We start from the raw sequence: 57,671 nt of genomic DNA on the forward strand, positions 1-57,671 counted from the left end.
CGACGCCGTTGGCCGTCAGGGCGTCCACCTGGTCCTTCATCAGGGAGATGAGCGGCGAAACCACAATGCCCACCCCGGCCCGGTGCAGGGCCGGCACCTGGTAGCAGAGGGACTTGCCGCCGCCGGTCGGCATGAGGACAAAAGCATCCTCACCGGCAACAATAGCGGAGATGATTTCCTGCTGGTGCGGCCTGAACGACGTGTAACCGAAAATATTCTTCAGAGTTTCCTGCAAGGACGTAATCATGGCACCACCGGATGTTGCCTGAGGGCTACTCATCAGGTTATCACCATGCCGCCGGAAACCACGAATTTCACGGCTTCCTCCACGGTCATGCCGCTGTCGAAGACCTCATCCTCCCGGAAGAACAGGGCAAAACCGGAAGTGGGGTTGGGCATGGTCGGCACATAGACCACCACCAGCGGGATCCCGTCACGCACGACCTCGGCCGTCACAAATCCGATGGCGCGCACGCCGGGACGCGGCCACTCCACAAAGACCGCCCGGCGATAGGAGGTTTTCCCTTCCCGGAACACCTTGAGCAGTTGTTTACTGGACGAGTAGATCGACTTGACGAGCGGGATGCGCTCCAACAGTTTATCCCCAAACTTGAGGAACTGGTTTCCCAGGACATTGGTGGCAAAGATGCCGGCAAAGTAGATGACGACCGCGCCGGTAATCATGCCGAGACCGGGTATATGGAGTTCGTGGTGGATGAAGAGACTGAAAAGGGTGTCCAGATAGCTGCCCAGGATGCCATCGGCAAAACTGAACAGGAATGTCAGGATAAAGATCGTAATTCCCACCGGGATCACCACGAACAGGCCGGCGATGAATTTTTCCTTCAAGTGATTGACAATGAATTTCATGAAACCCCTCACGACGATGATGTGCCGAGCATACCTTTTGCATTGATAAAGTCAATAGCTGAGGCGCGTATCGGACAAGTAGCGGCGAGCGGCAAAATAAAACAGCCTGTCGGCATGGGCGGGCACTGGTTGAACAATGGGCAGAAGCGGGGAGACGTTATGGAGACGATGCCGCCGCGGGGGCAAACGGACCGGCCGCGCCTGAAAATGCCGGAAGGCACCGCGAACAAGAGCCTTTCGAGAGACGCTTCCAACGGTATTGTCGGACCTGTCGACAAAATGGTATAAGATGACTTTTCGGTCTTTCGTAAAGTTGTCTCATCCTGCTAATTGTTAAAAAAACTCCTCAAGCATCAGCAGACGATGTCCTTGCCGCCCCCCCCTCAGCGCCTCCCGCGGCGGGCAAGCATTGTCTGGACCTTTTTGATTCATAGCTGGCCGTAAGAATGCCCGAAACTATCAGCAGCACACTATAAAAGTGAATGATACTAATCTCTTCATTCAAATAAAAGTATGCCGAAATACCGCTAAAAACAGGCAAGGTATAATAAACCAAACCTGCTTTGGAAGGGCCGAGTGCGACGACCGCCTTATTCCATAATACAAAAGCGGTTAGTGACGCAAAAACCCCCACGTAAAGAATGGAACAAACCGTTTTCATGGCGAATACGACGTGAGGAGCCGTCAGATATTCCCATAGATAGAAGGGAAACAGAAAGATGAGTCCCAGAAGAAATGTGCTCAACTGGAAAGCCATAATGCCTATCTGTGCGGGTTTGTGTTTTAATAAAATACTGTAAACGGCGAAAGTCACAGCGGCCAAAAGCATCCAGACGTCGCCTATGGCAAGTGATATGTTTAACAGACTGAAAAGAGCCCCTTTGGTAACAAGAAGAACAACACCTGATGCAACAAGCGTGATGCCGACGCTTTTATTTACAGTTATCGCTTCATTGAAAAAAATCCTGGATAGAATGACAATGAATATGGGAAAGGTAACCGAAATCAATGAGAGGTTGAGAGCGGTGGTCGTATGACCGGCAAAGTAAATCAACGTATTGAATATGGTAATTCCAAGTAATGATGTAAGACACAGATATGGAATGTTTTTTTTGATTACTTGCCAGTCGGCAATAAGCGGTTTCAAGGCAAACGGCAAAAAGACAATTACCGCAACAACCCATCTCCAAAAGGCAAGGCTGATGGGTGGTATGCTTTCATTGAGACCCCGCGCTATGATGAAATTGCCCGACCAGATAGCAGTTGCACTGATGGCAAAAAAATAGCCCGAAAACAACTGATGATTCTCTATTTTGTTTATCAATAGATAAAACTCCCGAACGGCGGCAATCGGCAGCAAGTTTGAGCTTGCCAGGACATTATGTCTAGCCGATCCTGACTCCCTTGATCGTTTCGCCCCCTTCTTCTTGGGCCGTTGTGAGACAACGATCCGCATTATCAATCAGCACGTCAGCCGTCATGCCGGTTTTCTGCTGGCTGGCGGTAAAACCGGACACGCCGAAACTGGCGCTTATCCGCACCTCTTTGTCGTACATCTTGATGATCTGGGAAGCGATCCTGAGGCGCAAGCGCTTGGCCACGATCATGGCTCCGGCCATATCGGTTTCCGCCAACACCACCACGAACGAGTCCTCGCCGTAGCGCGCCAGCCAGTCCACGTCCTTGCGAATCGACTCCGCCAGGCAATCGGCGCAACTTTTGAGCACCACATCGCCGGAGTAGTGCCCGTAAGCTCCGATAACATCCCTGAACTGATTGATGCTGACCAGTATCAGGGAAAGCGCACGTTCGTAACGATACGCCCGCTTGATCTCCTGGGGGATATGGTCCTCCATGTAGCGACGATTGAAGATCCCGGTCACCGGGTCGATGAGGGAGAGGTTTTTGATCTCTTCGATGTAGCGCTGCTGGGAACTTTCCAGCTCTAACACCCGCTTGGCCGTTTTCAGGCGGGAAACCAGTTCGGCCTGATGGGCCGGTTTGATCAGGTATTCGTCGGCCCCGGCCTCAAGCCCGGCAATGATGTCGTTTTTGGAATCCTGGGAGGTGAGAAGGATAATATAGGTATAACGGCCGGAATCGTCGGCGCGGATGGCCCGGCATAGTTCAAGGCCGTTCATCTCGGGCATCACCCAGTCGGTCATGACGATCGGATAATACCCTTTCCTGAAGATATCGAGCCCCTGCTTGCCGTTTTCAGCGACAACCACCTCGTGCCCCGCCGCCTTCAGGCCGGCTTCGAGAACGGTTCTTTGCAGAAGGTTGTCATCCACGACAAGGATGGGAAACGGTTTGGGCGAATTCTGTTGGGGTTCTTCCATTGGCGAATCTCCCGGCGGATTTTACCGCCCTGCAGCCGGCGCAAGATACTGGCTATTGACCACATTGGCCGGAGCTCCTGCAAGATATGATGCGACATTGGCGGAAACGATACTCATGAGCCGCTGCCGCGCCGCCAGCGAAGCCCATGCTATATGGGGGGTAAAGATACAGTTGGGGGCGTCAAGGAGCGGGTTATCGGCGAGCATCGGCTCATGGGCAACCACATCCAGCCCGGCGCCGGCAATCAGGCCGGTTCGCAACGCCTGGGCCAGATCGGCTTCGTTCACTAGCCCTCCCCGCGCTACATTGATCAGAAACGCATTGGACTTCATCATCCCCAGAAGCCGTGAGTTGACGAAGCCGGCATTGTCATTGGTCTGGGGACAGTTGAGACTTACTACATCCGCCGTAGAAAACAACTCTTCCAAATCGACGAAACGGACCGGTAGCGCCCCCACATCCTGTGGGATGCGGGGGGCATGGGCGATGATCCGCATGCCGAAAGCCGCGCCGATACGCGCCACCGCCCGCCCTATCGTACCGTACCCCACGATCCCCAGCGTCAGGCCATCCAACTCGACGATCGGCGCCTTCCAGAAGGAATGATCGGGACAACGGGTCCATTCGCCGGCCTTGACGGCGGCATTGTGAGCCCCTACCTGCACGGCCAATTCCAGCAGCAGGGCAAAGGCGGTCTGGGCAACCGATTCGGTGGAATAGGCAGGAATATTTGAAACCGGAATGCCGAGTTTGCCGGCGGCGGCCACATCGATATTATTGTATCCCGTGGCCAGAAGCGAAATGTATTTGAGTCTCGGCAGGGCGTTCAGGATGGCTGCATCCAGCTTGACCTTGCTGGTCAGAATTATTTCCGCTTGAGCGGCGCGCTCCAGGGTGAGTTCAGGCGGGGTTCGGTCGTAAACGGCACATATCCCCTGGTTCTCAAGCGGGGTCCAGGGATTGTCGCCGGGGTTGATGGTATAGCCGTCAAGGATAACGATCCTGGTGGTTTCAGACATGAATATTCACTCCTTTTCAGAATAACCGTCATTTTCGGCACGCTGGCACAGGAGAACATCACGTGATAAACGGCAGGAGCCCCCGCCATCGCCGCGCTCCTTACTCGATACCCCACGTGCGAACCATTGCCGCAAAGCCATCGGCAGGCAGGGGCCGACTGAAGTAGTATCCCTGGATCATCTCGCAGCCATGCTCAGCAAGAAAATCCAACTGTTCGCCGGTTTCCACCCCTTCGGCCACGACCTTCATGTTGAGGTTGTGCGCCATAAGGATAATGGTCCGCACAATAGTTGCGTCATCCGGATTAATCAGAATGTCGTCCACAAAGGATTTGTCTATCTTCACGACATCGATGGGAAAGCGCTTCAGATAGCCCAGGGACGAATAGCCCGTTCCAAAGTCGTCCAGGGAGAGGCCGAGCCCCATCCCCTTGAGCCCGTGAAGTTTTGCAACCGCCTCATCGACATTGTTCATGAGATAGCTTTCGGTGAGCTCCAGCTCCAGGAGGCCGGGGTCGAAGCCGGTTTCGGCAAGGATAGCGCCTATTCGCTCCACCAGGTCCTGCTGCTTGAATTGGCGTGCCGAAATATTTACCGCCATCTTCATCGGCGGCAGCCCCGCTGCCTGCCACTTACTGCTCTGCTCGCACACCGTGCGCAGCACCCACTCGCCGATCATGATAATCAGGCCGGTTTCTTCCGCCAGGGGGATGAACGTATCCGGCTGGATCAATCCGCGCTCAGGATGATTCCAGCGCAACAGCGCTTCCATGCCCTGTATCCGCCGGGTGGCCAGCTCGACCTTTGGCTGATAATGGATGACGAATTCTCCGCGTTCAAGGGCACGTCTCAGCCCGACTTCAAGTTCCATACGGTCCACAACACGGGTGTTCATCTCGGTGGTAAAAAACTGGAATCCGGCCCTTCCCTTGTCCTTGACGTGATACATTGCCGTGTCGGCCTTGGTGAGCAGGGCCGCGGCACTGTCGTCGTCGTTGGGATAGAGCGCCAGCCCGATACTGGGCGACACAAAGAACTCATTGCCATTGACCACAAAGGGATTGAAAAAGTGTTTCAAAAGGTGCTCAGCCACCAGGATAACGTCTTCAATCCTGCCGATACGGGTGAGGATAATCACGAATTCATCACCGCCGAGCCGGGCAATGGTATCGCCGCTCCGGACAACGGATTTCAGCCGATTGGCAACACTTTTCAGGAGTTGATCACCAACCGGATGACCGTAGGTATCGTTGATGATCTTGAAATTGTCCAGGTCCAAAAGCAGGACCGCCACGATATGCCCTTCCCGCCGTGCCGCCGCCAGGGCCTGTTCCAGGCGGTCATGGAGAAGATAACGGTTGGGAATACCGGTCAGAAGGTCGTGATTTGCCTGAAAAAACAACGTCTCCTCAAACTGTTTCCGCTCTCTGATATCCTTAACCATGATGCACAGGGCTTCCCTGCCGTCATAGGGTATCAGACCGGCGCTCAATTCAGCATCAAGGGCAGAACCGTCTTTGCGGCGGAGGCGATACTCTCGTTTTTGCTGCAAAAGCCTTTCTACCAGGGTATCGGTTATGGCTGCATCGCCAAAAGCAAGCTGACCGAGATACAGGCCGACCAACTCGTCGGCGCTGTATCCCAGATAGTTCTGGATCGCACCATTGGATTCTATGATCGCCCCGTTTGTCCGGTCCGTGATGAGGATACCCTCGTTGGCCCCCTCGATAACCAGGCTGTAGCGCTGCTCAAGCTCCTTGCCCTGTTGCTGCGACACGGCGAGTTTTTTCAGCAAAAAATGCACGATGGCAGCAAAACCAAGAACCAAGCCAAAGAAGCAGAGCAAAAAGTATCCTACGGCCCGCATTCCCCTCCCATAGATGGTGCGCCGGTCGGTTACCTTGACGATAAAGGCCTTGTGGCCATAAATATCCTTTACCAAGGCATATCCGTTAATATAGCGGAACCCATCCGCCACGACCGCACGTGGCCTGGCCTCGCTCAGCATCACCCCGGCCTCGCCCAAAACGCTCGTTGCCGCTCCTGGCAGCAGGCACAGAGAAAGACGGGCCATCGTTGCCAAACCGGCAACCTCTGTCGCATTCAGGTACCGCCCCATGATCAACGTGCCCCGGATAGGCCCCCTGTACTCACTGGTCAGTATTGGCCGAGAAGCGACTATCATCAAGCCTTCCGGCAGGTTTATGACACCTTTGACTGTGCTGTCAGGCATCGTGTGGCTCAGCAGCAGATTCCCGGGGGCGATATGGCGAAAAAATCCGGCAGGAACAGGCGTAAACCGGCCTTTTTCAAGATCAAAGCCCTTGCCGAAGATGACATCCCCGGCACTGTTGAGATACATGATCAGGTTGAGACGTTGTTTTGCAAAGGTGGGGGCGGTCAAATTCGATTTTTCAAAAGCATAGTTGCCATCCCTCACATAGCGGTAGACATCATCCCAAGCGGAATAATCACCACAGACTATGTTGAGGTTATTGGCTTCGTCGTTGATCAGGTTGACCGCTCGTTCCACGTTCTCTGCGGCTTCCTGCACTTCGATCCTTGCAAAGCTATCGAGCAGGAACACCTTGGTAACCAAATAGAGCAACAGAAACATCCCAGCCAGAGACACAGACAATATCGGCAAAGATTTGGAGCGCAACTTCATAGAGGAGCCCGGTAAGACAAAATGGATTGAATAAGAAAATGATCATAAAAACGCGGCACAGTGTCTCAATCGTACTGTGCCGCAGTTTTGATCACTATATATAAGTAAAAATCAATGGGTTGCAAGTAAAAAAACATGTAATTACTGTGGGGTTGGGTTAAGGAAGGGTATTGGAGGGGCTCCGTTTATGTTGGCGCCGCTCCCGCTCTGCAAAAATCCGAAACGAATTCGCTGACAGCGGGCAGAAAGCGGCGGAAGTCCTCGCGCAACCCGGCATAGTTCCGTCTCAATTCCTGTTCGCCGTAGGCCAGAGGGTTATCACGCGTCACCCGGCGCGACATACGCTCAAGGGCTAGGCCGATGCCGCCTATCTCGCAATAGGAGGGAAGCAGTTCATCAAATACAACCGGCAGCAGGCCTTGCAGGCGTTCAGGCAACCATTCACGCCGCCCCTCAACCATCTTTTTGGCTCGGCTCAGATAACTCGTCAAGGATTCATCCACCCATTCGTCCCAGCCTGCAGATAAAAAGTGATCATAAAACAGATCGACAAATATCCCACGCCACAACCGGTACTGCGGCGCAATCCGGTCATAACTCCGGCGAAAGACGATATGCTGTTGCGCAAAACTGTCGATACGACGGTGCAGCATGATTCCAGCCGCCACACCGGGAGGGTAGTTTTCACCTACCCTTCCCTTGACAAAATCCCCCATGAAATTGCCGGTCAGCAGGTCTGGATCATTGCCGGAGAGATAGAGATGGAAGAGGAAGTTCATGGTACTCCGAATTCAATTTATCCATTTCCTTAAAATAGCCTCAGCTCAGGCAAGCTATAAGAATACGTCATCAGCCTTTAATCGACATGGTGCAGTTGAACACTTGGAACGGAACAGCAACTTACCCATAAACTGTCTACTTGATAGGACAACTTGCGCACGAGGCAAGAAATATATGCGATCTGCTCTTGAAAATACGCATTGAAGAAGCAGAAGAAGCTATACGCCAATCGCATTCCTTGTTAATATCAAACCAAATTAGGGCTTCTATCCGCTCAAATCGTGATGGCAGAATTGAAAACATATCACTTATCCAATCAGGCTTTTCCCCGCCCAATTCTGTACACCCGACTTCGCCAATTATCACAGGTTTTCTTGAAAGAGAAGTTACAATATCATACCCATCTCTGAACAAATCAACGAAACTATGCCATTTACTCCATTCAGTTGACGCCCCCCAATTGTAGCCGTCAAGAGCTATCATATCGATTTGGTCATCACCAGGAAAATAATTACAGATTCTGTTTTCCTGAGTATCTGGATATGATGAAGTATATGGCGACCAGACCCATTTAACATTTGATGCACCAACTTCAAAAAAAAGTGTTCTGATATGGTTCCAAGCTTTTAGAAATTCCTCAGGTGTATTATTATTTACAGTGCCACCCCAAGGGTACCAAGAGCCATTCATTTCATGCATCGGACGTAGTAAAATAGCCTTTGGGCAAGCTGCCAGAGTAGAGGCAAATGCCCTAATGTAGGTATCAAATGCTCCGGCGGTAATGTTTATAAGTGAAAAATGGGGCTGCTTTTCGAGCACACCAAATTCAGAATTGATGGACCAAGGTTCCCATGTTAAAAGGATTTCTTTTGGCGCAGACAAAAGCCAACTCAGCCAAGGCAGGTCATCTTCAATCTTGCAATTATTCCAGGCTCTATAAAAAGAAAGGATGGAAATTTCGGTTTCATATTTTTTTTCAAGAATAGCAAGAGCAGCTCTATCTAAATTATAATTTAGATGGTAAATTCCAAACTTCATCGCATGTACATTTGGGGCCACAAGCTAAGACCAATAAATCTACTAAGGGTAACAATAGTCCAGGTCGCCCAAAAAATATTTACTATTAAAAACCAGGGATCATTATCTATTGTCACAATACCATATACTATTGCTATAAGTGAAAATACGGAAATGAGCATATGAGGCCAACATGATAAAATCTTTGTCGTGAGCAGGGAATGTTTTTTGACCTTGCTAGTTACAGTGTAGTCAGGAAGCTTTGTGCGACAGCGAAGAGCAGTCACCGCAGCGCTGAAATACACATAAAAAAGCCCAGCTTGACACTGAAATACTTTATAGTTGTTGAGGCCATCCGTGAGAAGCTTGTTAGCTATCAAATAGACAATAAAGTATGGTAATCTGGCAAGAAAGTATTCCGACAAATTCGCCTTAAGCATGAAATTATGTGTGAAAAGAGACCAAATAGGTAGGAGGAAAAAAATCGGTAAAAAAATGCCGAAAGAGATGTAATTGTAGCCAAAGTGCAGATACTGAGCCTTTTGCCTCCAAGAAAGCCCTTTGTAACGCAGAGGCGAATCCCAAAAAAAAAGTCGCAACGAATCCACTGCCCATTGCCACCGTTGTTTCAGGTGGCTGCAAACATCTTCCGGAGCATGGCCAATAGTAAAAGCTGTATCATGGTATACAGTTTTCCACCCCTTAGCATGAATACGCATAGATGTGTGAAGGTCTTCCACTAAGTTCCACTCTGAAAACCCTCCAATTTCCATCAATGCTTCTCGACGATAGACGACTCCATTGCCACAAGAAATGGCAGCATTATCATTATCTTTACCAGACTGCATGGCTTTGTAGAAGACCTCGTCAGAATTTCCCCATGGATCGTTTTTCGGTAGTTTAAAGCGTTGTTCAGTCTGTACAAAAGCAATACGAGGAATTGAAAAATAGCCGACAATACTTTTCAAAATATTACTTTCAGCAACCTGATCGGCATCAAGAGCAAGGATCAAGTCTCCATTGGTTCGACTAAATGCATAATTAAGGTTGCCAGCTTTACGGTTTTCATGGGTGGGACGACGGATATAGCCTATACAAAATTCCTCGGCCATAGAGAGAAGTTTATCGTCTTCGCCATCGTCGAGGATGTAAACAGTCTTGTTCTCATAATCAATAGCGCAGGCTGCCATAACCGTCCGTCTTACGATTTCAAGCGGTTCTCTGCAAACAGGAATAAAGACGTCTACTGAATATTTTTTTTGAGGAATGACCCCTTCAGGGTGGTGATGACGTTTGTACCAAAGCAAATTAATCCAGAGTAGGTAGTGAACAAGGAATACACTTTCACTTAAAATAAAAGGTATGAAAGTATACCAATACTGCCAATTAGCTTTATAAACACACCAAGAGAAATAAAACACTGCACACGGAATATTGAGAATTGCAAATATTTGCCCCAAGACCCTTCTGGTACGAGTTTCTTGCTCTTTGTATCGTTGATATTTTTTCTTACCCTGAATATCATCCAGCCAGCTCTTTATGGCTGCATGTATGGACATGTGCCCCTCCTAGAACAAGATAAAATAAGACAACAGGATTTGCTGGGCGGCATAATGACCACTAAACGAATCCCGGTTTTCTCCTCTATTCTGATAAAAATACTTTGCCTCACAATGAAGCCCTTGGGTGTTACCAATATCAAGGCCGGTAAATATTGAAATAGTGTTGCCAATGCCCCCGCTACGTTGAAGATAGTTTAGGTTCCACTCCCCTCCGTAGATAAAACGATCTGATTTTACACGGTATGCCATTCCGGTAGTGTGGGCAGAAAAATCTGAAGGGTCAAAATACGCACTCTCTAGGGCTTTATGGGAATAATTCAAAAAAAAGTAACTATAATATGCCTTAAAATTTGGAAACAGTTCTGGTGAATAATCTACTCCAACAACGGAGCTAAGTTTAAGATTATCGTCAGAATAATCGCCATATGTCAGCTTTCCCCACAGAGCCAATTCCTTGACGATCCCTTGTCGAAGATAAACAGAATAGTCATTTGTGGTCAACTTTAGACGTGCTGCGCCTATAGAGACGACAGGGTTATAGAATTGATTACCAAAGGCCGGTTCTGTGTCGATTATGTCAATATGGTCATAACTTAGCTTAACTACGCCTAAAGAATTAAGTTCAACAGTTGAAGACAGGCGTAAGTTTAGGTGATTTTGTTGATTGTCATAGATGTTACCATCTAACCGACCGGTTATAGCGAGATAGTGTTGAATTTTCTTTTCTGCCTGCACAAAAACGGATTGACGGTTAATGGTATTAAAACCATTTTGGCTAAACCTAGAGTAGGTGTAGCCTGTTTTGGTTAACAGTCCCGCCCACAGTGAGCCTTCAAAATCAAAACCACTATTTAAACGGGAATAATTATTAGAATTGCTGTACCAATCTGTCTGAACAGTTATCCGTGGCAAGTTTGATATTTTAAGTATCTCTAGCAATTCATAAATACGTGGGTCACTATCGTTAATAGTTTCAAGCTGTTTAATAGCATTCGTTGCATCGTAAACTGGACCAGTTTTAACGGAAATTTCAGCAAGTCCCCAGAGAGCTTCCTGATTGGCAGGATATAAGGCAAGAATCTGTTTGTATAGTTGCTGCGCTTTATTCTCATTCCCAAGAAAATGGTTACAGCGCGCCTCTGTCAAGGCCGCAATTAGCGGTCGTTCCTTATTTTCAAGAAGTAGTTGAGTTAATTTTAAAGATTTCTGGCTGTCCCCCCTACGAGCATGCAGTTCGGCCAAATCCTTGATAATTTCGGGGGTTGCCGGCGCGAGTAGTAATGCCCTCTCAAGATTTTTTCCGGCCTCTTCAAGCCTATTTCTTGCCGACAGAACTTTTGCCCATTCCCAAAGTATAAAAGGATTGTCTGGACGAGTTGCGGCCATAGATGCAAACTCAGAGTCGGCTTGTTCAAGCCGATTACTCCAAAAAAGCATACGTGCAAACTCCCAGCGAAAATGAAGATTGTTAGGATCATCGTTGCGAATTTGTTGACCGATGCGAAAGGCATCGTCCCACAACCCCTGATAGGTATATGTTCTGAACAGTTCTTGTTGGGCAGAGGTATCCGATGGTGCCCGGGAGATATGGACAAGAAGCTTATTTATTTTAGCCGCATTATCTTCGCTAAGACGACGACGGATATTAACTAATGCCCTCGACTCAAGGAATATTGATGATATATCAGGAATAACTTCTCGATATGTTGCAACAGACTCAGCCAGATGCCCGACAGCCAATTGGTTCCAGGCAAGTCCACGATAGATAGTATCAGTCGGTTTAATTTTTACCAAATTTAAAAAAAACTTTTCGGCTTCTTCAGAGAAGCCATATTCATTGAGGAACCACGCGTTATGTTCTTTATACCCCGTATTGTCTGGCTCTATCTGGATCGCTTTTGCAAAACAACTACGCGCTGCAAACGTCTGGAGAGATGCCTCCAGTGACATACCCTTCATAAACATTGTGTGGGCATCTTCTGCTGCCGAAGAAAATTGTGGGGACAAAACGATCAGAACAATCAGGGGGTATAGCAGAAACTGGGCGAACATTATTTTCCTTTCGCTCAGACAGAATAAATTTAATTAATCAACAACTTACCAGCCAATTGGTCAACTATTCAATTAGTTTCAATCTAAATCAGAATATAATTTAGATATTACAATACATTACAAAAGAAAGTGTTTGTGCAACGATTTAAATATTTAAATAAAATCTGGCACTATTAAATGGTTTCCTCCAGCACAATATCAACAATATCGCCCCACCGGTAAAGAGCATCAAGAGACCGGAAGGTTCCGGTACGGGGGCAACATCCACAATTACATTGTCGAGCCCCCATGATTCGTCAAGATATGAAGAACCATCTAATCCAGTGACATAGTTATCTTGCAAACCTTTACCCGAGAAAGTAATAGCCATGAGGTTGGAGAGACTTGGGAGCGTAAGGACAAAGTGGTAAACTGAATCCATGTTGGAATATGTTACATTATATCCGGGGAGGCCATTGTAATAGGAATATCCAAGAGTATAGCGTTCAGCAGCTTGTGATGCGTTTGGCTGCATACTGAGGTCACCGTTGCTGAAAGATTGGTGTAGAAGCTGAGAATTGTTGATTGCCACATTAAAATAATCAGGGCCAAAAGCCTGGTTGTCGCCGTCCCATGATCGGATAAAATACACATCAAATGATACAGTTGCTAAACCTGCAGAAAGGCCACTCAGAGTAAGGGTTGTAGAGTCGTTGGAAAAATCACCTAAAAAGTGACGATTGCCTATGGGGGTTACAGATGTTGTATTGACTGACCATTCACTTCCAACGGTATCCTCAAAATTATTTGAATAAATCAAGGTTGCATTAGCATCAACTCCCGATACAAAAAATATCGCTAGAGCTGCGAGGATAGCCTTGGTAATTTTAAAATTTGTAAGTTTCATCTTATCCCCCCCCAATAAGTGCAGCGCTTTGTTTACCACAAAAACAATAAGCAATTTGTGTGCCACCTTAAATAACGAGACCAGTATTGCTTTGCTTTACATTTACTTTTCATGTCCAATTAAGCTGCACGTTTCATTAATATTAACAACAAGCTAAATATGCAAATACATATATTTGATATTCACAAACATGATAAGGGCACGAGACTAACCTGTCAGTAATTTTTACACTTTTGGGATGTATGAGAGGTCCCATGTCGAATAATTTAACAAAGTTCTTGGCAATTTTTAGGCTATTATTAGACCTCATTTTATTATCGTAAGACTCAATAGACATACCTCTCCCGCAACGCCACCTTATTAATCTTTCCCACACTTGTCTTATCAATAGCCTCCACCATCCGTGTCCTGAGGAGGACCACCTGTTTGGAAATCATCCCCTTGTCGGCATATTCCCGGACATGGTGCTGAATCTGCTTTTCCACGACCACAGTGCCCGGTTTTGGCACCACCAAGGCCAGGGGCCGCTCACCCCATTTTTCATCGGGCAGACCGATCACCGCCACCTCGGCCACAGCGGGATGATGGGCGATAATATCCTCCAATTCCAGAGAGGATATCCACTCTCCACCAACCTTAATGACGTCCTTGCTCCGGTCGGTTATCTTCACGTATCCTCGTTCATCCCGCACCGCCACGTCACCGGTATGCAGGTAGCCCCCCTCCCAGAGTTTCTCGGAGGTTTTGTGATCCTTCAGATATCCCTGGGTCAACCAGGGGGCACGGACAACAATCTCGCCCGTGCTGCGGCCGTCGCGGGGCATCTCGTCCCGCCCCTCCCCCACCACTTTCAGATCAACCAAGGGAAGCGCCAGACCAGTCTTGCAGCGGATCTCGGCCTGTTCTTCCGGGCTCAGCTTCAGCATATCGGGGGTCAATTGGGCAAGGGTCAGGATGGGGCAAGTCTCGGACATGCCGTAGCCGGTAAAAATATCTATGCCGTGTCCCAATGCCGCCATGCACAGTGCCTGGGACATGGCAGCGCCGCCGATGATCAGTTTCCAGTTGCTCAGGTCGATCTTGGCCGCATGGGGATGTTTGAGCAGCATGTGCAGGATGGTCGGCACACAATGGGAAAAGGTGACCTTTTCGCGTTCGATCAGTTCCAACAGCATATCCGGTGCGTAACGACCGGGGTAGACCTGTTTGAGCCCCAGTGAAGTGGCCACATAAGGCAACCCCCAGGCATGGACATGGAACATGGGGGTGATGGGCATGTAAACGTCGCCACGGTGCAGACATCCCTGGACAACCGAGGAGCAGAGCGCCGCCTGGACCCCCAGGGTATGCAGCACGAGTTGGCGGTGGCTGAAGTAGACCCCTTTGGGCATGCCGGTAGTGCCGGTGGTATAAAAGGTAGTGGCACGGGTATTTTCGTCGAAGTCGGGAAATTCGAATTCCGGCGGGGTTGAGGCCAGCAGTTCCTCGTACTCGGCAGTGAATGTCAAGGTTGTCTCGTGGGGATGTGGTTCGTCGCCCTTGAGGAGAATGAAGTCGCGCACCGTGTCGATCCGGCCGCGGATCTGTTCCAGGATTGGCAGAAACTCGGAGTTGACCAGGAGCACGTCATCCTCGGCATGGTCGATGGTGAAGAGTATCTGTTCCGCGGAAAAACGCACGTTGATGGTGTGCAGCACCGCGCCGATCATCGGCACGGCAAAAAAACACTCCAGATAGCGGTGACTGTCCCAATCCATAACCGCTACGGTATCTCCCGGTTTCACTCCCATCCGTGTCAGGGCCGCCGCGAGGCGTTGAACCCGCTCACGGAATTGACGGTAACTATGGCGGACTTGGTTCCGGTAGACGATCTCCTGTTCCGGCGCATCCACTATGGGGTGCAGGAGCAGTCGTTTGATCAGTAATTGGTAGTCATGGGCGGATTCGGTGCGGGGAATGGGGATGCATTTCATGAAAACAGTGTCCTTTCAACATCATTGTTCGCTTTCGCTGCGGGCCGGTCCGGCCGCAGACAAACGGCCCCATACTACCGACGTGTTCTCCAAAAGTCCACCCCGCTATGTTATATTTATGCACCCTTCTGTGCCTTTTTGCCCCCCTGCTTTAGTCCGTTGCCCTTTTCAAACTCTTTTCTTAGCCGCTCCAACCCTTTGCGATAACTTTCGGCGTCGCCGTACTCAAAAAAACGAGGATAGCGATCATGGGCGGCCCGGATGCGGCGAGCATGCTTGATCGGGCACCAGTACTGTTCGGTGCGGGCGGCTATCTCCCGGAAATAGGCTGCCAGGCCATTGCCATAGGAACAGTAAAAGCAGTTCAACTTTTCTATGATGTTGAGGTAGGGGAGGTCCTCACGGTCAAAGGTCAGGTATTCCGAACGCTTGACCTTGGGAATTTCGTAGATCGGGAAGCAGACCGTCTGGTAGATCAACAGAAAAAGATCCAACACCAGGAAAGGGATAAACCCGGTATAGATGATCGGGGCGGTCAGAACGTTCAGCGGCCGAGATTCCGCCAAATAGCGGAAGAGCCCGGTCTTGAGACGGCGCTGCTGGTGTGCCACCTCTTCGGCAAAACGGACGCGCTTCTCCTCGATGATGAACTGGAACTGCTCCCGTTTGGTGCGGAACTCGACTTCCAGCTCTTCTTCAAGCTCCCTGATTTTCTGGATTAGTTCATCGATTTGTGGTGCCATGATGATCTCCCGGCGGGGCAGCATTGCAAAAAAAAATGCGCAGCCTGACCATATTCAGACTGCGCGGTATGATAACGAAAGATACTACTAATGTTTTCATCCTACACTATTGGGGGATGAAGCAATAGCGTTTACCACTCACCGGGATTCCCACCTCCCTTCATCCAGTTCCTCCTGCATCACCGCAGGCTAGAAGTAGGTGACCTGCAACAGCGGTGCAAGAGTGCTCCGGTTCGTTCCGGTAGTATCGTTGATTTCAACAAGCCCCGGCGAAGCTGTCCCCAAATCCCGCAGGATACGGACCTGGAAGTTGAGCAGTCCCAGTCGCTGTGCTTCCACCATCAAACCTGTCACATCCACCGTCACATGCCCTCCGAAGTCTGACTGGGAGATGGGAGGGATGATCGTGGTGGTTGCCAGCGCCGGTTGGAGCGTTCGATCAAAATCCGTTCCCACCAGGGTTGGCGGCTGGAAGGAAACAAGGTCGATGCGGATCGGGATCGTACCGCTCAGGGGTTGAGGCTGGATACTGGAGATAACGATATCCAGGAACGCCGACAGAATGACGGCATTCCCCGGGACACCGCCTGTCCCGGTCAGGGGGAAGTCGAGGAATGTGCGGTATTCGGCTCCGCTAGCCGGATCTATACCGGCAAACACGCTTTGGACACTCGGCGACATGCCCTGTATTACCGTGAAAACACTTGTGACGGAATCCCGTGCGATATCGCCGTCAGAAGTAGAATCGCTCAGGATCTGGGCAACAAATGTCGGTTGCGCGCGACCACCGTCATTGCCGCACCCTGCCTGGATCAAGATTGTGAGCCCCATCAGTGCCGCCAGGATAAGCCGTTTCATAGCCACCTCCCGTTGTGCGTGCGACGCGAGAAACCAAACCATCCTTTCCCTTGTCCTAGAGACATACTACCACAACTGCGGTACAAACTAAACACAACGTCACAGGGATAACTTTACGCCACACGCCGCACGACGGCCTTTTCGACCTCCAGGACGGCAAACAGCACTATTCCCGGCACAAATACCCAGGCCAGCGCCTCGGCAGCCAGCGGGGTGGTTTTGAAGAAGGCCTGCATGGCCGGCAGATAAACGACCATCCCCTGCAGCAGGATCACCGCTCCGACCATGGCCAGGAGCAGGGGATTGCCGAAGAGCCCCATGCGAAAAAAGGAGTGCCGGAATGAGCGCAGGGCCATGGCTTGGCCGATCTGGGCAAAGGCCAGGGAGGTGAACAACACGGTCTGCCAGTTCTCGGGGTGGAACCGCCAATGGTGATAGGTCAGCAGAATAGTCGAAGTGCCGATAATCCCCCCGGTCAACAGGGTATGACGCACCATGCGGCGATCGAAAATCTGGGAGGTTGGAGAAACCGGGGGACGGGCCATGACGTCCGGCTCGGAGCGTTCCACTCCCATCCCCAGGCCGAGCAGGCCGTCGGTGAGCAGGTTGAGCCAGAGCAGTTGCAGAGGGGTGAGGGGGCTGGGCAATCCCAGAAATGGCAGGGTCAGCACGGCCAGGATCTTGCCCAGGTTGCCGGCCACGGAAAATTCGATGAACTTGCGGATATTGTCGTAGATGGTGCGCCCTTCACGCACCGCAGAGACAATGGTGGCAAAGTTATCGTCCAGGAGTACCATATCGGCCGCCTCGCGGGCCACGTCGGTGCCGGTCATCCCCATGGAGACGCCGATGTCGGCCTTTTTCAGGGCCGGGGCATCGTTGACGCCGTCCCCGGTCATGGCCACCACCTGCCCCTGGCGTTGCAGGGCATCGACGATCATCAGCTTGTGCTCCGGCGAGACCCGGGCATAGACCGACACCTCCCCGCTCGCCGCAACCAGACCGGCCGTGCCGATACGCTCAAGTTCGGCACCGGTCATGACCCGCCCCCCATCCCCCATGCCCAGCCCGTCGGCAATGGACCTGGCGGTCAACGGGTGGTCGCCGGTGATCATGACCGGCCGGATGCCCGCCTGGCGGCAGAGTTCAACCGCATCCCGCGCCTCGGGGCGCAAGGGGTCCATCATGGCGACCAAACCGATCAGGGAAAGACCGTGAACAGCGTGTGTGTCCCGGCCGCCGATGCCGCTGGCAACGGCCAGCACACGCCTTCCCTGGCCCGCCAGGCGGTCGACGGCCGTCATGGCCGCCCGACGCTCCGCTGTCGCAAGCGGATGGTCGCCGACCCGGTCGCACAGCTCCAGCACCGCCCCCAACGCCCCCTTGCCGACCACGAGGCATTCACCGGTTTCCAGATGGGCGGGAAGTCCAAGCGATGTCGCAACAGCAGCATCTCCAACCATATGGAAGGTGACCATGCGTTTGACCGTAGAATCAAAGGGAATCTCGGCAACGCGCGGCAGCCGGGTCTCCAGTTCATGGCGCAACAGTCCCTCATGTGCCGCGGCCGCAAGAAGCGCTATCTCGGTCGGGTCCCCTACCCCCTGCCCCTCTCCTTCCGCCAGCACGGCCTCGTTGCAGAGCGCAACACAGGCCAGTATTCCACGGCGGGCGGCTTCGGCTTCCGATCTCGCCCCGTTGAGGGGCGGAGCGTCCTGTTGCAGGACTTCTGCGCTGGTGACGACCTCTGTGACCGTCATGCGGTTCTGTGTCAGGGTGCCGGTCTTGTCGGAACAGATCACGGTCACCGAGCCGAGGGTTTCAACAGCCGGCAGCTTGCGGATCAGGGCGTGACGTTTCAGCATGCGTTGAGAACCGATGGCCAGGGTAATGGTGACTACCGCCGGCAATCCCTCCGGGATGGCGGCCACCGCCAGGCTGACGGCGGTCATCAGCATTAGACGCAGGTCCTCGCCACGCAGCAGGCCGATGGCCAGAAACAACAGCGAAACCGCTACCGCGGCAAAGGCCAGAATCTTTCCCAATCGGTCGAGGCGCCTCTGCAAAGGTGTCCATTCCTGGGCCATGTCCTGCAACATACCGGCGATACGCCCCAACTCCGTGTTCATGCCGGTTGCCACCACAACGGCCACCCCACGGCCATAGGCAACCGTGGTACCCATGAAGACCATATTCACGCGCTCGCCGGTCGGAATGGGATCATCCATTGCTCCCAGGGCCTCGACACACTTTTCCACCTCTTCGGCCTCCCCGGTCAGGACCGCCTCCTGCACCCGCAGGTTGTAGACCTCAACCACTCTGCAATCGGCCGGCACCAGGTTGCCTGCCTCCAAGAGGACGATATCGCCCGCCACCAGATCGACTGCCGGAATTTCAACCGGCATCCCGGTGCGCCGCACCCGCACCACAGGCACGGCCAGCCGTTTGAGCGCCCGCATGGCCCGCTCCGCACGGTATTCCTGCACAAATCCCAGAACAGCAAAGAGGCAGACGATGGCGAGGATAGTCAGGCTGTCTTTGAAAGAACCGACAAAAGCAGAGAGGAGCGCTGCCCCGGTCAGGATCAGCGCCATGGTCGAGGTGAACTGCTCCCACAAAATAAGCCAGGGCGATGTGCCGCCCCGCTCCCGTAGTTCGTTACTGCCGAAACGGGACAAGCGGCAGGCAGCTTCGTCGGATGAGAGGCCGCAGGCGGCATCGACCTTCTGCTCTGCCAGAACTGTTGCTATGTCCCGCAGGTGCCAGTCCATCAGTAGACCTGGGGATCCGGGGTGTCGAGCATCGGGTTGAGGCGGACAGCCAGGGAAAACAGGTAGGGGTAGTCAACCTTGAGGTGTTGCATGTACAAGACCCATTCACGGGACAAGTGCCCGAAGACACGCTTGATGTCGCCATTGATGTGTTCGGTATCGCTCGGAGACATTGCGTCAAAGGATGACCGCGCCTCCAGCTCCTCCACCAGATGGAATACGGCCCACAACAGGTCGGTAAACTGCTCATGTTCCAGCAGGTTCTGATTTTCCAGGAGCCCAACCAGAAACGTGCGCTTTTCGATCAGGAATTCCTTCAGCCGGTTCTTGCCCCCTGCATCGCAACTGACCTTGATATCGGTCCGGCCCAAGTAGTCCAGCGCCTTTGCGAATTCGTCATCTTTCCAGTTCCCGCCCACCAGAAGGTGGCCTTTCAATTCTCCACAGGCCGCCACGCAGGTCGATAGCTCCCTGAGCAGGCGATTGCCGACCTCGCTGAAAAAAACACCGATCACCATATTGAGCTTGCGCATGACCGCCTGGCGTTCCCGCTCCCGTACAATCTGCTCAACGATCAGTGTAATAAACATGACATAAACCGGCAAGAATGCCAGGTTTCCCAAAAAGCTAGAAGCGATGTCGCGGCTGTTGCCGAGAACAAAGTAGTCAATCAGGTACAGGGCCAGCGATGCCCCGGCCAGGACCGCCAATACGATGTGTTTTTTAAGGAACAATCCGTTCATCCACGCTTCTCCATTTCAACCTTCCCGCAGGGCATCGACGATATTCAGGCGGCTGGCCCGCACGGCGGGGATTACGCCCCCCACAAAACCCATGAGCAGGGAAAACAAGAGTGATTTGTAAATAATTTCGACAGTAAGGGTAAATGAAAAGGCAAGCTCGGAAAAGGTCTGCCAGTTCATGGTAGAGATGGTGATAAACTGCATAAATGACGCCATGAAAAGTCCGGCGGCCCCTCCGATCAGGCCGAGCAGCAGGGATTCCATCAGAAAGGCCAGCATGATGCTGCTGCGTTGGAAACCGAGAGCCCGCAGGGTGCCGATCTCTCCGACCCGGTTGGCAACGGCGGCATACATGGTGATCATGGCACCGATGATGGCGCCCAGGGAGAAGATCACCGTTAACGACATGCCGAGTATGCGTAAAAACTTGGCCATGGCCTCGGACTGATCTCGATAGTAGCGGGTTTCGCGGCGCACATCCAACGTCAGGCGCGGGTCGGCATCCAGCTTGGCCTTGACCGCAGAAAAATCGCCGCTGTCGCGCAGCCGGAAGGTGACCGAGGAGTACACCGGCCGCCGGAAAGCCTGCATCAACTGGATGGCATCACCCCATATCTCGGAATTGAAACCGGTAGCGCCGGCATCAAAGATACCGACCACCGTCCAGTCGCGCATGCCGAAGCGAAGGGATTCACCGATCCCGCCGCCTTTGAAGCGCTGCGCGATACTGCCTCCCGCCATGATTTCAGCTGAACCGGGACGTGGCATGCGCCCCTCTACCAGTCGCACCTGGGGCCGGAGTTTGAGGGACGCTGGATCAATCCCCCGGATGACCACATTGGCCGGCTTGTCGCTGCCCCGTTTGGGAAGGCTTATCAGTACGACCAGTTCCTTGGCCGCCAGGAGGGTGCCGTCACTTCCGGTAGCGATATCCGGCAGGCTCTCCACAATGGCGGCCTGGGAGCGCTCCACACCGCTTTGCACCTCCGAGTTGGCCGCCTTGCGGGTGACGATAACATTATCGGCGGAACCGGTTTCAATCAGCGTTTTTTCCAACCCCGCCGACAGCATCAGGATCGAAGCGAAGACAAACACCACCAGCGCCATTCCCGTTGCAGTCAAAAAGGTTGTCAGGCGGCGGGTGAAAAGATTGCGAAAGCTGTAGGAAATCGGAATGGGCATCTCGATCGGCCAGTTCGTTACACGGGGAGCATGATGGTAAAACGGCACCCCCCCTCGGGAGGTGACTCGACGGTGATGGTCCCACCGTGGGCTTCGATAATACGGTAGGTAACGGCCAGCCCAAGGCCGGAACCCTCCGCCTTGGTGGTCCAGAAGGGTTCGAACAGGTGGGCCGCCGTAGTGCTGTCAATGCCGCAACCACTGTCGGTCACCGTAATAACCGCTGCCGGGGTTTTGTTAAAACCATCCGCTCCGCTGAGTTGAAAACGCGATTCGATCCCAACCACACCCCCCTCCGGCATGGCCTCCGCGGAATTACGGAACAGATTCAGCAGGACCTGCCGCAGTTGGTTGATGTCGGCTTGAATCAGTATATGCGCGGCGACGAGATTGCGGAAGGAAACCGCCCTGAAGTGACTGTCTGAAGACAGGAGCATAATCAGATCTTCCACCAGCGGCCGCAACTCGAACCGCTCCTTGCAAGGGGAGGAAGGGCGGGCATAGGCCAGAAAATCGGTAATCAGACCGTTGAGCCTTTCCGCCTCGCGCAGCACGATCTTCAACAGCCGCTGATCGTCTTCTGATACGGAACCGTGCTCGGCCAGCATCTGAACCGAGCCACTCATGGCCGCCAAAGGATTCCGGATTTCGTGGGCCATGCGGGCGGATACCTCACCGAGCGCCGCCAGCCTGTCCGCCCTTTTCAGGGCCGTTTCCATCCGTTTCATGGAGGTAAGGTCCTTGAAGTTGACAATTGCCCCTGCCGATACTCCCTGGCTGTCGCAGAACGACACGGCGTTGTAGCCGAGAGTCATCGTTTCGCCGCTTGGCAGTTCATATTCGAACTCCCCGTCCATCCGGGAGTCCATATGGCCGGCAATATCAGCAAGCGCCGGAAAGATGTCCACAAGCCGGCTATTATAAGCATCAGTCTGCGTCATGCCGGTAATCGTTTCGGCATAACGATTGAAAACCCTGATCCTGCCGGCCGGGGTAATCGTAAGCAGACCGCTTTCCAGATTCGATACGATGCTCGTGCTCAAACGCTCCAGCTCATCATAGTTGACGGTTTTCTCGCGGAGTGCCTCCTCGCTTTCCCTGGCGCGCGCCGAAAGAAAACTGGTGATAAGGGCCGTCAGATAAAAGCCCATGAGGTTGAAGAAAATCGTGTAAAAAATGTGCGATGCGCCAAGTTGCTGGGCATCGGACCGGCTGAGGCCGATCGAGGCCAGCAGACCGAAGTATTGCAGATCAATTATGGAACCGTAGAGTATGCTACAGAGGGATGCTGCGTAGAGCGCTTGCCGCCCCCCCAGCAACAGACCGGCACTCATGATGGAAAGAAGATAGAGGAAGGAATAGGGGCTGAGTATGCCGTTGGTAAACAGCAGGAGAACCGTTACGAAGAGCAGATCCCAGATCGTCTGGAGGTAGGCGATAAAGGCGTGGTATCTCTGGAGCCGGAGAAATAACAGGCAACAAAGGGAGAACAGAAAAGAAAACGCCATCAAGCGGATCAAACCGCTCTGAAGGTGCCCTTCAGCCGAGGTAAGGTCCTGATAATTCAGCAGTACGGTAGACGCCAGGAACAGGAATGACACCACGATCCTGGCATAAATGAAAAGCCTGAGTTTTCGTTCAAGCCCCATATCTTACCCGCCGACGGTCCCCGCCAGCTTAAAGATCGGCAGGTACATGGCAACGACCAAACCACCGACAGCCGTCCCCAGGAACACCATCAACAGCGGCTCCATCATGGCGGTCATGGCCGAAACGGCATCGTCCACCTCGTCATCGTAGAAATCGGCGATCTTGCCCAGCATGGCGTCCATGGCGCCGGTCGCCTCGCCAACGGCGATCATCTGAACGACCATGGGGGGAAAAACGCCGCAGGAGGCCAGCGGCTCGGCCATGGTTTTGCCCTCGGAGATGGCTTGACGCACGCCGTAGATTGCCTCTTCGACGATCTTGTTGCCGGCGGTCCTGGCCACGATATCAAGCCCGTCCATAATCGGCACGCCGGAGCTGACCATCGTTCCCAAGGTCCTGGTGAACTTGGCAACGGCAACCTTCCTGATCAGCGGCCCGGCTATCGGTGCCTTGAGCGCCATGCGGTCGATTTTTTTCTGCCCTCCGTCCGTGGCGTAGTATTTCTTGATGGCGGTAATAATGCCGAAGAAGACGGCAATGATGACAATGATGTACTTCATCAGAAAATTGCTCAGGCCGATGACAAACTTGGTCGGTGCCGGCAAGTCGCCACCGAAATCGGCAAACATCTTGGCAAAGGTCGGGATGACGAAGATCAGGATGACCCCGACGACAATAACCGCGATGGACATGATGGTGATGGGGTAGACCATGGCGCCCTTGATCTGTTTCTTCAGTTTCATGGCCTTTTCGATGTAGGCCGCCAGCCGGTTCAGGATGGTGTCGAGGATACCGCCGACCTCGCCTGCGGCCACGAGATTGACATAAAGCTGGTCAAAGGCCTTGGGGTGTTTGCCGAGGGCATCGGCAAAGGTGGAACCGCTTTCCACACTCTCCTTCACCTTATAGAGTATATCCTTGAAGGTCTTGTTCTCCTGCTGGCCGGCAAGGATCTCAAGGCATTGGACCAGCGGCAGGCCAGAATCGATCATGGTGGCAAACTGGCGGGTAAAGACGACTAGGTCCTTGGTGTCGACCTTGCCGCCGCCAAACTTGGGAAGTTTGATGGAAAACGCCTTGACCTGTTCATTGATGCTGATATTGGTAAAACCATACTTTTTCAACTGGGCTTCAACGATGTTGGTGCTTGCAGCCTCGATGACGCCCTTTTGCACGCCACCGGTTCTGGTACGTGCTTCCCATGAAAATTTTGGCATTGTCCGATACTCCTCGCTTTTAGTGAACAGGCGGCCGTCTCTGCATATTCAGGCCGGCAGAGGGGTTATTGATCATCTGCTTGAGTTCTTCCGGGTCCTGGGAGCGCCCGAGGGCCTCTTCCAGGGATATCATCCGTTTCTGATACAGGGACAGGAGCGACTGGTTCATGGTCTGCATGCCGTACTTCTCCTGCCCGACCTGCATCTGTGAATAGATTTGATGGACCTTGTCTTCACGAATCAGGTTGCGAATGGCGGCGTTGGGAACCATGATCTCCAGGGATAACGCACGTCCTCGCGAGTTCATTCTCGGGATCAGAGCCTGGGATATGACCCCTTCCAATACAAAGGAAAGCTGCGCCCGTATCTGGGTCTGCTGATACGGAGGAAACACATCCACAATACGGTTTATGGTCTGGACACAGGAGTTGGTATGCAGGGTAGCCAGACAGAGATGCCCGGTTTCCGAGAGGGTCAGCGCCGCCTCGATGGTCTCGAGATCGCGCATCTCTCCGACCAGAACCACGTCAGGATCCTGGCGCAGTACGTACTTGAGGGCATTTTTAAACCCCTTGGTGTCGGCCCCTACCTCACGCTGGTTAACGAGACACCCTTTGTGGGGGTGCAGGTACTCGATCGGGTCCTCGATGGTGACGATGTGCTCGCGGCGGTTGATATTGATGTAATCGATTATGGAAGCCAGGGTCGTGGATTTGCCGCTGCCGGTCGGGCCGGTCACGAGAATCAGCCCACGGGATTTGGCAGCCAGTTCGGAAACGATGGGGGGCAGTCCAAGCTCTTCGAACGTCAGGACGCGGTAGGGGATAACCCTGAATACTCCGGCCACGGCCCCACGCTGGACGAATATATTGCCCCTGAAGCGGGAAAGCCCCTTGACCCCGAACGAAAGGTCCAATTCATTTTCTTCTTCGAATTTGTGCTTCTGGGCATCGGTCAGGACGCTATAACAGAGTTGCTTGGTCTCAACCTGGTTCAGCGGCGGAAAATCGAGCGGTGTCAGCTTGCCATCGACCCTGATCTGGGGTGAGGTGTTGGTGGTGATATGCAGGTCAGAACCATTGCTTTCGACAAGAACCTTCAGCAGTTGGTGCAGATTAACCATTGAGCCCGTCCTTTCTAGTCGTCAGCAACAGTTACCCGAAGGACCTCTTCAAAGGAAGTGACCCCTTCCTTGAGCTTGGTAAGCCCTGACTGACGCATGGTCTTGATGCCCAGCCGCATTGACTCCCGCTTGATCTCGGCGGTGTTGGCACCATTGAGGATCAGTTCACGGATTTCATCAAGCATGGGCATAACCTGATAAAAACCGACCCGCCCCTTGTAGCCGGTATTGTTGCAGACGGAACACCCTCTGCCGCGCATGCAGACAAAGGAAGGCGCCTCATCGGGTGAGACGCCGGCGTCGATCAATGCCTGGACCGGGATGTCTTCCGGTTCCTTGCATTCGGCGCAGACCCGGCGGGCAAGGCGCTGGGCCGTGATCAGGTTGACGGCCGACGACACCAGAAACGGTTCGATACCCATATTGAGCAGGCGGTTGATAGTGGCCGGGGCATCGTTGGTGTGGAGGGTGGAAAGCACCATGTGGCCGGTCAAGGCCGCCTTGGTTGCTATTTCAGCGGTCTCGAAATCTCGAATCTCGCCGATCATGATGATATCGGGATCCTGGCGCAGAAAAGAGCGGAGGGCCGCGGCAAAATTGAGGCCGATATCCTCATGCATCTGCACCTGATTGATGCCGGCAAAGTTGAATTCGACCGGGTCCTCGGCGGTGGAGATATTCTCGGAAACCTTGTTGAGCTCGGCCAGTGCCGAATAGAGAGAAACCGTCTTGCCGCTCCCGGTGGGACCGGTGACCAGCACCATGCCGAACGGTTTGTGAATCTCGCGCAAAAAGTGCGCCAGGGCCTCAGGTTCGTACCCCAGCTTGGTCAGGTCCGTTTGCAGGTTGCTCTTGTCCAGGAGCCGCATGCAGATCTTCTCGCCGAACAGCGTCGGCAGCACCGAAACGCGAAAATCCATGTCCTTGCCGCCGCCCAGCTTGATCTTGATACGGCCATCCTGGGGCAGCCGCCGTTCGGCGATATCCAACTCCGACATGATCTTGATACGGGAGGTTATGGCGTTTTTCAGCTTGAGAGGCGGCTTCATCACCTCGTAGAGGACACCATCGATACGGTAGCGGACGCGGAACACCTTTTCGTAGGGTTCGATATGGATATCGCTGGCCTTTTTCCTGATGGCGTCCTGGAGGATGGCATTGACCATCTTGACGACCGGAGCGTCCTCGGTGGCCCGTTCCAAGGAGTTGACATCCACCTCATCGGTATCGCCGACGACCTCCACATCCTCAAAATCCATGTCGCCCATGACATCGGCCAGCGACGCAGACTGATCGTAATTCTTGTCGATGGCGTTTTTGATGTCCGATTCGGACGCAACCACCATCTCCACATTGTAGCCGGTCATGAACTTGATGTCTTCGATGGCGAACAGATTGGACGGATCGCTGACCGCGACGATCAGCGTCGCGCCAGCGCGGTTGACCGGTATAAGCTGGTATTTCTGGACAACTTCCTGGGGAATGACCTTGATGACGGCAGGGTCTATGTCATAATCGGATAAATTGACGGCGGGAACGCCGTATTGTTTGGAGAGAAACGAGGTAAGATTTTGATCGCTGATGGCATTTTGCTTGATCAGGACCGTGCCGAGGCGCATCTGACCACCGGAAAGCTTTTGCTCCTCAAGCGCCTTGGCAAGCTGTTCCTTGGTGATCAGGTTGTTTTTTACCAGGATCTCTCCCAGCCGGCTTGACTGCATATCCCCCCCGCTCATGTCAGCGTCGTCAGATATTATGCGGAGTACCCTGTATTGTCAAGCTGTTGTTGCTGCCAAACCGGCACACTACCAGAGCCGAACAAAGCAGCTTTTGCAGTTTGAAATTGACATTTTACCGCCCGTGTTTTACAAAAGTTTTTCATCTAAGGAGGTAGAGAGTTTGAGCGAACGAAGGATAACCTATAAGGATGCCGGGGTTGATATAGCGGCCGGCAACAGCTTTGTCAGCATGATCAAACCGCTGGTCAAGGCCACGTCCCGCCCGGAGGTCATGGCAGATATCGGCGGTTTCGGCGGCCTTTTTTCGTTAAATACGGCCAAATATAAAAACCCGGTGCTCGTGTCCGGGACCGACGGCGTCGGCACCAAGCTCAGGATCGCCTTTATGGCAGACCGCCACGATACTGTTGGCATCGATCTGGTGGCCATGTGCGTCAACGATATTGTGGTACAGGGAGCGGAACCGCTCTTTTTTCTCGACTACCTGGCAACCGGCAGGCTCCTGCCCGAGAAAGCGGCGGACGTCGTCAAAGGGATCGCCGAAGGGTGCAAACAGGCCGGCTGTGCCCTTATCGGCGGCGAAACGGCTGAAATGCCCGGCTTCTACGCCGATGGCGAATACGATATCGCCGGTTTTGCCGTAGGGGTGGTGGAACGGGACAACATCATCGACGGTTCGGGCATTTCCGTAGGCAACCGCCTGATCGGCATAGCCTCCAGCGGACTCCACAGCAACGGCTACTCGTTGGCGCGCAAGCTCATCTTCGAACGCATGGGGCTGTCCCTGGACTCCCAATTGGCCGGCACCGGCCGGACCGTCTGCGAAGAGTTGCTTACGCCGACACGCATCTATATCCGTTCCATCATGAACCTGCTCAAGGATTTCAGGATTAACGGCATTGCCCATATCACCGGAGGCGGGCTGCTGGAAAACATCCCCCGTATCCTGCCCAAGGGGTGTAAAGCCACCATTCACCTGGATCGATGGGAACGGCAGCCTCTTTTTCATATCTTGCAGGAGGCCGGCAACGTTGAACGTGCGGAGATGTACCGCACCTTCAACATGGGGATCGGCATGGTGGTGGCTGTCTCGGAGGAGGAATCCGAGGATATCGTCTACCGTCTGAAGGGACTTGGCGAGCAGGCCTGGGTTATCGGCGATATTACCACCTGCGCGGATGGCAGCGAGTGCGTCGAACTGGTGGAGGGGTAGTGACTGACGGAAACCCGGTCAGGCTGGCGGTTCTGGTTTCGGGAAACGGCACCAATCTCCAGGCCGTTATCGACCGAATTGCGTCAGGCGGGATAAATGCCACCATTGCGTGCGTGATCAGCAACAGACATGATGCCTTTGCCCTGAAACGCGCCGAGAAACACAACATTCCGGCAATCATCCACGAGAGTGGCGCTTACGCCAACCGCCGGGAGTACGATGCCGTCCTGGTAGATATGTTGCGGGACCGTGGCGTTGAACTGGTGGTCCTGGCCGGCTTCATGCGGATTCTGACCGATGTGATGGTCACGGCGTTCCCCCATGCCATCATGAACATTCACCCTGCCCTTTTGCCGGCTTTCCCGGGCCTTCACGCCCAGAAGCAAGCCCTTGACTACGGTGTTCGCTTTACCGGCTGCACGGTTCACTTCGTGGACGGCGGAACCGACACCGGTCCGATCCTCCTTCAGGCGGTCGTTCCCGTCCTGGAAGACGACACGGAAGAAAAACTTGCGGCCCGCATTCAGCACGAGGAGCATCGTATCTACCCCGAGGCCATACGTCTCTTCTGCGCGGGGAAGTTTTGTGTGGACGGCAGACGGGTACGGCTGTCGCCATAATTTCTCTTGACAACGCAACTGCAGTAGTGTTAGTAAACTAGCTTCAATTTAGATATTACTCGCGGAAAGAATCACACGGAGGTGCAGCTTGGCACATCATAAGTCGGCAATCAAAAGGATTAAACAGAACGCCAAGAGGAGTGCCCGCAACCGGCACGTTACCTCAACGCTGAAGACATATATCAAGCGGGTGCGCGAGGCTGTCGAGGCCAAGGACAAGGAAGCAGCTACCGCAGCCCTGAAGGCCGCCATTCCGGTCATCGATGCTTCTGCTTCGAAAGGCGTGATCCACAACTCCAATGCCTCCAGAAACGTTTCGCGCCTGACCAGGCTCGTCAATACCCTGGGTTAACACCAATCGCGCACGACATAAGGTCACACAAAGGGGACTCCCATGCAATGGGAGCCCCCTTTGTTTTTAGCGGGAGCAACAACGCTTTTCCCAAAGGGTCCGTTCAATGAATGCAAACGACTATCAGGAAATCCGGCACCTGTTTGATGAATACCTTCGGATGTACGCATCCCGCGACGACCGTCTCACCACATGTTTCAGCAATGATTTTTCCGGCTTCACAGGAGGCGGAGATTTTCTCGTCAAAGACAGGGAAGAATGGGTGGCGATTACCCGCCAGGACTTCGCCCAGGTCAAAGATCCGCTCCGCATCGAGCTCAAGGACCTGGCAATCCAATCCCTGTCTGATACGATTGCTGTGACTACCGGATTCTTCACCATTCACCTGCCAATCAAAGACTACATTCTGTCACGAGAGACCGCCCGCCTTGTGCTGATATTCCGCAAGGAATCCACCGAGTGGAAAATCGCGCATAGTAGCATTTCCATTCCCTACTACCTGGTCCGTGAGGGCGAAGTGTATCCTATGAAGGGGTTGGTGGAACGCAATCAGCTTCTGGAAGAGCAGATTGCCGAGCGGACTCTGCAGCTTTCCGAGGCAAATGATAAACTTCGACAGACAAATGAAAAGCTGGCGAGAGAGGTCGAAGAACACAAACGCACGGAATTAGCCAATACGAGATTATTGCTGCAACAACGCGCCATATTGGACAACCTGCCCATGATAGCGTGGCTCAAAGACTCAGAAGGTCGTCTTGCAATGGTTAACGAGCCATATGCCGAGGCCTGTGGTCATACGGTAGATGATTGCATCGGCAAAACCGACCTGGAGTTATTCCCCCTGGAAATGGCCAAGAGCTATATCGCCGACGACCGTGAGGTGTGTACCACCGGCCAGAAGAGACAGTTGGAAGAGCAAGTCGCAACACCGGATGGCACAAAGTGGCACCTTACGTATAAGACTCCACTCTTTGACGAACTGGGTAGAGTCGCTGGTATAATGGGAATTGCCTTGGACATCTCATATCTCAAAGAACATGAAAAAGAAGAACTGAGGGTTCAGAAACTGGAATCGCTGGGAGTACTCGCCGGCGGCATTGCCCACGACTTCAACAATATTCTTACCGGGATCATGGGAAACATATCCCTTGCCAAGATGTCCCTTGATGACACGCACAAGTCATATAAAGCCCTGGTTGGGGCTGAAAAAGCATCGGTGCGGGCCACCGAACTGGCTCGTCAACTCCTGACCTTTGCCCGCGGTGGCGAACCTGTCAAGAATGTTGTTTCACTCCAGCATCTTGCAAATGAAACAATGTCACTGGTTCTTCACGGTTCCAATGTCAGGGGCGTCGTTGACATCCCCGATTCAATTCACGCGATAGAAGCGGATGAAGGGCAGATCAGTCAGGCATTCCACAACATTATTATAAACGCTACGCAAGCGATGCCGGGTGGCGGGGTCTTGACCGTCTCTGCTCGCAACGAGACGCTTGCCGGCAGGAATAGCATGGCACTTCCTCCCGGCCCATATATCTGCCTCGCCTTTACCGATGAAGGCTGCGGAATATCGGATACTGATCTGGAAAAGATCTTTGATCCCTATTTCACAACCAAGGTCAGCGGGAATGGCCTGGGGCTTGCTTCAACCCATTCAATAATCAGCAGGCATGGCGGACATATCAGCGTCAGTTCTCTCGTAGATAAAGGTGCTACCTTCACAATCCATCTGCCGTCAATCGGAGAGACTCTTCCGAAATGTCCGACCGAACCTGTCACACAAACCTCCAAAGATCATAGTGGAGGTTCAATTCTTGTCATGGACGATGAAGAGATGATCCGGGAACTAACGACGGGAATGCTTGAAGAAATCGGGTATCACGTTACGACCTGTGGCGCAGGATCAGAAGCCATACGGTACTATGAAGCGGCAAAGGAATCAGGAACGCCTTTCTCGGCGGTAATTATGGATCTGACCATTCCGGGAGGCATGGGTGGCAGGGAAGCGGCTGAAAAAATCCTTGATATTGATCCGGCGGCGCGACTGATAGTTTCCAGCGGTTATTCAAACGATCCGATCATGTCCGACTATCGTACCTACGGTTTTACCGGCGCTATCGCAAAACCATACAGGGTCAATGAACTGGCGGAAATGCTGCGTTCAGCACTGCATGATCGTTAGATAAAAATCATTTTTTAAACACGAAAGCGCGCAGATAGAAGAGATCAGCGCGCCGGAATGAAGGCGAGTGCACACCCGCTTGGCGAGTATGCGCTCGCATCAGTTTGATTGGGTTACTGCGCTAAAGACGACGTACAGATCCCGACCACAAGGCCATGCATCAGGGTTGCGGGCTGCCCTCCACCTGTCTTGGACGCGACATCGCAACGATAGAGCTCTTCGAACAGCCTTCCCAATTCACCCCGCGAGAAGTTTTTCGCCTGCTGGACAACTTCCCCCAGAAAAAACGTGTGGATGTTGAGTTCCCGGCCGATATCGGCCTGGGACACCCTGCGATCCAGCAACTCCCTGATCCGCCACAGTTGCCGGAAATGTCGTGTCAGGGCCCCAATCATCATCGGAGCATCTTCACCATTGCGAAAGAGTGCCCCAAGACTCTTGAGGGCGTTCTGCAGATCGCGCATACCGAGGAAGCGGGCAAGCTCGAAGGCGGTAAACGCCTTGCTGCTGCTGGCGATGACGCGCACGTCCTCCACGGTTATCCGCGACCGGTCGCCGCAGTACACGGCCAGCTTTTCTACTTGCGACGACAACTCCTGGAGGTTGTTGCCGATCAGAAGAGACAGCAATCCGGCGGCGGCCGGGTCGATCGTCTTTCCCTGGGCCACCGCCTCGCTCTGGATAAAGCCGCTCAGCTTGTTGTCGTAGAGCCGCTTGTATTCCACCAGACACCCCTGTTTCTTGAGTTCCTGGAAGAATTTCTTGCGTTGGTCGATCTTGGCGCCGGTAAACACGAGGCACGTGGTTGCGGCCGGATTGCGGACATACGGCAGCAGGCTCTCCAGAACATCGGCCTTGAGCGCATCCGCGCGTTTTACCAGCACCGCACGCCGCTCGGCGAACATGGGCAGGGTCTGGGCGGCATCGAGGATTTCAACCCCTTTGGTTTCATTGCCGTAGAAGACATTGAAGTTGAAATCCTTGAGTGAAGGATCGATGGCCCGTTCCAGCAATTGATGGACAGTCCGTTCGATCAGGAACGTCTCTTCGCCGTACAGATAGATGAGCGCCGGTATGGTCCCCTTGTTAAGGGCGGTTTCAAGCTCCTGAGCGGTCATGATCAGTACGCCTGTTCCACGGTCACAAGAAACCTGTCGGCCAGGGTCCGGGAGGCCGCCTTCAGGGCCGCCTCCTCGGCGTTATGCTGCAGGGCCAGGTCCGTGGACGCGGGGAAGTCCTGAAACGCCTGGACGGTTCCCTTCCACACAGGGGCCGTCCCGCCCTTTTGATGCAATTCCAGATCAACAGAGATAGTCAGACGGTATTCCTTAACCTGGTCTGCGGCAGAATAGGAGACCGCCTTGAGGGTATAGGAAGCCAGCTTGCCCCGCACCCTGAGGTCGGCCGTGGCCTCCCTGTCCGCCGGGGCCAGTCCCCGCATGGTGTGACTTTCCTCGTACAACGCCCGCCGGATAACGGTCTGGGCTGTGGGGCTGACCGTCTCGTTGACGATGAACGCCACCCAGATCGACTGACCCGTTGTCAGCGTGTTTCCAGCCGTTCCGGCAAAGCGATAGCCACACCCCGCACATAACAACATGCAGCAGAGCAGCAGGAACGAGAAAGAGCGGAATAGACCTCCGAAAGACATATCCCCTCCCCCTACGCCGCCACGATGTTGATCAGCTTGCCCGGTACGCAGATAACCTTGCGCACCTGTTTGCCCTCGAGAAACGGGAGCACCTTTTCGTCCGCCAGGGCGCACTTCTCGAGTTCCTCCATACTGGTCCCGGCACTCACCGTGATCCGGGTACGGAGCTTCCCGTTGACCTGAACAACAACCAATATTTCTTCATCCACGACCGCATCCCGGTCGTATTCCGGCCAGGCGGTGCGGGAAAGGGGGGTGGTATTGCCGAGGCGCTGCCACAACTCCTCACTCACGTGCGGGACAAAGGGAGCCAGCAGCAGCACCGTGGTTTCCAATGCCTCTTTCATGACGGCGCCGTACTGTGGCGTTTGGAGATCCGCGGGCTGGAGCGTATTGAGCAGTTCCATGATCGATGCGATGGCGGTATTGAAATGGAAACGCTCTTCGATGTCCTCGGTCACCTTTTTGATGGTCTTGTGTACGGCGCGGCGCAGCGTGCGTTCCTCAGCCGTAAGCGTTGCCAGGTCCGGCGCAGCGGCGTTTTTCACCAGGTCGAGGCGATCATGGACCAGTTTCCACACGCGGTTGATGAAACGGAACGAGCCGTCCACCCCTTGGTCGCTCCAGTCCAGATCCTTTTCCGGCGGCGCCGCAAACAGGGAAAAGAGGCGGGCCGTATCGGCACCGTAACGCTCGATGAGGGCATTGGGATCGACTACATTACCCTTGGATTTACTCATCTTGGTGCCATCTTTGATGACCATGCCCTGGGTCAACAGGTTGGTGAAAGGTTCATCGCAGGAGACGTACCCCAGGTCGCGCAACACCTTGGTAAAGAAACGGGCATACAGAAGATGCAGGACGGCGTGTTCGATACCGCCGATATACTGGTCAACGGACATCCAGTAATCCACGCGCTTGCGGTCCAGGGGGCCATCCTGGAAATCAGGGCAGCAATAGCGCAGGAAATACCAGGACGACTCGACGAAAGTGTCCATGGTGTCGGTTTCGCGGCGCGCCGCCTTGCCGCATGTGGGACACGTGCAGTTGACAAAGGAGTCCAGCTTGGCCAGCGGGCTGCCCCCTTCACCACTGAACTCCACGTCCATGGGAAGCCGTACCGGCAGGTCCTTTTCCGGCACCGGCACCACGCCGCAATTTTCGCAGTAGATTACCGGGATGGGGTTCCCCCAGTAACGTTGCCGGGAGATTCCCCAATCGCGCAAACGGAAATTGACCGTTTTCTTGCCGATCCCCTCCTGTTCCAGGTAATCGGCGATGGCCTCTTTGGCGGCATCGCTCTTCAGGCCGTCGAACCGGCCCGAGTTGACCAGTGTTCCGGTCTCGGTAAAGGCGGCCTTCATGGTGGCGGTATCGAGGCTCTCCCCTTCCGGCTGGATCACGACCTGGAGCGGCAGCGAATATTTACGGGCAAACTCAAAGTCACGCTGGTCGTGGGTCGGCACCGCCATGACCGCGCCGGTGCCGTAGTCGGTCAGGACAAAGTTGGCCAGATACACCGGCATGCGGGCCTTGGTGAGAGGATTGATGCAGTAGGAACCGGTGAAGACCCCTTCCTTTTCAAAGTCTTCCGCGGTCCGCTTGATGCGGTCGGTTTTTTTAACCTTTTCGATAAAGGCATCGACCTCGGCTTTCCGGTCGGGAGTGGTCAGTTGCTGGGCCAAGGGGTGTTCGGGGGCCAGGGACATGAAGGTGGCGCCAAAAACCGTATCCTGGCGGGTCGTAAAGACCTTAACGGACTCGCTGCGCCCTTCCAGAGGAAAATCGATCTCGCAACCGATACTCTTGCCGATCCAGTTGCGTTGCATGACCAGCACCCGTTCCGGCCACCCTGGAAGTTTAAAGGTCCAGTCCAGCAACTCCTCGGCATAATCGGTGATGCGGAAGAACCACTGATCAAGCTCCTTCTGCTTGACCTCGCTGTCGCAACGCCAGCAGGCACCGTCTTCCACCTGTTCGTTAGCCAGCACGGTCTCGCATTTCGGGCACCAGTTGACAAAGGAAGTCTTCTTGTACGCCAACCCCTTGGCGAGCATCTCCAGAAAGATCTTCTGCTCCCAGCGGTAATATGCCACATCGCAGGTGGCAAGTTCGCGGCCCCAGTCGTAGGAAAGCCCCATTTTCTTGAGCTGGCCGCGCATATAGTCGATGTTTTCATGGGTCCACTTGGCCGGATGGCTCTTATTCTGGATGGCGGCATTTTCAGCCGGCATCCCGAAGGCATCCCATCCCATGGGATGAAGCACGTTGAAGCCGCGCATCTTCTTGAACCTGCCGACCACATCGCCGATGGAATAATTGCGCACGTGGCCCATATGTATCCTGCCGGAGGGATAGGGAAACATCTCCAGCAGATAGTACTTCTTCTTATCCTGATCTTCGGTGACGGCAAAGGATGCCGCTTCTTCCCAACAGCTCTGCCATTTTTCTTCTATATCCTTGGGGATGTACTTCAGTTCCACAATTCTGTTCCTTTCTGGACAATAAAATTGGATTACGTTTAAAGAGCACATGTGGCGATACGAGATTATGTAAATGAGCCTTTAGCCAGGATCTCCCGGTGCACGCAGTGCATGGGGACAACCTTGTCCACAAGGCCGGTCGCTACGGCTTCGCGCGGCATCCCGTAGACAACGGCCGTTTCATCGGATTCGGCTATCACAAAGCCGCCCTGGTCTTTGACTTTGCGAACGCCCTTGGTGCCGTCATTTCCCATGCCGGTCAGGATGACGGCAATCATGCGCTTTTTGTAGATATCGGCACAGGATTCCAGCATGACATCCACCGACGGCACATAACGGTCGGCACTCGTGGGAGGGACGACCCGCACAACAGCCCGTCCGTCGTGCGGTTCCAGCACGAGGTTCGAACCTCCGGGCGCTATCAGCGCCCTGCCCGGCAGCACCAAATCGCCATCCACAGCCTCCTTTACCTCGAACAGGGAGGCGCGGTTCAAGCGCTCGGCAAAGGCACGGGTGAAACCTGACGGCATGTGCTGGGCCACCACGACGGCAAAGGGGTACGCCCTCTCGAATGCGGAGAAGAAAAATTGCAGTGCCGGCGGCCCTCCGGTTGAGGCGCCGATGGCGACAAGATCGAAGGGCGATTGGCCAACAACGCCGGGCTTCGCCGCTCCAGCATCCCCCTGCACCCTTTCATGGGACGGCAACGGTGGCTGCTTTAATCGCGGCAGGCCCTGATTGACAAACTGGAGTACCTTCTGCTGAAGGTCCTCCCTGATGAGCAGCAGATCGTTGGAGGCCCCGCTGGAAGGCTTTGCCACGAAATCCAGGGCGCCCAGTTCCAAGGCCTTGAACACCTTGTCTGCGCTGCTCAGGGCGCTCACGACAATCACCGGGGTCGCATAGCGGACCGTCAGGATGCGCAGAAGCGTAAATCCGTCCATTTTCGGCATTTCAAGGTCAAGGGTGACAAGGTCCGGCTTAAGGGTTGCCACCTTGTGGATCCCCTCCTCGCCATTGGTGGCGTAGCCGACCACCTCGACACATTCGAGTCCTTCGAGCATCTTGGTGATGGTGCGTCTGCTGAAGGCGGAATCGTCTACGACAAGCACCTTGAGCCTTCTCATAAACCATCTCCCAATGCAGAACGTTCCGGCTTCTGATAGATCATATCATTCTTGAAGTGGCGCAGCGTAAAAAGCGTGGTGACGTTCATGAGCGACTCGGAATGTCCCAGAAGCAGGAAACCTCCGTCATGGAGGGATCGGTGAAACTCTTCGACGACCCTCTTCTTGGCCGCCAGGTCAAAATAGATGATCACATTGCGGCAGAAGATGAGATCCATCTTGCCGAGCATCATCATGCGGATCTTGTCGAAGAGGTTGAGGTGGCTGATGGTAACCATCTCCCGGATATCGTCCGTCACCTTGAGCCCACCGTCATATTCGTAAAAGAAACGTTTGATATAGCGTTCGTCAGTCGCCCGGAACGACGATTTCGTGTAGACTCCACGTCGGGCGTGCTGAAGGACCCGCTGACTGATGTCGGTACCGATGATCTCGATCTTCCACCCCCGCAGACTGGGCATGTCCCGCAGCAACATGGCGATGGTATAGGGTTCTTCTCCCGTTGAACAGCCTGCGCTCCAGATGCGCAACGTACGGTCCCCCCGAGCCGACTTGGCGCTGATGAGTTCCGGAATGACTTCATCCGTGAAAGCGGAAAGCTGGAACGATTCCCGGAAGAAATAGGTTTCATTGGTCGTGAGGACATCCATGATGTCCATCATTTCCTGGTCTTTATTCCGGTCGTATTTCAAAAAGTGATAATATTCGCGGAAATTATTCAGATTCAGGGCGGTCAGACGGCGGGCAAGACGCTTCTCCAGAAGGTATTTTGAGTCGTCGTCGAAAAAAATGCCGCAATGGCTGTAAATACTGTCCCGTATGATCCGGAACTCATCATCGGACATGGGCTGTCCTGTATCCAGGGATAAAGTCATGCTCCCCCTTTCAACAGGCGTTTCATCAGGTCCCTGACCAGATTGTTCCCTTCATTCTTAAGGGCGTTTTTCAGAACGGCCCGGGGCCGTTGGCCGGGAAGTCCCGCCAGAGTCGCCGCCGTGTCATACCTGATGCCGGCATGGTGATGGGCAAACAGCCGCTCGGCATTCCGCAGGATTCGCTCCTTGTCGTGACGGGAGAGGATATTGAACGCCAATATGACCAATTCTTCATCCTCGTTATCCAGGACCGTCTCCACCAGGTCCAGGGCGGCGCTATCCCCTAACGACTCAAGCACTTCAAGGCAGGTGATCATGAGCAGTCCCCCGGCAGCGGGGAGCAGGTTTTTGATCACGTCGAGAATGGCCACCGGTTCCAGACGGGTCATGCTTTTCAGGGCCGCGCATTGCACCCGGGAATCGTCATCGCGCAGGGCCAGCCTCAAAGGCTCAAGGGCATCGGCGTTCCCCGATTCTCCCAAAGCCTCGGCAGCGACCATGCGCACCTCCGGGGTCTCGTCCACCAGGGCGATTTGCAAAACCCCCTGCAGGGAGGGAATATGAAGTTTCCCAATGGCAGCCGCCGAGGTCTGTCGCACGGAAGGATCCTCATCCTTGACGAGCCGCGACAGGTAGTCGCCATCACGCAGGGCGGCAAAGAGCAAGGCCGCATCACGGCGGTGCTGTGGCTGCTCGGAATCCGCCAATTGGCGCGCAACCGCCCTGACGGGGTGGCTGTCCTTTTGGGCCAGGAGTTGAAGGGAGGAGATGATAGCGCCGCTGAAGCCATCGTCCGCCTCTTCGAGCATCCCGATGATCTCCGGGATGCAGTCCGATAATCCTCGCTGGCCGGCGGCCTGTACCGCGGACCTGCGCACCAGCGGCGGAGGGTTGCGCAGGGCATTGCGAATCAGGTCGTCGCCCCCAGGGTAGCCCAATTTCCCAAACAGCGTACAGATGGCGCCGCAGACCTTTTCGTCGGCGCTGGGGTAGATTTCCCGCAACGTGTCCATGCCGGCGGGGCCGAGAGCAGAAAGGGCAGTGAGCGCCAGGCTCGAAAGCCGTTCGGTGAGATATGCCGCCAAAAGAGGCACAGCGGCACGTGGGTCGCCCATAACCCCCAGCAGGTTCGTCACCGCTTCCGCCAGAGCGGTATCATGCCCTTCCACCTCCAGCAGTTCCATGAAGCCCGGCACGACCTCGCTACCCGAAAATTGACGTAATGAAGCGATAAACTCCTGACGCGCCGCGCTGTCGGAACGCAGCAGGATACGGTTGAAGGCCTTGACGGCAGCGCAACGGGCGCTCTTCTGGCTGGAGAGAAAGCCCTCCAGCAGAATGGGTGCGGCCGTATGGTCACCGATGCTCCCGAGGCAGTCATAGAGTACCTTGCTGAAGATATCCTGCCCGACAAGCTTCTTGATCTCCTCCGGCACCGGCCCAGGGGTCCCAAGTTTTCCCAGGGCTGACAGGACGCTGAAACGAAAGAAGGCGTTTTCATTCGCGGCGAGTGCCGCGAGCAGTTCCGGCACCACCCCGGCGTCGCCGATGGTGCCCAGATGTTCGGCCGCAGCGGCGGAAACGTTCACATCGGGGTCATAAAGGGCGGCAAGCAGCACCGGAATAAACTCAACGCCCCCGATCCCCCCCATGACATCGACCACGAACTTCCGCACGCCGGCATCGGGGTCGCCGGCAAGGGTTTTCAACTGGAGGGCCGCCCGCGCCCCAAGCATGACAATAGCCTCGGCAGCGGAATTTCTCAGCCCGGCATTGCCCTCATCGCGCAACAGTTCCAGCAGTTCGGCGATAAAATGACCTGAGGGCTCTGCCGCCACAAACACATTGACCGCTTCCTTGCGCACCCGCCAGCTGCCATCGCCCATGGCGGTAAAAACAAACTCGCACACATCCTCCAGGTCCTTGCCGTGCAGGGAATCGATGACCGCGCGACGCAGTTCTTCGTCGGCTGATTTGAGGGCGTTGCGTATATCTTCCCGATTATCCACGAAGTGACTCCAGGCGGATATCAGAGGGGGTAAGCAGGGAGTCGATGTCCAGGATCATGAACATTTGTTCATGTGAAAGGCACATCCCCAAAACGTATTCCATGCCGATTCCTTCGGTGATATCAGGAGCGGGTTTGATCTCGCCCGCCGGAACGGTGATGACCTCCTGGACGTTATCCACTGCCAGCGCCAGCATCTGCCCTTGAAGAGAGACGATCAGGAGCCGGCCCGGGACACGCTCATCAGCTTTCGGCATGCCGAAACGATTCCGCATGTCCATGACCGGGATCAATTCACCACGCAGGTTGATGACCCCTTCCAGCAGGTCCGACTCCCGGGGCAGACCGGAAAGTTTCTGGGGCAGGATGATCTCTTTGATGCGCATGATATCCACCGCAAAGAGCCTGTTCCCCAAACTGAAACACGCCAGTTCTATGTTCTGAATATCTGTTTTCATAATCTATTCGTGCGGCTCCGTTCAGACAGCCATAGTGGTGAGCAGCGACCGGCAGGACCGGGACCGGGGTGCTTCAGCAGAGGTTGATATCGGTAATGCTTGCCACATTGAGCAGAATGATCATCATGGTGCCGGTGCGGCCGATACCGCAGACGAAATCGCGGTCAATCCCCTCAAGAACGGCTGGAGCGGGTTCGCGTTCCTCTTTCCCGATACGCACGACCTGAATAACCTCGTCCACCAACAGGCCGGTGAACCCTTCGTTGCGCTTCGCAATCACAATGCGTTCCCGGCCGTTGCGCTCCCCCTGGGGGAGTCCAAGACGTTCACGCATGTTAAAGACGGGAATGATGACGCCGCGCAGGGAAATCACCCCCATGATAAACACCGGGGCGCGGGGGACCTCGGTCGTCTCACGGGGTTTGATGATCTCCTTGAGCTCCATGATGTTGATGCCGTATATCTCGTTCGAGATCCGGAAACAGAGTATTTCCTCGTACTCCGACACTTCGGCAACCACCTGACCTTCGGACGCCAGCGGCAGGTCGTCGTCGCATCCGGCCGCTGCCCGTCCCGCGAGGATGATATCGAGAGGATCGATATGCCTGGCCCGCCTCGGCAACGGGTTTTGTCGGCTTTCAGGAATCACGGCGCCCGCCGTATCGGCAACGGACGGGCGATCATCAGCGGCATCGGGAGAAGGGGCGGCAGCGGCCGAAGGTGCCTCTGACTGCGGCGCGTCCAGACTGACGCGCTCCGCTTCGACAGCCTGCTCCCGGGCTTCTCTGTTTTGGACTTTTTGCCGAATCTTTGCCAGGTTCATGCGGTTGGAATCCTTCTACATCATCAGTTCGTCTTTAATTTCATCGATGACCGTCGAATCGATCAGGGCGGCGTCGTTGCCGTAGGCGACCAACAGGGCATTGGTTGCAATGGAGTTGATCTTGCGCGGGACGCCACCGGTAATCTCGAATATCTTCTGGACAGCATCGGGGGTGAATAAACCGGGCATACCGCCGGCCTTTTCAAGCCTGAAATCGAGATATTCCATGGTTTCTTCCAGCGTAAGCGGCTCCAGGTGGTAATTGAGGGCGATCCGCTGCCGCAGGGGCTCGAACCGGGATGAAGCCAGCATGGGACGCAATTCCGGCTGCCCCATGACGATCACCGCCAGTAGATTGCGGTCATCCAGCTGAAAATTGGTCAGCAGGCGGATCTCGTCGAACACCTCCGCATCGGAGATCATCTGGGCTTCATCGACCACGATGACCGGGCAAATCCCCTTCTGGTAGCTGTCGTAGACGACCGTATTGATCTGTTCAAGCAATTCGTCCTTGAGCGCCGCCGGCGCCTCGATGTCGAGCAGGCGGGCCGTGGTCCGCAGGAATTCCAGTCCCGTCAGGCGCGGATTGACGATGTAACAGAAGCGGTAGCCATCACCCAGCCGGTCCATAAGCGCCCGGGAGAGCGTTGTCTTGCCGCAACCGATCTCGCCGGTAAGGACGGCTATTTCCCGTTCCTCCAGCACAAACTCCAGGCGAGCCAAGGCCTCTTCATGCCCCGCGCTGAGAAAAAGAAAACGGGGGTCGGGGGTCTTGCTGAACGGCTTCTCCCTGAAGCCAAAAAAGGCTTTATACATGGCCTCAGCTCCCGGATCTCAAGGTATCGTTGATCATGCCGCCAACATCCAGTACCAGAATCGTGCGCTGATCCCCAAGATCGGCCGCTCCGGCGATGCCGGGAAACCGCCTGAAGCCATCGCCCAAGGACTTGATCACGATGTCCTGCTGGCCAAGCAGTTCGTCCACCACGACGCCCAGCCGCTTTTCGGCTACGCCGACCACCACGACATAGAACTCCTCGGGGCGGTCCGACCGGCGGTTCAGACAGAGAAACTCCTCCAGCCGGAGAAGCGGCAGGGTCGTATCACGCAGTTGCGTGACTTCACGGCGCTCCACGGTCTTGATATCACCGCCGGTCAAAAGCAGCGACTCCAGCACCGAGGTCACCGGCAAGGCATAGGTTCTGCCGGCACAGGAGATGATCAGGGACTTGATGATGGCCAGGGTGATCGGCAGGGTGATGATGAAGCGGGTACCCCGCCCTTTTGTGGTCTCAATATCGACCAGGCCCGAAATGGCGGCGATATTGTTTCTGACCACGTCCATACCGACACCGCGGCCCGAGACCTCACTCACCTGGTCGGTGGTGGAGAAGCCGGGAAGGAAAATGAAATCGAGCGCTTCCTTGTCGGAAACGGCGCTCAAATCCTGCACAAAGCCCTTCTGGAGCGCCCGGGCCTTGACCTTTTCGATATCGATTCCGCCGCCATCGTCCTCTACCTCGATAACAACGTGGTTTCCCTTCTGGAATGAGGAAATCTTTATGACGCCCTTTTCAGGTTTACCAGCCGCCAGCCGTTTTTCCGGGCTTTCGATGCCGTGGTCGATGGCGTTTCTGATGATGTGCATCATCGGGTCGGAGATATCCTCCACGATCAGCTTGTCCAGTTCCGTATCCGCTCCGTAGAAGAGCAGTTCAACCTTTTTGCCCTGTTCGCGGGAAATGGTGCGGACAATGCGGGACATCTTCTCGTAGAGTTGTCCCACCGGGATCATGCGGATATCCATGACCCCTTTCTGCAGGTCGGTCAACTTGCGCTCCAGCACCTTGGCGGACTTGCCAAGTTCGACGGCTACCCGGGAGAAACGCTCGTTCCGCAACCGCTCCGCCAGAGCGGCAATGGAGGAGTGGGCCAGGACGAGCTCGCCGACGATGTTCATCAACTCGTCAAGCTTGCCGATATCCACACGGACTGTGCGGCTGATGCTCTTGGCGGACAGGGGGGGCGTCCCGGCGGCAGGGCTTGCCGGGGCAGGGGTCGGCATGGCGTCGGGGAGCGTGGGCAGGTGTACCGGTTCTTCGTCCCCGTTTTTTGTGGGGGGGGTGATCGCAACAGCGGCTGGCGGTTCCGGGCCACCGTTCAAGAGCGCCACGGTCACGCTGTCGTGCTGTATGGTCAGCGCGAATTTTTCCAATGCATGGGCGGAACCGGCCAGGATATCGAAATCGATGTTGGTTTCCATGTTGCTGCTCATGCTGGGCAGGGTACTGATAATCTCGCCGCAGGTCTTGATAGCGTCGGAAATCGCCGCCAAGTCCTGGTCAAAGGTCGCCAACTCGAGGGAGGCATGGACACGGTAGATGTTCTTGCCCTTGGAGAGATTTTCCAACAGGCGATGTTCCTCATATTCCGTGAGGGATTTCAACACCTGTTCGGAAAGCCCCAGGGCCTCCAGGGGCGAAGCCTGGGCCGCATCGCGGGTCGGTTCTTCCAGGCAGGCATTGATCTTGGCCGTGCATGCCGAGATCTTTTCGTCAGGCTCGCTCCCCTCCCCTTCGGACAGGCCCCGAACCAGGGAGAGCAGAACATCGTGGGAATCGAGCAATACCCCGATCACTCCGGCATCGAGCTTGAGTTTGCCGAGCCGAAGCCAGTCCAGAAGATTCTCCATGTTGTGGGACAATTCGGAAATTCCCGCAAAGCCGAACATGCCGGCCAACCCTTTCAGGGAGTGAGCCCCCCGGAAGATGGCATTCAGCAGGTCGGGGTCCACCTCTCCATTGTCGGCCACATCGGCGAGATCGGCCAGTTCGGAACCGAGGTGCTCGACAATTTCCTCGGCTTCGGCCAGAAAATCCCGTACGGCCTTGTTTATAAGGGGGGTATTGTTGTCAGTCATGAAGGGTGTCCGTCATCTCAGGTGATCATCCCAGATACTTCACGATGATATTCTTCAGGTCAGAACAATCCAACGGTTTGACGACATATTCATTGGCGCCGAGCAATCTGCCCTTTTCTATGTCGCTCTGGCTTCCCTCCGTGGAGAGGATGATGACCGGTATGTGCTCGTAATTGGGGTTATTGCGCAGATAACTGATCAGTTCCAGGCCGTTGATATCGGGCATATTGATGTCCGTGAAGATCAGATCAACGTGTTCCCGGGGCAGAAGACGCAGGGCCTCGAACCCGTTGGCAGCCTCTACGATACGGAAATCGCCCAGGGATTCGATGATGGACACCAGCATGGCCCGAAACGCCGTGGAATCGTCCGTAATGAGTATTGTCTTTCTGTCCACCGCTTCACCTGTTGTACCCACAAGCATCATACCTCAGCGCCACACATGATTAGTTCATTAAAGCTCTTCGCCATAGTCGATACGATATCCTCTCGCTCGCCACAAAGCTGCGGCATCACACCGGTGCAGCTTCACCCGATTCCGAGCGTTGCAACGCTTCCAGAAGCGACGGCAGAAATGTCCGCAGGCTTTCAGGTGAAGAGCATTCGGCACGATGGGGCTTCATCACACAATGGTAGCCCATGTCACTGACTTTCTTTTCCGCTTCCGCGTGATGGTAATCGGTCATCATCAGTATGGGGATGTCCGTGAAATTGTTGTGAAGAAGTTCCAGCAGTTCAATCCCGCCGAGGACCCCCGAACCGTCCATCCGGGGCATGATCAGATCCACGAGAACAACGGGATGCTGGCCGCCGCGATGAAGAGTATCGACCCTGATCAAGGTATCCTCGCTGCTGGTCATGGCATGGACTTCGTAGCCGTTTTCCCGCAGCAACTCCGCCAGTGTCTTTAATGTTGTGCCGTCATCGTCGACAATCACCAGCGGGCGGACGATTGCCTGCTCGGGTGTGCTCTCCGGCGTGTGGACCACATCGGATAGTTCGAAGGGGATCCCCACCTCATCGGTGTCGCCACTATCGGGGCTCGCTTCGGCGGCGGCGCGGCTCTCGCTGGCGACCCGGGTCCCCTCCATGGCCAGAAACTGCGGGTTAAGCCCCTTGGAAAGCATGAACTGGAGCGGGTCGACAATGCCGGCGTCAATGGCCTCGATATTTTCCTGGGGCTCAAAATCGAATGTGCCATCAAGCCAGGCAAAAAGTGACAGGACAACCTGTTCGATCTGTTCGCGGACGACTTCTTCAATGGTTTCATGGACTACGGAGAAACGTTTGGTCAGGATGATTCCCAGGTGCTCGCTGAATCCCCGTTCCTTTTGAAGCTCCAGGGCCTTGCGGAGGGTATCAGAATCTATGACGCCCCTCTGGATAAGCACTTCCCCCAGTCCCATCCTGGAGGTGGACGAGAGCGCCTTTACCACCAGTCCCTGCTTGAAGACGATGGTCCCTTCGCGCCCACCGCTGCGAAGGGAAAGCACCCCGGTCTTCCGGCTGAGGCTGATCAGTTGCAGAATCTCGCCCAGCCCAAGTTCTTCAAGGTTTCCGACAAGACTCATACGGAAATGCCCCTACCTGTGTGGAAATGCAAAAAATGGACTAAATTGTAAACCATCGATATTGGCAAGTAAAGCCTTTATCAATGCCGCTCACGCTTGGCCAGGGGGTGCCGGCCCGCGCCATTTTTTTCTCGCCCCCTGAAGATGAGCCGGATCGGCACGCCGTCGAAACCAAAGGCTTCCCTGAATCGATTGACCAGATAGCGTTCATAGGAAAAATGAATGCTGTCCGGCTGATTGGTAAAGATGACAAAGGATGGCGGACGGGTTGCGACCTGGGTGGCAAAGTAGAACTTTACGCGGCGACCATGGGCCAAAGGCGCATGGTGAGCATCTGTGGCCTCGGAAAAAACCCGGTTCAAGTCCGAGGTCGTCACCCGGTGTATGTACTGTCCCATGACCTCGTCCACGGTGGTCATGATCTTGCCGATACGCTGACCGGTCTTGGCGGATACGAAGACGATCGGGGCATAGGCCAGGTACTTGAAGCCGGTCCGGACCTTGTCCACGTAGACCCCCAGGGTGTCGTTGTCTTTTTCCAGGGTATCCCACTTGTTGACCACAAAGACGCATCCCCTGCCCGCCTCGTGCACATAACCGGCGATGCGCTCATCCTGCTCCGTCACCCCCTCCTCGGCATCGAGGACGACCAGAACGACGTCGGCCCGCTCGATGCTGCGCAGGGAGTCCACCACGCTGTATTTTTCCAGTTTTTCAGTCGTCTTGCCCTTGCGGCGGATACCGGCGGTATCGATCAGCAGGTAATTCTTTTTATTGCAGGTGAAAAGGGTATCCACCGAATCGCGGGTCGTACCGGCGGTCGGATTGGCCACCATCCGCTCGAAACCGAGCAGCCGGTTGACCAGGGACGATTTGCCCACATTGGGACGCCCCACCACGGCAATCCGGGTGATCTCGTCATCGGGGATACCGGTGTCCGCCTCGGGAAAGACATCCAGCAAATCCTCCATCAGGTCGATGACGCCCCGATTATGTTCGGCCGATATGGTATGGAGGCGTTCTATCCCCAGGGAATAGAACTCGGCCGACTCATTCTCCAGCTTCTCGCCATCCACCTTGTTGACCACGTAGAAGATCGGCTTCTTGACGCGGCGCAGCATCGTGGCCACTTCAATGTCGGCCGGGGTCAGGCCGCTCCTGGCATCCATCATGAAGATGATGACATCGGCCTCTTCCATTGCCAGACTGGACTGTTCCCGCATCTGCTGCAACAGACGGTCCTCGGTCACCGGTTCGAATCCGCCGGTATCGATCAGGATGAACGGCTTGTCGAACCGGGTGATGGTGGCGTAGTTACGGTCGCGGGTTACGCCGGGCAGATCGTCCACAATGGCGCGACGATGGCCCAGCAGGCGGTTGAACAGGGTGGACTTGCCCACATTGGGACGGCCGACGATGGCTACAATAGGTTTCATTCGTACCCCAGCTCCCTCAGAACGGCCGTCCGTTCGGTCCAACGCTCCTGCACCTTGACGAACAGCTCCAGAAAGACCCGGGTTCCCAACAAGCGCTCAATATCGCCCCGGGCCGCCTGGCCGATTTTTTTGAGCATGGCCCCTTTTTTGCCGATGAGAATCCCCTTCTGCCCTTCCCTCTCCACCAGGATGGTGGCGCTGATGGCGATCACGCCATTCTCCCGTTCCTGGAAGGAATCGACTATAACTGCCGTAGAATACGGGACTTCTTCGCCGGTCAGACGAAAGATTTTCTCCCGCACCAGCTCGGCGCAGATCACCTTTTCCGGCTGGTCGGTGAGGATATCGTCGGGGAAATAGGCCGGCCCCTCGGGGAGACGTTCGCGGATCAGCTCCACCAAACGCTCCACGTTGCCGCCGGTCTGGGCCGAGATCGGCACCACCTCGGCAAAGGGGTGCAGGCGCGAAACAGAGGCGATCAGCGCCAGAAGCCGCTCCTTGGGCTCAACCAGATCGACCTTGTTCAGGATCAGGAAGATCGGAGCACCGGCCTTGGTCGCGACCTCTCGCACAAAAACGTCATCCCGCTGCGCCGTGGCGTCCACCACCAGCAGGAGCAGGTCAACGCCCGAAATAGCCCCATAGGCTGCATCCACCATGGCCCGGTTCATGCGGCTCCTGGCGGCATGGATGCCGGGCGTGTCCACGAACACGATCTGACTCGCCTCATCGGAGACAATGCCGCGAATAACGGTGCGGGTCGTTTGCGGCTTGTCCGAGACCGCCACGATCTTCTCACCGAGGATGCGGTTCAACAACGTGGACTTGCCCACGTTCGGGCGGCCGACAATGGAGACGAACCCCGATTTAAATTCTTTGTTTTTCATATAATTGGATCACACTCTTTCATGTATCACTTTTTAGTCCAGACATCCCTGAGGGTTACGATCCGGTTGAATACCGGTTTTCCCGGTTGCGAATCCACGGGATCAGGACGGAAATATCCCTGGCGTTCAAACTGGAAACGGGTCTCCAGGTCGGCATCGGCCAGGCTTTTCTCCAGCTTGGCGGTCCCTATGACCTCAACGGAGAGCGGATTGAGAAACTGCTTGTAGTCTGCCCCGCCCCGGTCGGGATTCGGGTCGCTGAAGAGGCGGTCGAACAGGCGCACCTCGGCATCCATGGCATGGGCCCGGGAAACCCAGTGGATGGTGCCCTTGATCTTCCTGCCATCGGCAGCAGAGCCGCCCCTCGATGCGGGATCGTATTCGCAATGCACTTCGATTATGGCTCCGTTCTCGTCCTTGACCACACCGGTGCAGCGAACGATATAGGCGTAACGGAGGCGCACCTCGGAACCGGGGGTCATGCGGAAGAACCCTTTAGGCGGCTCCTCCATGAAGTCATCCTGTTCAATGAACAGCTCACGGGAAAAGGTAACCCGGTGGCTCCCCATCTCCGGCTTCTGGGGGTGGTTGGGGGCATCGAACTCCTCGGCCTGCCCTTCGGGGTAATTGTCGACCACGACCTTGAGCGGCCTGAGCACCGCCATGGCGCGGGGGGCACGCTCGTTCAGATCGGCGCGGACGCATTCCTCCAAAATGGACATATCGATCCAGGAATCGCTGCGCCCCACCCCGATCATTTCGCAGAAGGCCCGAACAGCCTCGGGCGTATAGCCGCGCCGCCTGATGCCCATGAGAGTCGGCATGCGCGGGTCATCCCAGCCGCTGACGATCCCCAGGTTGACCAGTTCGTGGAGCTTGCGCTTGCTCATCACCGCATAGGTCAGATTGAGCCGGGCAAACTCGTATTGCCGCGGGCGACTCGGCACCGGCAGGTTGTCCAGGAACCACTCGTACAGCGGTTTGTGATCCTCGAACTCCAGGGTGCAGATGGAGTGGGTGATCCCCTCGATGGCATCCGATTGCCCATGGGTAAAGTCGTACATGGGATAGATGCACCAAGCGTCGCCCACGTGGGGATGGGTGGCGTGAATGATACGGTACAGCACCGGGTCGCGCAGGTTGATGTTGGGCGAGGCCATATCGATCTTCGCCCGGAGTACCTTGGCCCCGTCGGCGAATTCGCCGGCCCGCATGCGGCGGAACAGGTCAAGGTTTTCGTCCACGGAGCGGCTGCGCCAGGGGCTCTCCTTGCCTGGTTCGGTCAGGGTGCCGCGATAGGCACGCATCTCATCGGCGGTGAGGTCCTCCACATAGGCCTTGCCCTGCTGTATCAGGTACTCGGCCCATTGATAGAGTTGCTCGAAATATTCCGAGGCGCAGTACATATGCGTGCCCCAGTCAAAGCCGAGCCAGCGGACACTCTCCTTGATGGACTCGATGTACTCCATCTCCTCCTTGGCAGGATTGGTGTCGTCGAAACGCAGATGACAGCAGCCGCCGAAATCCCGCGCCAGCCCAAAGTTGATGCAGATGGACTTGGCATGGCCGATATGCAGATAACCGTTGGGCTCCGGCGGGAAGCGGGTGACAATGGACGTATGCTTACCGCTTTTCAGGTCGTCCTCGATGATGGTACGCAGAAAATTGTTGGCTACAGGTGTTGGTGTCGATTCGGTGGACATGATTGCCTCTCAAATTCAAAATGACTTCTGCCACAGAGACACGGAGGCGCGGAGAAATCCATAGGCGTTTTACCGAAATAAACAGGATAACATCTTAAAACTGTTTTGAAAAATCAAAAATCTTTATCCCGTTCATTCCTGACCTTGGTCTTTTCCCTGTGTCCCATGTCTCTGTGGCGGATTTATGGTTACGGGTTTTGCGCTAATTCCCCCAGCAGCGAGTTCTGGTAGGCCGCCACGATGCGCACCGTGACGAAGCTCCCGATCTGGGCGGGATCACCCGGGAAATTGACGATCCTGCCGCTCTCCGCCTTGCCGGATACCTGGCCGGGCCGCTTCCCTTCCCCTTCAACCAGGAGTTCCTGGAGCGTGCCGAGATATGACCGGTTGATCTCGAGGGTGATACGTCGTTGCAGCGCCAGCAGGCGTTCCAGGCGCTCTACCTTTTGCTCCCGGGAGAGCTCCTCTGGCAGTTCCGCGGCCTTGGTGCCGGGGCGCGCTGAATAGACAAACAAAAAAAGGTCGGCATAGCGAACCTCTTCCATCAGAGTCAGGGTCTGCTCGAAATCCGCCTCGCTCTCGCCGGGAAAGCCGACGATCATATCGCCGGTGATGGCGATGCCGGGTCGGGCCGCCTTGAGGGCGCGAATCCGGTCCAGGTAGGCCGCGCGGGAATAGCCCCGGTTCATGCGGGACAGCATTACATCGCTGCCCGACTGGGCCGGCAGGTGAACTTGGCCGCACAGCTTGGGCACATCCGCAAAACAGGCGATCAGTTCATCGGACATATCCTTGGGATGGGAGGTGGTAAAGCGAACCCGGCGAATGCCCTCCACGCCGGCAACCTGCCTAATCAATTGGGCAAAAGTCGGCTCGTTGGCGCTCTTGAGACCGTAGGAGTTAACATTCTGGCCGAGCAGCACCACTTCCTGAACGCCTTCATCGGCGAGTTGCCTGACCTCGCCAAGGATATCGGCCGCGCGTCGGCTGATTTCACGGCCCCGTACATAGGGCACGATACAATAGGAACAAAAATTGTCACACCCCTGCATGACGGTCACGAAACGGCTCAAGCGGCTCGCCCCCTTGACCGGGGGGAACAGGTCGAGGCGCTGGTCGTTATCGATAAAGGCCGTCTCGCAACGCCGCTCGCCTTTTTCCGCGCCCCGCACCATGTCGGGGAGCAGGTGCAGGTTATGGGTGCCGAACACCAGATCGAGGAAGGGGAACTTCTGCAAAAGGTGGTCCCCCTCCTGCTGGGCCACACAGCCGCCGACCCCCAGAATAAGACCGCTGTGCGCCTTTTTCAGGCTGCGGTAATGGCTGAGGCGCTTGTAGACCTTTTCCTCCGCTCCCCCCCGGACACTACAGGTATTGAGCAGGATCATGTCCGCATCCGCAGGCACCGTCGTCGGTCTATATCCCAAATCGGCCAGCATGGTGACGATCCGCTCGGAATCGTTCACATTCATCTGGCAGCCGAAGGTTTCAATAAAGAGATATTTTTCGTTCATGGTGAAGTGATTGGTTATACGCAATTAATACCTGCAAAGTCAATTAAATTGGGAAATTGACGCTGTTCCGGGCCGGGGCTGCACAACACATCCCTGTTGCCGTTCGTGCGGGTATCACCGATTGGCAGAATGCCGCCCCATCAGCCAGACGGTATACAGCCGCCCCCCCATGGAATTATGTTTAAGTTTTAGGACATCTTCGCTACTATTGAATCCGAATCCAGCATTTACCAGGAGAAAGAGCATGCCAAAGGTACTGATTCCGTTAGCCGAAGGTTTTGAAGAGCTTGAAGCCGTTACAATCATCGACGTACTCCGCAGGGCCGGGATCGAAGTCGTCACGGCCGGCCTGCATCCGGGGCCGGTGACCAGCACCCGCAAGGTCGCCGTCATACCCGATACGACCATCGATACCGCCCGGGCCGACGAATTCGACATGATCATCCTTCCCGGCGGCCAGCCGGGCAGCGACAACCTCAATTCCGACATCCGGATAGACAAACTGCTCAAGGATTTCCACGCAGCCGGCAAGCCCCTCGGCGCCATTTGCGCCGCACCGATCGTGCTCGCCAGCGCCGGCCTGCTCAACGGCCGGCAGGCGACCTCCTACCCCACGTACCGGGAAAGGCTTGGCGGGGCATACTACCTCGACAAGGCAGTGGTGAACGATGGAAAATTCATTACCAGCCAGGGGCCGGGCACGGCACTCCCCTTTGCCCTGGCCGTCGTTTCCCGGCTGGCCGGCAACCACGCTTCGGAAGATGTCGCCAGGGCCATGCTGGTCAGCGATGCCATGGATGACGAAGTATGGGATCAACGCCTGTTCAACAGTACCATCCAGGCGCTGGTGGGGGCCCTGGAATTGAAGGACACCTATACCCAGGGGCATGCAAAACGGGTTACCGAATACTCCCTCAGCATCGGCTCCAAGCTGAAACTTTCCGAAGCCAAGCTGCGCGACCTGTACCTTGGCGCCATTCTCCACGATATCGGCAAGGCCGGCACCGAGGACGATCTGCTCAACAAGCCGGGACGCCTCAATCGGCGAGAGGAGACCCTCATCCGGGAACACCCCCTCAAGGGCACGCTCTTTATCGTGGGGATCGAAAGCCTGAGCCACATCGTACCGACCATCCTGCACCATCACGAGCGTTGGGACGGCAGCGGCTACCCTGGCCGCCTCAAGGGTGAGCAGATCCCGCTCCACGCCCGCATCGTCAGCATAGCCGACGCCTTCGATGCCATGCTCTCCGTCCGTTCCTACCGGCCGGCCCAGGAAAAAGAGGCCGCCATCCGGGAGCTGCAAGAGCAGAAGGGGGCCCAATTCGACCCGTTCCTGGTGGACGTCTTTATCGAGTGCCTGAACGAAGCACCTTTTGAAATCAAGGATTTCAGCTACTACTTTTAGGCTGCAAGCAGCGTCGGGCGAGGAAGGCCAGGCCGAAAAAGGCCAGATTGAGCAGTACGATCATCGCACTGGTGGGCAGGTTGGTGGCGAACGACAGGAAAATGCCGGCCACGACCGAGCAGCCCCCCTGAAGGGCCGCCAGGACAACGCAGGATTTGAAGCTGCGGGCCAGCTGCAGGGCCGACACCGCCGGCAGGATCAAGAGCGACGAAATCAGCATGATCCCCACCAGTTTCATCGCCAGGACCACCGACAGGGCCGTCAGCAACACCAGCACCGCATTGATGGTGGCGGTCCGTATGCCGGAAACCCGGGCCAACTCCTCATCGAAGGCGATGGCGAGCAGGTCGTTGAAAAAGAGGGACAACAGCAGCATCACCACGCAGAACAGCACGGCGGCAATGCCCACCTCCTGGGAGGTTATGGAGAGGATATTGCCGAACAGGTAGCTCAGCAGGTCGACGTTGTACCCGCCCCCCGCGCTCGCCAGAATGATACCCGCCGAAATCCCCAGCGCTGACACGATGCCGATGGCACTGTCGCCGCTCAGGCGCGCCTTTTCCGTCAGTTTGAGGATGCCCAGCGACGAGAGCAGTACGACCGGCAGCGACACCAGCAGGGCCGAGGCGGAATAGAGTTTGAGCGACAGGGCGATGGCGGTGCCGCCGAAGGTGACATGGGCCAGGCCGTCCCCGATCAGGGAAAGCCGCCGCAGCACGAGGAACACGCCCAGCACCGAACAGAGCACGGCGATCAGCGTCCCCGCCAGAAGTGCCCGCTGGATGAAACCGTATGAGAGTATTTCAATGAAATCCATGGGTCGTTAATGCCTGTGGCACATCAGGTGTTGGGAATACTCGCCAAACAGGGCGGACATATCCGTGGAGCGGCAGAATTCCTCGAAATTGCCGTAAAAGAGCATGCGCTTATCCAGATACAGCATCTTCGAGGCGTATTTCCCGATGGCGCCGGTATCATGGGTCACCAGGAGTACCGTAACCTGCCGGGAACGGTTTATCTCCCCCATCAGGGAGTAGAAGCGTTCGCGCATCTCAGGGTCGAGCGCCGCGGTCGGCTCGTCCAGGATCAACAGATCCGGGTTGTTGACCAGGGCGCGGGCCAGAAGAACGCGCTGTTGCTGACCGCCGGAAAGTTCACCTATCAGTTTAGACCGTATATCGCAAATATCTAATTGTTCAAGGATGGCATCGACCTTCGTTCTGTCGAAAGCGGTCAACCGGCGGGGGAAGCGCTTCAACGACAGGAGGCCGAGTCCGACCGTTTCAGCCACGGTGGCCGGGAATATGGGGTTGAGCAGATGCAGGCTTTGGGGAAGATACCCGATCCGGCCCCAGGCGTTGAAACGGCTGCACGGCACGCCGAACAGGGAGGCAGCGCCGTCGCTGATGGCGCTTAATCCCATCAATGCGCGCACCAGCGTGCTCTTGCCCGAGCCGTTGGGGCCGACAATCCCGACGTAATCGCCCGCCTCCACCGAAATGGAAATATCCTCCAGCACCCGGCCTGTCCGATAACTGCAACAGAGCCGCTCCGTCCTGACTATTTCGTCCGGCATGCCGCCCCCCCACGCGGGGTGCTGCAGGTAGCGCACACCCCATTGATCTGAAGGATATGGGACGTTACCCGCCCGCCCGAGCGCTGGACCGCATCGAGTGTCCCCTCGCCGAGTGCGCACTGCCCCAGGTCCTCCACCCGCCGGCAGGACTCGCAAACAAAATGGTGATGGTGGTGGTCCTGATTGGCGCAGAGAAAATAGTACTGCTTGCGGTCAGCCAAGAAGATGCGGGTAATGACACCGGCCTCGGCCAGTTCATCGAGGATGCGGTACACCGTGGGCAAGCCGATGCTGTCCACCCGGTCCTTGATGCGGTGCCAGACCTCATCGGCGGAGAGATAGAGCGGCTCGCTTCCCAGGCAACACATAACCTCCAGCCGCTTGGGAGTGACCTTCATATTAAGCCGCTTGAGGATGTCACGCCCCTGTTCTCTGTTCATAAAGAATTATCCACAATTAAATGAAAATTATTTTTATTTATACGCGATAGTAACCCGTACGTCAAGCGGAAGCGCGCTTCTGGTGAAATATCGTCTGATTTCGATTAGATATGGGGGGAGCACCCAGAGGGAGAGGTTTGGGGCGAGTGTCCGGTTCATTCCGGATACTCGCCCCAAATAAATTGGTAGCAGTGATTCCACACAGGGACAATGAGCTTATAAGGACGTTACCGGCTATTTCCCCTTTCCCACGATTTCCAGGAAGAAGCTCTCCAGATCCTTGCGCTTTGTTTCGACCAGGGTGACCTCCACCGAATGTTGTCCGGCCAGTGCCATAAATTCATTGAAGCCCGCCACCGGTACAAAGTACTCAATAAAGGTTTCATTCGTGCGTGCAACGGCAAAACCGCCCAGGGCTTCATGGTTTCCCCGGCTCAGCCGGGTCTGCACCATGTACCCCTCGATCCCTTGCCGCACGATATTCTCGACGCTGTCCAGGGCCTCGAGCTGTCCCTTGACGATCACCCCTACCCTATCGCAGACCTTTTCCACATCATCGGTGATATGGGTGCTGAAGAAGACACTCTTGCCCCGCTTCTTCAGGTCAAGGATAATATCCTTCACTAATGCCCTGCCGATGGGGTCGAGCCCGCTCATGGGCTCATCCAGGATATACAGGTCGGGATCGTGGATCATGGTTTGCGCCAGCCCGACCCGCTGCACCATACCCTTGCTGTAGCCGCGCATGGGACGTTTGCGGGCATCCCACAATTCGAGCTGCTTCAGCGTTTCGTCCGCCCGGCGGGTCAAGAGGGCTTCCGGCATTTTGAACGTCTTACCCACAAACCGGAGATACTCCTCGGCGGTCAGGTAATCGTAAAAGGCGGGATTTTCCGGCAGGAAACCGATCTTGGCCCGTGACGCAACGCTGCCGATCTGCTCGCCCATGATGGCTGCCGTACCGGCCGTCGGCCGAATCAGCCCCATCAGGCACTTGATGGTCGTGCTCTTACCGGCACCGTTGGGGCCGAGGAAGCCGAAGATTTCGCCTTGGGCGATTTTAAGATCAATCCCCTTCAGAGCATCGACCTTTGTCATTCGCTTGCCGGTAAACTGTTTGCAAAGCCCCGTTATATCAATGACGTTCATTAACATCTCCTGCATTTTTCAGACTTTTATTCTTCACCTTCGCAAAGGCATATTTGCTGGTGGTAGCGACCTTCCCATCACCCTCCAGGTAAAACTCCCCGCCATAGGGGTCCCTGGGAGGTGGCGAAAGGAATCCGCCGGAAACAAGTTGCCCGATCATTGCCGGTATGGCTCCCCGCGATTCTCGATAGTGGTCACGGGCGACTTCAATGCGGTGAGCCTCCTGGAAGGCAGTCAAACGGATCTGATAATTCTTTTTCAGCGCCGGGTTATGCTCCCCCTTGACCATGGCCGACAGGTAGCCTATGGCCAACTCCGTCTGCCCAGACTCCTGCATATAGCGTCCGGCCAGAAGCTTGGACAGGTCGGAACCTGAAAGCTCGCCGGCGCGTTGATAATATCCGGCTGCCGCGGCATAGTCCTTCAAAAAGAACGCACTGTTGAACCCGGCAAAAAATGGAAGACACCAATCCCAGGTGCGGTACTTCATGCCATAATCCAGAAGATCGTTGGCCAGCTTATACTGCTTGACATCCCAAGTCAGAAAACTTTGGGCAAAATAATAGGCGTCCATATTGTAAGGATCGAGCTTGACGGCGCCATGCAACAGGCGGGACATGGACATGTAGTCAGGCGGGATTGCAAGCTGGCTCTCCGACTTTTCAACGAGTCCGCCGAAATAGATCAGAACCTTCAGCACCAAGGACGCCGCCACCAGTTCTTTCTGGTCGGCGGCAATGGTCTTAAACGCCGGAACCGAGGGGACATAGCCCAGTTTTTCCACAAACGGCTTGTTATGGAGATATGTTGTAAAAGGAAGTATCAGGATACCGTACAGGATCAGGCCGATCAACGTGACAGAGGCTGTTTTGATCATCGATCATCTCATTTCCCGCCGCGAAAAAATGGCGGCGGAGAAGGATAGCAGAAGCCCCACATAGACAACAAAATAAGCCACGGTCAGAAACAATCCGTTGGCAGGGACCGGAAGTCCATAGATTGCATTGACCTTCAGATCAAAGGCGCTGAAATTTGGCAGCAGGTAATAGAGTCCGGTGGCAAGCTGTTTCATTATGGGAGAGAGATTTTTCGAGGCTGGTGAATGGATATACTCATAGACCTGCTGCGTAACACCTCCAGCCAGGAAGGTGGCAATCGTGCCAAAAACAGGCAGGAAGAAGGAGGTGCTGACCGTGGAAATCAGGAACGCCACCGCGATCAGCAAGATGTATTTTAAGACGTCAAACAGAATGCACAGCGCCACCGTCCCCCAGACAATCGGCCTATCGGGCGGATGAACGGAAGCGGTGAAAGCAACGACCGCACCAGCGGCGATACCCAGCACAACCGCCACCAGCAACAGAAACAGAGCTGTGCCGCCAAATCGCCCCAGCAGATAACCCTGCCGTGAGAGCGGCAACCCCAGCACGCTGAAGGTGTAGCGGCGTTCAATGTCTTTCCAAAGCGACGTACCGCCCAGAAAAACCGACAGCATCAACATGATGAATGAAATCAGGGAGAGCGTCAGGGTCAGGGACAGCTCCGTCACTTGGCGCATGGAGAGTGTAGCAAGGCCAGGGATTAGCACGAATGCACATGCCGTCACCATTATGCCCTGGAATACGCGGTCGCGAAAGATACCTTTAAGAGTAATGCCAATAATCGTCGTCATGCCCCAGTCCTTATTATCTTCTGAATGAAAACGTTAAAATATCACTTCGCAAGTTCTTTTGCCAGTTTTTCTGCCGGCGCGCGGTAATATGCGGTAGGAGGAGCGGTTCGCACAACGGTGGTAAAAGCCGTAAGGGCTTTCTGCCTCTCACCTGCCTGCATATAAACAATCCCTAGGCGGTATGAATAAAATGGGGCGGCGGTAAGGTCTATCAAGCGGGTTAAGGTTTTAACAGAACCGGGATAGAGTTCAAGAGCGGTTGATTTTTTCGCCATGAGTTGAAACTTGTCAATTTCAAGCACCTTCTCCAAAAGTTCCACCTCATGCTTACCAGGATCCGTTAATGCCTGGTTGACTATTGCCCTTGCCCCTATAAAATCTCCGTTTTTTATTCTTTCATCAGCCTT

Annotated in this window: 49 protein-coding genes (2 of these 49 only partly in view); 5 read left to right on the forward strand and 44 right to left on the reverse strand. The window is 55.1% G+C overall.

The annotated features are described in order from the left end of the window. The 21 genes from recQ to pilB all read right to left on the reverse strand — a co-directional run. Positions 1-247 carry the start of a DNA helicase RecQ gene (gene recQ / locus F6V25_RS05400; RefSeq protein WP_151127581.1) on the reverse strand. 1,559 nt of this gene lie to the left of the window's left edge, so only the first 247 of its 1,806 coding nucleotides appear in the window; the start codon lies at positions 245-247; the stop codon falls past the left edge of the window. 32 nt (positions 248-279) lie between these two features. Next, positions 280-870, reverse strand: coding sequence for a DUF502 domain-containing protein (locus tag F6V25_RS05405; RefSeq protein WP_151127582.1), 591 nt, complete (start codon positions 868-870; stop codon positions 280-282). Between the two features lie 346 nt (positions 871-1,216). Then, positions 1,217-2,230, reverse strand: coding sequence for a DMT family transporter (locus F6V25_RS05410; RefSeq protein ID WP_218043527.1), 1,014 nt, complete (start codon positions 2,228-2,230; stop codon positions 1,217-1,219). A 25-nt stretch (positions 2,231-2,255) separates the two neighbouring features. Next, positions 2,256-3,212 carry a diguanylate cyclase gene (locus F6V25_RS05415; RefSeq protein ID WP_151127584.1) on the reverse strand — a complete coding sequence of 319 codons (957 nt, stop codon included), beginning with the start codon at positions 3,210-3,212 and terminating at the stop codon, positions 2,256-2,258. Positions 3,213-3,233: 21 nt separating this feature from the next. Then, the gene (locus F6V25_RS05420; protein WP_151127585.1) at positions 3,234-4,232 is read right to left on the reverse strand and encodes a D-2-hydroxyacid dehydrogenase; all 999 of its coding nucleotides are present in this window, start codon (positions 4,230-4,232) and stop codon (positions 3,234-3,236) included. A 100-nt stretch (positions 4,233-4,332) separates the two neighbouring features. Beyond that, entirely contained in the window at positions 4,333-6,840 is a 2,508-nt protein-coding gene (locus tag F6V25_RS05425; protein ID WP_191966085.1) for a bifunctional diguanylate cyclase/phosphodiesterase, read from the reverse strand. Positions 6,841-7,085: 245 nt separating this feature from the next. Next, the gene (locus F6V25_RS05430) at positions 7,086-7,679 is read right to left on the reverse strand and encodes an acyl carrier protein phosphodiesterase (protein ID WP_151127587.1); all 594 of its coding nucleotides are present in this window, start codon (positions 7,677-7,679) and stop codon (positions 7,086-7,088) included. A gap of 136 nt (positions 7,680-7,815) precedes the next feature. After that, complete coding sequence (locus tag F6V25_RS05435) at positions 7,816-8,718, reverse strand: glycoside hydrolase family 26 protein (RefSeq protein ID WP_151127588.1); 903 nt, start codon at positions 8,716-8,718, stop codon at positions 7,816-7,818. Then, positions 8,715-10,256, reverse strand: a complete 1,542-nt coding sequence (locus F6V25_RS05440; protein ID WP_151127589.1) for a glycosyltransferase — start codon at positions 10,254-10,256, stop codon at positions 8,715-8,717. Before F6V25_RS05440 ends, F6V25_RS05435 begins: the two co-directional genes overlap by 4 nt. Positions 10,257-10,265: 9 nt before the next feature. After that, positions 10,266-12,311 carry a tetratricopeptide repeat protein gene (locus F6V25_RS05445; protein WP_151127590.1) on the reverse strand — a complete coding sequence of 682 codons (2,046 nt, stop codon included), beginning with the start codon at positions 12,309-12,311 and terminating at the stop codon, positions 10,266-10,268. A gap of 145 nt (positions 12,312-12,456) precedes the next feature. Beyond that, positions 12,457-13,197, reverse strand: coding sequence for a PEP-CTERM sorting domain-containing protein (locus tag F6V25_RS05450; protein ID WP_151127591.1), 741 nt, complete (start codon positions 13,195-13,197; stop codon positions 12,457-12,459). A gap of 326 nt (positions 13,198-13,523) precedes the next feature. Further along, positions 13,524-15,170: a fatty acid--CoA ligase gene (locus tag F6V25_RS05455; protein ID WP_151127592.1), complete on the reverse strand. Its 1,647-nt coding sequence runs from the start codon at positions 15,168-15,170 to the stop codon at positions 13,524-13,526. Between the two features lie 116 nt (positions 15,171-15,286). Beyond that, on the reverse strand, positions 15,287-15,913 hold the full coding sequence (locus tag F6V25_RS05460) for a hypothetical protein (protein ID WP_151127593.1): 627 nt from the start codon (positions 15,911-15,913) through the stop codon (positions 15,287-15,289). A 189-nt stretch (positions 15,914-16,102) separates the two neighbouring features. After that, on the reverse strand, positions 16,103-16,771 hold the full coding sequence (locus F6V25_RS05465) for a hypothetical protein (protein WP_151127594.1): 669 nt from the start codon (positions 16,769-16,771) through the stop codon (positions 16,103-16,105). A 113-nt stretch (positions 16,772-16,884) separates the two neighbouring features. Next, a complete protein-coding gene (locus tag F6V25_RS05470; protein ID WP_151127595.1) occupies positions 16,885-19,542 on the reverse strand; it encodes a cation-translocating P-type ATPase in 2,658 nt (885 codons plus the stop codon). Beyond that, the gene (locus F6V25_RS05475) at positions 19,542-20,285 is read right to left on the reverse strand and encodes a hypothetical protein (protein ID WP_151127596.1); all 744 of its coding nucleotides are present in this window, start codon (positions 20,283-20,285) and stop codon (positions 19,542-19,544) included. The genes F6V25_RS05470 and F6V25_RS05475 overlap by 1 nt, the downstream gene beginning before the upstream one ends. A gap of 15 nt (positions 20,286-20,300) precedes the next feature. Further along, complete coding sequence (locus tag F6V25_RS05480) at positions 20,301-21,467, reverse strand: ABC transporter permease (RefSeq protein ID WP_151127597.1); 1,167 nt, start codon at positions 21,465-21,467, stop codon at positions 20,301-20,303. Between the two features lie 17 nt (positions 21,468-21,484). Next, positions 21,485-23,116 carry a two-component system sensor histidine kinase NtrB gene (locus tag F6V25_RS05485; protein WP_151127598.1) on the reverse strand — a complete coding sequence of 544 codons (1,632 nt, stop codon included), beginning with the start codon at positions 23,114-23,116 and terminating at the stop codon, positions 21,485-21,487. 3 nt (positions 23,117-23,119) lie between these two features. Next, entirely contained in the window at positions 23,120-24,334 is a 1,215-nt protein-coding gene (locus F6V25_RS05490; RefSeq protein WP_151127599.1) for a type II secretion system F family protein, read from the reverse strand. A 19-nt stretch (positions 24,335-24,353) separates the two neighbouring features. Then, positions 24,354-25,457, reverse strand: a complete 1,104-nt coding sequence (locus tag F6V25_RS05495) for a type IV pilus twitching motility protein PilT (protein ID WP_151127600.1) — start codon at positions 25,455-25,457, stop codon at positions 24,354-24,356. A gap of 14 nt (positions 25,458-25,471) precedes the next feature. Beyond that, a complete protein-coding gene (gene pilB / locus F6V25_RS05500; RefSeq protein ID WP_151127601.1) occupies positions 25,472-27,178 on the reverse strand; it encodes a type IV-A pilus assembly ATPase PilB in 1,707 nt (568 codons plus the stop codon). 178 nt (positions 27,179-27,356) lie between these two features. Here pilB and purM point away from each other — a divergent pair, with 178 nt between their 5' ends. From purM to F6V25_RS16940, 4 genes are all read left to right on the forward strand, one after another. Beyond that, complete coding sequence (purM, locus tag F6V25_RS05505; protein ID WP_151127602.1) at positions 27,357-28,409, forward strand: phosphoribosylformylglycinamidine cyclo-ligase; 1,053 nt, start codon at positions 27,357-27,359, stop codon at positions 28,407-28,409. After that, entirely contained in the window at positions 28,409-29,029 is a 621-nt protein-coding gene (gene purN / locus F6V25_RS05510) for a phosphoribosylglycinamide formyltransferase (RefSeq protein WP_151127603.1), read from the forward strand. Before purM ends, purN begins: the two co-directional genes overlap by 1 nt. Before the next feature lie 88 nt (positions 29,030-29,117). Further along, positions 29,118-29,381 (forward strand): 30S ribosomal protein S20, encoded by a 264-nt coding sequence (gene rpsT / locus F6V25_RS05515; protein WP_151127604.1) that lies wholly within the window; start codon positions 29,118-29,120, stop codon positions 29,379-29,381. A gap of 106 nt (positions 29,382-29,487) precedes the next feature. Further along, positions 29,488-31,563, forward strand: a complete 2,076-nt coding sequence (locus F6V25_RS16940; RefSeq protein WP_191966086.1) for a nuclear transport factor 2 family protein — start codon at positions 29,488-29,490, stop codon at positions 31,561-31,563. A gap of 113 nt (positions 31,564-31,676) precedes the next feature. Here the strand turns inward: F6V25_RS16940 and holA are convergent, their stop codons facing one another. The 16 genes from holA to miaB all read right to left on the reverse strand — a co-directional run bounded on the left by holA (position 31,677) and on the right by miaB (position 51,019). Further along, positions 31,677-32,681 (reverse strand): DNA polymerase III subunit delta, encoded by a 1,005-nt coding sequence (gene holA, locus F6V25_RS05530; protein ID WP_151127605.1) that lies wholly within the window; start codon positions 32,679-32,681, stop codon positions 31,677-31,679. A 2-nt stretch (positions 32,682-32,683) separates the two neighbouring features. Then, on the reverse strand, positions 32,684-33,214 hold the full coding sequence (gene lptE / locus F6V25_RS05535; RefSeq protein WP_151127606.1) for an LPS assembly lipoprotein LptE: 531 nt from the start codon (positions 33,212-33,214) through the stop codon (positions 32,684-32,686). Positions 33,215-33,225: 11 nt separating this feature from the next. Then, the gene (gene leuS / locus F6V25_RS05540; RefSeq protein ID WP_151127607.1) at positions 33,226-35,697 is read right to left on the reverse strand and encodes a leucine--tRNA ligase; all 2,472 of its coding nucleotides are present in this window, start codon (positions 35,695-35,697) and stop codon (positions 33,226-33,228) included. 65 nt (positions 35,698-35,762) lie between these two features. Then, a complete protein-coding gene (locus tag F6V25_RS05545) occupies positions 35,763-36,824 on the reverse strand; it encodes a protein-glutamate methylesterase/protein-glutamine glutaminase (RefSeq protein WP_151127608.1) in 1,062 nt (353 codons plus the stop codon). Beyond that, the gene (locus F6V25_RS05550; RefSeq protein ID WP_151127609.1) at positions 36,821-37,669 is read right to left on the reverse strand and encodes a CheR family methyltransferase; all 849 of its coding nucleotides are present in this window, start codon (positions 37,667-37,669) and stop codon (positions 36,821-36,823) included. Before F6V25_RS05550 ends, F6V25_RS05545 begins: the two co-directional genes overlap by 4 nt. Before the next feature lie 26 nt (positions 37,670-37,695). Beyond that, a complete protein-coding gene (locus F6V25_RS05555; RefSeq protein WP_151127610.1) occupies positions 37,696-39,708 on the reverse strand; it encodes a HEAT repeat domain-containing protein in 2,013 nt (670 codons plus the stop codon). Beyond that, entirely contained in the window at positions 39,701-40,165 is a 465-nt protein-coding gene (locus tag F6V25_RS05560) for a chemotaxis protein CheW (protein WP_151127611.1), read from the reverse strand. Before F6V25_RS05560 ends, F6V25_RS05555 begins: the two co-directional genes overlap by 8 nt. 73 nt (positions 40,166-40,238) lie before the next feature. Then, positions 40,239-40,988: a chemotaxis protein CheW gene (locus F6V25_RS05565; RefSeq protein WP_151127612.1), complete on the reverse strand. Its 750-nt coding sequence runs from the start codon at positions 40,986-40,988 to the stop codon at positions 40,239-40,241. Positions 40,989-41,003: 15 nt separating this feature from the next. Beyond that, positions 41,004-41,804 carry an ExeA family protein gene (locus F6V25_RS05570; protein ID WP_151127613.1) on the reverse strand — a complete coding sequence of 267 codons (801 nt, stop codon included), beginning with the start codon at positions 41,802-41,804 and terminating at the stop codon, positions 41,004-41,006. 4 nt (positions 41,805-41,808) lie between these two features. Beyond that, on the reverse strand, positions 41,809-43,908 hold the full coding sequence (locus tag F6V25_RS05575; protein ID WP_151127614.1) for a chemotaxis protein CheA: 2,100 nt from the start codon (positions 43,906-43,908) through the stop codon (positions 41,809-41,811). Between the two features lie 25 nt (positions 43,909-43,933). After that, positions 43,934-44,305, reverse strand: coding sequence for a response regulator (locus tag F6V25_RS05580; RefSeq protein ID WP_275095303.1), 372 nt, complete (start codon positions 44,303-44,305; stop codon positions 43,934-43,936). Positions 44,306-44,420: 115 nt separating this feature from the next. Next, on the reverse strand, positions 44,421-45,479 hold the full coding sequence (locus F6V25_RS05585) for a response regulator (protein ID WP_151127615.1): 1,059 nt from the start codon (positions 45,477-45,479) through the stop codon (positions 44,421-44,423). Between the two features lie 80 nt (positions 45,480-45,559). Beyond that, entirely contained in the window at positions 45,560-46,915 is a 1,356-nt protein-coding gene (gene der, locus F6V25_RS05590) for a ribosome biogenesis GTPase Der (RefSeq protein ID WP_151127616.1), read from the reverse strand. Continuing rightward, positions 46,912-47,802, reverse strand: a complete 891-nt coding sequence (era, locus tag F6V25_RS05595) for a GTPase Era (RefSeq protein WP_149305836.1) — start codon at positions 47,800-47,802, stop codon at positions 46,912-46,914. The genes der and era overlap by 4 nt, the downstream gene beginning before the upstream one ends. Positions 47,803-47,828: 26 nt before the next feature. Next, positions 47,829-49,505, reverse strand: a complete 1,677-nt coding sequence (locus F6V25_RS05600) for a glutamine--tRNA ligase/YqeY domain fusion protein (protein WP_151127617.1) — start codon at positions 49,503-49,505, stop codon at positions 47,829-47,831. Positions 49,506-49,693: 188 nt separating this feature from the next. Continuing rightward, a complete protein-coding gene (gene miaB, locus F6V25_RS05605; protein ID WP_151127670.1) occupies positions 49,694-51,019 on the reverse strand; it encodes a tRNA (N6-isopentenyl adenosine(37)-C2)-methylthiotransferase MiaB in 1,326 nt (441 codons plus the stop codon). A gap of 244 nt (positions 51,020-51,263) precedes the next feature. Between miaB and F6V25_RS17475 the strand changes: the two genes are divergently transcribed. Then, on the forward strand, positions 51,264-52,427 hold the full coding sequence (locus F6V25_RS17475) for a DJ-1 family glyoxalase III (RefSeq protein ID WP_191966087.1): 1,164 nt from the start codon (positions 51,264-51,266) through the stop codon (positions 52,425-52,427). On the opposite strand, the gene F6V25_RS05615 is transcribed toward F6V25_RS17475, so the two are convergent. The 7 genes from F6V25_RS05615 to F6V25_RS05645 all read right to left on the reverse strand — a co-directional run. Beyond that, complete coding sequence (locus F6V25_RS05615) at positions 52,411-53,244, reverse strand: metal ABC transporter permease (protein ID WP_151127618.1); 834 nt, start codon at positions 53,242-53,244, stop codon at positions 52,411-52,413. The two genes, F6V25_RS17475 and F6V25_RS05615, sit on opposite strands and share 17 nt — an antisense overlap. A 6-nt stretch (positions 53,245-53,250) precedes the next feature. Next, positions 53,251-54,003: a metal ABC transporter ATP-binding protein gene (locus tag F6V25_RS05620; RefSeq protein WP_151127619.1), complete on the reverse strand. Its 753-nt coding sequence runs from the start codon at positions 54,001-54,003 to the stop codon at positions 53,251-53,253. Beyond that, positions 53,988-54,443, reverse strand: a complete 456-nt coding sequence (locus F6V25_RS05625; RefSeq protein ID WP_149305840.1) for a Fur family transcriptional regulator — start codon at positions 54,441-54,443, stop codon at positions 53,988-53,990. Before F6V25_RS05625 ends, F6V25_RS05620 begins: the two co-directional genes overlap by 16 nt. Positions 54,444-54,677: 234 nt before the next feature. Continuing rightward, the gene (locus F6V25_RS05630) at positions 54,678-55,592 is read right to left on the reverse strand and encodes an ABC transporter ATP-binding protein (RefSeq protein WP_151127620.1); all 915 of its coding nucleotides are present in this window, start codon (positions 55,590-55,592) and stop codon (positions 54,678-54,680) included. Beyond that, a complete protein-coding gene (locus F6V25_RS05635) occupies positions 55,579-56,469 on the reverse strand; it encodes a hypothetical protein (protein ID WP_151127621.1) in 891 nt (296 codons plus the stop codon). The genes F6V25_RS05630 and F6V25_RS05635 overlap by 14 nt, the downstream gene beginning before the upstream one ends. Positions 56,470-56,472: 3 nt before the next feature. Then, complete coding sequence (locus F6V25_RS05640) at positions 56,473-57,264, reverse strand: ABC transporter permease (protein ID WP_151127622.1); 792 nt, start codon at positions 57,262-57,264, stop codon at positions 56,473-56,475. A gap of 41 nt (positions 57,265-57,305) precedes the next feature. Then, positions 57,306-57,671, reverse strand: the 3' portion of a protein-coding gene (locus tag F6V25_RS05645) for a hypothetical protein (RefSeq protein ID WP_151127623.1). It continues 1,374 nt past the right edge of the window; 366 of the gene's 1,740 nt are visible here — the last part of the coding sequence; its start codon lies beyond the right edge, outside the window; its stop codon occupies positions 57,306-57,308.

It is taken from the genome of Oryzomonas japonica (assembly GCF_008802365.1).
GTDB lineage: Bacteria > Desulfobacterota > Desulfuromonadia > Geobacterales > Pseudopelobacteraceae > Oryzomonas > Oryzomonas japonica.

Coding starts and splice junctions, on each gene's coding strand:
- F6V25_RS05405 (WP_151127582.1), bottom strand. CDS start 870: ATGAAATTCATTGTCAATCACTTGAAGGAAAAATTCATCGCCGGCCTG.
- F6V25_RS05415 (WP_151127584.1), bottom strand. CDS start 3,212: ATGGAAGAACCCCAACAGAATTCGCCCAAACCGTTTCCCATCCTTGTC.
- F6V25_RS05420 (WP_151127585.1), bottom strand. CDS start 4,232: ATGTCTGAAACCACCAGGATCGTTATCCTTGACGGCTATACCATCAAC.
- F6V25_RS05430 (WP_151127587.1), bottom strand. CDS start 7,679: ATGAACTTCCTCTTCCATCTCTATCTCTCCGGCAATGATCCAGACCTG.
- F6V25_RS05435 (WP_151127588.1), bottom strand. CDS start 8,718: ATGAAGTTTGGAATTTACCATCTAAATTATAATTTAGATAGAGCTGCT.
- F6V25_RS05440 (WP_151127589.1), bottom strand. CDS start 10,256: ATGTCCATACATGCAGCCATAAAGAGCTGGCTGGATGATATTCAGGGT.
- F6V25_RS05445 (WP_151127590.1), bottom strand. CDS start 12,311: ATGTTCGCCCAGTTTCTGCTATACCCCCTGATTGTTCTGATCGTTTTG.
- F6V25_RS05450 (WP_151127591.1), bottom strand. CDS start 13,197: ATGAAACTTACAAATTTTAAAATTACCAAGGCTATCCTCGCAGCTCTA.
- F6V25_RS05455 (WP_151127592.1), bottom strand. CDS start 15,170: ATGAAATGCATCCCCATTCCCCGCACCGAATCCGCCCATGACTACCAA.
- F6V25_RS05460 (WP_151127593.1), bottom strand. CDS start 15,913: ATGGCACCACAAATCGATGAACTAATCCAGAAAATCAGGGAGCTTGAA.
- F6V25_RS05465 (WP_151127594.1), bottom strand. CDS start 16,771: ATGAAACGGCTTATCCTGGCGGCACTGATGGGGCTCACAATCTTGATC.
- F6V25_RS05470 (WP_151127595.1), bottom strand. CDS start 19,542: ATGGACTGGCACCTGCGGGACATAGCAACAGTTCTGGCAGAGCAGAAG.
- F6V25_RS05475 (WP_151127596.1), bottom strand. CDS start 20,285: ATGAACGGATTGTTCCTTAAAAAACACATCGTATTGGCGGTCCTGGCC.
- F6V25_RS05480 (WP_151127597.1), bottom strand. CDS start 21,467: ATGCCCATTCCGATTTCCTACAGCTTTCGCAATCTTTTCACCCGCCGC.
- F6V25_RS05485 (WP_151127598.1), bottom strand. CDS start 23,116: ATGGGGCTTGAACGAAAACTCAGGCTTTTCATTTATGCCAGGATCGTG.
- F6V25_RS05490 (WP_151127599.1), bottom strand. CDS start 24,334: ATGCCAAAATTTTCATGGGAAGCACGTACCAGAACCGGTGGCGTGCAA.
- F6V25_RS05495 (WP_151127600.1), bottom strand. CDS start 25,457: ATGGTTAATCTGCACCAACTGCTGAAGGTTCTTGTCGAAAGCAATGGT.
- pilB (WP_151127601.1), bottom strand. CDS start 27,178: ATGCAGTCAAGCCGGCTGGGAGAGATCCTGGTAAAAAACAACCTGATC.
- F6V25_RS16940 (WP_191966086.1), top strand. CDS start 29,488: ATGAATGCAAACGACTATCAGGAAATCCGGCACCTGTTTGATGAATAC.
- holA (WP_151127605.1), bottom strand. CDS start 32,681: ATGACCGCTCAGGAGCTTGAAACCGCCCTTAACAAGGGGACCATACCG.
- lptE (WP_151127606.1), bottom strand. CDS start 33,214: ATGTCTTTCGGAGGTCTATTCCGCTCTTTCTCGTTCCTGCTGCTCTGC.
- F6V25_RS05545 (WP_151127608.1), bottom strand. CDS start 36,824: ATGAGAAGGCTCAAGGTGCTTGTCGTAGACGATTCCGCCTTCAGCAGA.
- F6V25_RS05550 (WP_151127609.1), bottom strand. CDS start 37,669: ATGTCCGATGATGAGTTCCGGATCATACGGGACAGTATTTACAGCCAT.
- F6V25_RS05560 (WP_151127611.1), bottom strand. CDS start 40,165: ATGAAAACAGATATTCAGAACATAGAACTGGCGTGTTTCAGTTTGGGG.
- F6V25_RS05565 (WP_151127612.1), bottom strand. CDS start 40,988: ATGAACCTGGCAAAGATTCGGCAAAAAGTCCAAAACAGAGAAGCCCGG.
- F6V25_RS05570 (WP_151127613.1), bottom strand. CDS start 41,804: ATGTATAAAGCCTTTTTTGGCTTCAGGGAGAAGCCGTTCAGCAAGACC.
- F6V25_RS05575 (WP_151127614.1), bottom strand. CDS start 43,908: ATGACTGACAACAATACCCCCCTTATAAACAAGGCCGTACGGGATTTT.
- F6V25_RS05585 (WP_151127615.1), bottom strand. CDS start 45,479: ATGAGTCTTGTCGGAAACCTTGAAGAACTTGGGCTGGGCGAGATTCTG.
- der (WP_151127616.1), bottom strand. CDS start 46,915: ATGAAACCTATTGTAGCCATCGTCGGCCGTCCCAATGTGGGCAAGTCC.
- era (WP_149305836.1), bottom strand. CDS start 47,802: ATGAAAAACAAAGAATTTAAATCGGGGTTCGTCTCCATTGTCGGCCGC.
- F6V25_RS05600 (WP_151127617.1), bottom strand. CDS start 49,505: ATGTCCACCGAATCGACACCAACACCTGTAGCCAACAATTTTCTGCGT.
- miaB (WP_151127670.1), bottom strand. CDS start 51,019: ATGAACGAAAAATATCTCTTTATTGAAACCTTCGGCTGCCAGATGAAT.
- F6V25_RS17475 (WP_191966087.1), top strand. CDS start 51,264: ATGCCAAAGGTACTGATTCCGTTAGCCGAAGGTTTTGAAGAGCTTGAA.
- F6V25_RS05615 (WP_151127618.1), bottom strand. CDS start 53,244: ATGGATTTCATTGAAATACTCTCATACGGTTTCATCCAGCGGGCACTT.
- F6V25_RS05620 (WP_151127619.1), bottom strand. CDS start 54,003: ATGCCGGACGAAATAGTCAGGACGGAGCGGCTCTGTTGCAGTTATCGG.
- F6V25_RS05625 (WP_149305840.1), bottom strand. CDS start 54,443: ATGAACAGAGAACAGGGGCGTGACATCCTCAAGCGGCTTAATATGAAG.
- F6V25_RS05630 (WP_151127620.1), bottom strand. CDS start 55,592: ATGAACGTCATTGATATAACGGGGCTTTGCAAACAGTTTACCGGCAAG.
- F6V25_RS05635 (WP_151127621.1), bottom strand. CDS start 56,469: ATGATCAAAACAGCCTCTGTCACGTTGATCGGCCTGATCCTGTACGGT.
- F6V25_RS05640 (WP_151127622.1), bottom strand. CDS start 57,264: ATGACGACGATTATTGGCATTACTCTTAAAGGTATCTTTCGCGACCGC.